The sequence below is a fragment of the Halorubrum halodurans genome (assembly GCF_002252985.1).
Taxonomy (GTDB): domain Archaea; phylum Halobacteriota; class Halobacteria; order Halobacteriales; family Haloferacaceae; genus Halorubrum; species Halorubrum halodurans.
This window is the reverse complement of record NZ_NHPJ01000081.1, coordinates 1-53309: the sequence shown is the minus strand read 5'-3', so window position 1 is coordinate 53309 and position 53309 is coordinate 1. Positions and strand designations below refer to the sequence as shown.

Sequence of the window (53309 nt, the reverse complement as noted above, 5' to 3'; positions counted from 1 at the left end):
GTGTGCGTGCCGGGTGCTGGTGTGCCCGGTGTGTGCGTGGCGTGACGGGGTGCTGGGTACACGGGGTTGTGTGTGGTGTTTCGGCCACAGTTTGCTTCAGGCAGGCCTACCTTTCAGGTGGCCTGCCTTCAGCTGCACTGTGGCCTTGTACCGCGGTGCCGGTGTACCAGGTGTGTTCGTGTGCGTGCCGGGTGCTGGTGTGCCCGGGGTGTTCGCGGTGTGCGTAATGGGTGCCGGGCACACGGGGCGTGTGGTGCGTGGTGTTGTGGTGCTGGGGGTGCCGGTCGTGTTCGCGGTGTGACGGGTGCTCGGGGTGCCGGGGTTCGACGGTGCGGTGCCGGGGTCGTGGTTCGAGGGGTAATGGGGTCGCGGTGTGCCGGTCTGTTCGTGCCGTGCTCCGCGTGTGGTACGGGGGGTCGAGTCGAGTCGAGTCGTGGTTCGAGTGCTGCGTGTGCTGCGTGGGCCTCGTCTTGGTCCGAGTTACCGTGAGTTTGCTTCCGGTCCCGGTCCCGGTTCTGGTTCTGGTTCTGGGGTGCTGGATACGTGCTGGATAATCACGAGCGTTTATAAGAATCCGGGTGTTACATACACATACGAGGTGACCGGTAATGCGATCAGAAACACGAACACGCACACACCACGGGAACGACGATGACCGAGACTGGCGGTACTCACTCGACGACCTCAACCACGACACCACGACCGGGACTGGTATTCCCCGGCCCGGGATCGCCACGCAATGGGTCGGGTACAAGTACCACGTCGCGTACGCAGTGTGGATCGCCGTGCTGTTCACTGCGTTACTCCGCACCGGCACACTCCCACCGTGGGTTACCGCGATCCCGATCGTCGGGACACTCACAACGCTCACCGTGCACTACGCCGGGACACGGAACCTGCAGCGAACGCTCAGCATCGCAACCATCACGGTCACCGTCTTCACCGTCGTCTTCACCGCCGCAGTACTCCTCACCGCATAACACGGCACACGGAACACGGAACACGGGCACGCCGCGTTAACGCGCGCGGCGAGTCACGACGAGGTGTGAGGCAGGCAGCGTGTTCACCGTGGAACCCAATCGAAACAGACGCGCGGTTCGGCTTGATGGACAGAGACACGACGACATCGTGCCTGGTGTGCGTGTTCTCTCGTCCCGCCACCGGTCCTGGTGTGCAGGGAGTACTGCACTGACACGAGTCCTGGTGTGCGTGCTCTTTCGTCCCGGCACCAGTCCTGGTGTGCAGGGACTATCAACACGACCCCGTCCTGGTGTGCAGAAACGCCAGTGACGACAACAATACTCGGTGTGCAGGAATCTCCACGGAACTCACCACACATCCCCGGTGTGCAGACCCATCCGGCACCAGTCACCCCGTAGAACACGTCGTATCAACCACACCGCACCGCAACAGCAACCGCACCGCAACCGCAAAAGGATCGATAAATCCCTCGCTCCCTACGGTCGCTCGGTCCTAGGTACCCGCACCGCACCGCACCGCTCCGCCGTAGTCCGTGTGACGCAACCCTACACTACTATACCACCAACAAGTTTATAAGGATGTGGGCCTTACAAAGTAATACAGAGGGAGACAGGGACGACACGTCCACCCTCACAACACGCCTATGACACGAGCTGCCCAAACCTCGATTGCCGCATTCGCCACAGAAACCGACACCACCCCGGAAACACCCGGAGACCTCGCCGCAGACAACGCAGACACCACCAACACGGAACCGGTCGAAATCGAATCCGACTGGGACGGCGACATCGACGTGCTGTTCGACGACGATGGGAGCCTCAAACCCGCTGGAGAAGTAGACGAACCCGTCACATTCACCACTGAACAAGAAGACACAGAAGACAAACTCTCGCACGTAGACCCCATCAACAACGACGACAACGACGACGACACCAACGCAGACACGGACGCAGACACCACCAACACGGACGGAGACGACAACAACACCGACGCAGACACCGAGACGTGCCCGAAATGCGGGCGTGACAACATCGAAATCCGGTGGATTGTACAGCAGACACGCGCTGCAGACGAGTCAGGCACGGAAATCGGTAAAACGACGTGCGGATGCACAATCCGCCGCGCCGACTAACCCGGCACGAACACACCACTCCCAACAACAACACTAACAACACTCTACAACACTGAAACCATGACACGAAACACTCACCACCACGACGAAATCGACGAGTACATCTCCATACTCATCCAGGCCTGCTTTCCGTGGTCCGGGGGAGAGATTACCGGCGTACTCCGCGCACCAATCGCCGCGCTCGCGCTTACCTTGACTGGCGCTGCGTTCCTGCACTCGATGGTTGATCTCACTGCAAACCCGGCATTTCTCGCTGCTGCGCCCGCTGCGCTGCCGATGCTGGTAATCGCTGTCGGTGATGTGGTGCTGACGAACGGCGGCGTGTTCTTCTCACCGGTCGATGCGGCGTTTCTCGCAGCTGCACCGGTCATCGCGGTCGGGGCCGAGATCTCGGTCCGTGTTGGCTTCGGTGATGTGCGGCAGTCCCGCCGATCGCCGCGAACACAGTCACAGACACAGACACAGACACAGACACAGTCACAGACGCAGTCACGGTCGGAGACGACAACGACAACGTCGCCGGCGACGCGGTCGGAGACAGGGAGCGACGATGGAGTGACGCTGCGCGTGTTCCGTGTAGCCGATGGTGTTGCTGTTGCTGGAGATACGTACGAGGTGAAAGAGACGATTAAAGAACTCCGCGGGACGGGCCGGGCTGAATGGGTCGAGTGGGATTTCACGCGGGAGCGCTGGGTGTTCACTAGCGCGGGCATTACGGTCGAGGGGATCGCGGACGACTTGTCGCGTGCGCTCCCGGATGCTGTTGTTGTGTCCGGTGATGGTGCTGGTGCTGGTGATGCGCGGCAGGATTTCGACGCGATGGAGCCGAGTCGGTACGCGTAACCCCCACGACCGGATTCTTATCATTAAACAAACAATAAAAGGGGGGGGGGTGCTAGCCCGCACACCAGGAGCTACCGATCCGTCCACCCGCACACCAGGAGCTACCATCCGCATCCCCGCACACCACGAACCTGAACAGATCGATACCGCCGCCCCGCCCACCGCTCCGGTAACCGGGGACCGGTCGCTCAAACCGCGAGCGACCGGCCCCGTCAACCGCAGCCACGACCAGACGCCACCCACCACCAACAGGCACGCACACCACGGACACGAGGACACTCACCGTACCGGCACACCCAGAACGACACGCACACCGACACCGCACCCCGGATGTCACGACCCAACGCAACACGAACCGGGATGCCGAGCACCGAACACACCTCACCATCACTCGCACACCCCGCTGCGAACGGAACCCAGTCAACACTCGATACCCGGGATCCCGGGACACAGACTGCACTGACACGTTCCAGGAGTTCACAACACCTACCGGACTACCCTGCAGTCAACGTATTCCGAACCGTCGACACACCTCACCGTGTTCCACGTGCCGCGCGAGTCACCGCTTGCCCGTCGCCTCGGCACCGACCATTCCGGGCTCCCTGCCTGCCTGCAGTAGCGGGCGGGCCGGGGTGCCGGGCGTATGGTTTGCCGCCATCGGGTAAGCCGACCGCCGCTCACGGTCGTTCCCGGAGCTGCGTCGCACGGGATTCTCTGCGCGGTCAGTGACCCTGTTCCGCTCCAGTAGGTGCTCACAGGGTCACTGGACTGCTCGGTCACCCGTGTCTCCTTGCTCCGGTCACTGTTCGCGGCGGGTAGGCTTACTCCGATGGACGGCGACGGGCTGCGGGTTTTATCGCGCGGCACTTCTTCCTCAGGCGTCTGTTCACGATGCCGACGCCTCTCCGGCGCTCCCAAGGGAGCGCCGGTGAGGAGCGCCGGAGAGGCGTCTCCAACAGGTGTTTGAACGATGGCAACCGCGCAATCCAACATCACGGAATACATGGAATCGATCGATACCAATCACTCCCCTGGCCGGGCCGGGGACGCAGACTCACGCGGCGAACTGGACGTGCCCGAGACGAACGGGACGTGGGACGGTAACTCCCTCGATCCGTTGTTCACAAGCGACGGCGCGCTGCGCGAACCCGGGTACGTGACGGTCCCGGTTGAATTCAGACTCGAACAACACCCACCACGGAACATTTGGGAAGGCGTTGACCCGATCGGTGAAGACGAGGACGCGGACGGGACCGAGACGTGCCCGAAGTGCGGGACGGACGGTGTTTCGATGCACACGGTCGAGCAGCAGACGCGGGCTGCCGATGAATCCGGGACGCAGGTCACGAAGACGAGTTGCGGGTGCACGATCCGACGCACGGACTAACCCCGGCGTCCCGGGCTGGTTTGTTTTTTACTTGCGGTACTGGAACTCCGAGGAGTGATGCCTGGGTCTTCGTGCCGGGGATCCCGGGGTGTTCCGAGACTCGTCTTCACGGGCCCGGTGTGCCGGGTGTGTGTGTGCGTGTGTCCTGGCGACCGCACCCCGCCGCCCCACCCACCGCTCCGTGCTCGCCAGTAAACTGGCTGCGCGCGCAGCCACGACCTTTCACCGCAACAGCACCGCAGACAGCAACAACAACAACCGCACCGCACCGCTCCGCTCCGCAAAAGCGTCGAGATGTGCCGGGCCGCCCGTAGGGCGGCCGGGCTAGGTACCCGCACCGCACCGCACAGTACCGCGACTGTAGGCTGTGTGCCGCCGCGGCGTGCCTGTGTGCCGTGTACCATGCACTAAACCCCACCACCAATAAGTTTATAAGGATGTGGGCCTTACAAAGTAATACAGAGGAAGGTCAGGGACGGCAACCAACCACGCCACCCGCGACACCCTCACAACACAACACAGGTAACCATCATGGCAACCGCACAAACCACACTCAGCGACACGCAGCACACCACCACCAACAACGACACCGCAGACCCCATCGAAATCAACGACGCAGACGACATCCACAACGCCGTCGACGAGTTCACAGGCGAACTCCTCGACGCTGTAGACAACGCCGCCGCGACCGGGCAAATCACCGAGTACCTCAACACGCTCGCCACAGTCGGCGCATCCCGGTACTCCATCCGGAACCAGATCGCGCTTATGCAGCAGCTCCGCGCCCGAGATGAAGACTGGACGGACCACGCCGAGCACTGGGCCGGGTTCTGGACCTGGCAGAACGAACACGGCCGCGCCGTGCAGAAAGGCGCAGACGGGTTCACGATCCTCGCCCCCGTCACCGGTCCGGCGTGCCCGGACTGCGGGAACGCCCCGAACTACCACGCCAACCGCCCGGACCTCGACTGCCCGCGCGCTGGCGAAGACCCAGGCGACTGGGACTTCGACCCTAGCGAGGAATGGAGCGACGGCGTGTACTACTTCAGCACCGCGACCACGTTCGCATACCCGCAGACCGAACCGCTCGAAGACGCCGACCCGGACGACGTATTCGAACCACAGCACCGCAGCACCGGGAACGACGACCGTGCCGCCGACCTGTTCGATGCACTCCGCGACGCTGCCGAAACCGCCGCGTTCGATGGGACCGGGGCGATTCGCGTCACGGAAACCGGGCGCGGCCGGCCGGGTGTCCGCGGATCGAGCTCCGGTGGCCGTGTAGACGTAGCCGGTGGCGACCGGTCCGCGGCCGACACGTTCCGGACGCTCGCGCACGAAATCGCGCACGAACTCCTGCACTTCGACGGGCCGGTCCCGTCGCGTGACGTTCCGGACGAGGTGAAGGAGCTCGAAGCGGAAGCGGTCGCGTACACGGTCGCGCGGTCGTTCGGGTTCCAGGTTGACGGGTCCGAGTTGTACGTCGGGGCGTGGTTGCAGCACGCGAAGACTACCGGTGTGGTTGACCCGGACGACGAGGACGACATCGCAGCGCGTGATGTGATTCGTGACCGGTTGGATGAAATCCGGTCGGTCGCAGCGGAGATCATCGAGGAGATCGACGCGCGCCGCGACTAACCACTACGCCGCTGCGAGTGCTTTTACCCGGGAGTACGCCCGGCACCCCGGGCGGGTTCCGCGGACGCACCAGGACCAGCACCCGGTCGTGTGACGCTCCGAGGGTTCGACGAGTACCTGTTACTTCAGGGTCTGTACTCCACCGCCCCACCCACCGCTCCGTGCTCGCTCCCGCTGGTCGCTCCGCGCGCAGCCACGACCATTGATCCGTCACTACAAGCCAGTACCACCACTCCTCAACACAGCACAACACCGCCCGGCACCGCTCCGCAAAGGCGTCGAGATGTGCCGGGCGGCGGGCAAGGCCGCCGCCGGGCCTAGATACCCGCACCGCACAGTACCGCGACTGCAGGCCGTGTGCCGCCGCGGCGTGCCTGTGTGCCGTGTACCGTGCCCTATTCCCCTGCTACACTACTATACCACCAACAAGTTTATAAGGATGTGGGCCTTACAAAGTAATACAGAGGAAGGTCAGGGACGACACGTCCACCCCTCACAACACCACGCCTATGACACGAACTGTCGAAACCACGGACTCCGAGTTAGTTAACACAGACAAGTACGACCTGTACAAAGCACTCAGCAGAACGCACGGGCGATACGACAACCCGGAAACGATCATCGTCAACGGCCGCAGTGTAGACGTAATCGCGCTGCGCGTTGAAACTGCAGAGACAACCGAAATCCGGCACGACACCTACCACAGCGGACTCTCCAAACAGAAAGAAGAAACCACCATCATCGAGTTAGCAAACGGTGTTGAGCTCACCGCGCGGAGCACCGCAGACGAACCGTCAGACAACATCGAAGCCGCCGAATACAACGCTGAATTCGAAATCAACGACCCGGACGACCGCGACGCGTTCAACGAACTCCGGGAACTCGGTGTTGACGGCGAGCGCTTCAAACTCCCAGCCTGGGAGTAACCACACCACCCGCACCCTCACGAGATAACCCATGACACGAAACACCTCGCAGACCGCACTGACCGAGCACAACAACACCGACCTGACGTGGAGTGCTGCAGTCACGCAGCTCCGCAGTGAATACGGCGACACGTACGGCGATCGTGTCGAGGCCGCCGCAGCAATCAAACGCGCCGCTTCGAACGCCCCGCAAGAACTCGGCGGGGAAGCCGTGATGCAACCGTTACTCCGATACCAGGATTGTGACCCGGATGATGTCCGGCAGTTAATCGAGCAGAAACACGGGGATGAAATCGCCGCGCGCGTCCAGGATGCCGTGATCGAGTACGTAGCAACACTCGAATGACACGGTAAACTCCGGGGACTGTGACCGTCGACGTGTTCGAGACCGCCGCAGCACCTGGCTGTGTAGCCTTATGTAGCCTGTTCCTGTCTCTGTATTACACAAGGCACCACCTCGGTATTCTGCCGCGATCCGTGTGACACAACCCTACACTATTATACCACCAACAAGTTTATAACGATACAGGCCTTACAAAGTAATACAGAAGGAGCCCCGACAGGCACCCTCACAACACAACACAGGTGACCACCAATGCGGCGAAACCAGAAACCACGAGGTCGAGGTAGCAACTACGAACGAACCAAGTACTGTCACCGATGCCGGACCCGTACCACGCACCTCTACGACCACGGGCTCGGGTACCACGTCTGCAGTAACTGCGAACGCTAACCCCGCACGCACCGAACCACACCAGCGAAACACCACCTCACTCCACGAACACCTACCATGACACGAAACACGTCACGCAGCACGACCGACGCCGTCACCATCGAAACAACCACAACCACCAGCGACATCCTCAGCAAACCCGACGCGATCAACGACCTCACCGACAACGAACTCATCGACGTGTACGTCCGGATGAAACTCACACAGGAACTCTCCCGGCACACATCCGCATCGTTCCGCCGCAGCACGCACTGGGACGAGTTACTGGACGCGTTGAAAACCGGGGAGAATTACTCCCTGAAAGAAATCGCTATCCAGACCGCCGGGCGAGACGCAGACATCACGCAATCACTCGGCTGGGAACGCGGCCCTGGGAACACTCGAACACTGTACGAACGGTACACGGACGTGACGTTCGATGATATGATCGAGGAAACCGACGCGTTCCGCGAGACGCTCGAAACCGCGCGTGAAGCCGTGCAGGCTGCGTGCCGTGGCTGCGGAACGGACGCGATTACAGTCTGCCGAGCCCGCATCGAACACCACGCCGACAAGTAACCGGCACCCCCGGGGAGTGTGGAGATCGTCTCCTGTTTTTGAATTCAAAGTAAATTCACACCGGATACGGTGTGAAATCCTACAGGGACACGCACCCGCAACACCACACCACACTACACTATGCCAGCAACAAGTATATAAGGCTACAAGCCTTACAAAGTAACACAGAGGAAGGCGGAGACAACACGTCTCCCCCTCACAACACCGCACACAACACGCAGGTGAACCCACGATGTCAACCACACACACCACAGACACGACCGGCACCGCCACCACACCAACCAGCACACCAGAACCCGTCGACGACACCACGATCCCGCTCACCGACCGGATGCAACGCGCCCTATACGAACCAATGCTCACCATCGGATACCTCAACCGAGCGAAAAACGCACCCGGCCTGTACGAAGTCTACACAACAGGCGACCCGTACCTCGTCGACCTGCAACTCGGCACGTGCGAATGCGCCGACTACCGGTACCGCGACGGTCCGTGCAAACACCTGCACCGCGCACGCTTCGCCACCGGCGAACACCCGATCCCTGCGAACGCCGACCAGGACCGGATCGACGAGAAACTCGGAACCTGCACCGAACACGACGACTAACACGAGACCTAAACCAATGGCACGACGCTACTGGATTTACCGCGACGAAGCACGTACCGATACCGTCACCGACGCCGGGTACTTCAACACACCCGCAGCTGCAGACGCTGTCGTCACCGCGCTCGAAACCGAAACCGGTGACGAGTACTACCGGTCCGTGTACCGCGATGAACGCGCCGCGCCGTGACCCGGGCCGCGTTACCGCTCGTCGAAACACGCACCGTCCCTGACCGGGTACCCGGCACCCCGGACGGCGAGGTGACGCGTCACACCACACCGACCGCGGGTCCTCGTCGAACGCAGCGAGGACCTCGGTCGAGAGCACGGAGCACGGAACACGGACACTGTGAGAATACTGGAGAAAACTCGATCCGTGGAAATCACGGGACGGCAACGCGGTACACGACCAGTCCGAACCGCGTTAGCCGACCCCCAAAAATCTGGGTACAGGACGTGTATACAGTGACGCGGCGCACCAAAAGAAATCAGCAAGAGGACCGCACAGGCAACACCAGCAACCGCAACAGCACCGCAGACAGCACCGCCGCGGCACCCCGCACTGCAACAGTAGACCGCACAGCCGGCGACCGCAGGCTGTGTGCCGCCGCGGTGTGCCCGTGTACCGTGTACTGTCCGGTCTGTCTACCTGGTCGTCGATGTGCAGGGCCAGGCGTCGTTTCTGTATCGTGGTGTGTCGGTGGTGTTTCTACACGGTGCTGGGGGTGCGGGTGGTGGGTGTCTCGATTGCGTTAATTATTGGTGTGTGGAGTAGTGGCTTGGATTGCTGGGTGTGCCGGTAGTGACGTGATCGTGTCACTGGTCGTGTTGCTGTGAATTCATTCCGCATTCATCTGTGTGGTGTGCCTGTATGCCGGGTGCGGTGCGATTGAAAATCATCGCTTGTACTGTGACCGTCTCGTATCGCTGCGTATCCGGTCGTGTGACGCGGTCCGTGCTTTGCACGTGTGTCTACCCTGTCTAGTGAGCAAGTCGCTGTGCTACGCGTACAACGGCTTTCAAATCGATGCATCGCTATCCGTGTCGGTGTGTCTGTGTGTCCCGGGCTGGTGCTCCAGGACTGATTCCCGCACCGGCACCGCGCCGCCCCGCACCGCTCCGCTCCGCAAAGGCGTCGAGATGTGCCGGGCGGCGGGCAAGGCCGCCGCCGGGCCTAGATACCCGCACCGCACCGCACAGCACCGCGACCGCAGGCTGTGTGCCGCCGCGGCGTGCCCGTGTTCCGTGTACCGTGCACTAAACCCCTGCTACACTACTATACCACCAACAAGTTTATAAGGATACAGGCATTACAAAGTAATAGAAGGGGCCTCAGAGAGAGGTCCCCTCACAACACAACACAGGTGAACCACCAATGACGCAGTACTTCAAGTTCATCAACGAGACACGGAAAGAGGTTATCGCCCCCGACACGAGCAGTATGGAAGCCGTCGCCCGCGTCACCGACCCAGTCGGGACCGGGATCCTAGCCTACCTACTCATCGACGGGCCGAAAGACGGTACACGGTTCACGGACTTGGTGAACCCGCACGCTCCGGAGTTCGAAGACGCCATGAGCGAGTTCATGGCTGACGAACGCGAAGCAACCCGGAACGAAGGCCGGACAAGCATCTACCGGAACGACGACGGCAGCTGGAACCGGGAACGAATAGTCGAATGCATCGCTGCCGACCAGCACGTCACTGAAGGCACCGAGTACGCCGGTCGCTGGGCTGGCGACGACATCCGCCTCGTAGGCGACTACGAAGAATCAGGTGTCTACGACGATACCACCGAAGAGTGGGTGTACGAACACGAAACCGGTGAATTCGTTGCGCCTGCAACTGGTTCCGGGCCGATTGACCCGGCGTCACTCGATGATACGACGATCGTTCACAGCATCGAAGACCGTGACGTGCTGCCTGGCGATCTCTGCGCGGTCCGGCACCCCGAGACAGGTAACCGTGTCTACGCTGAATTCAAACGCGTTGCAGACACTGAGTGGACCGATATTACGGACGGTGTGATGCGGGAGTTCGAAGCGTTCGTTGGTCGGGACTGGGTTGAGTCGCAGGCCGGTGCGTCGCGGATCCGGCCGGGGATGGTACTCTCGGTTGACGAGGACGGGAACGCTGCGGTGCACGAGGGTGCTGAGGCGACGGCTGTTATTGAGAGGTCTGACCCGGACGATGGTTCAGAAGTCCCGGGTCGGGACACGTCACTTGACGAGTTCCGGTCCTAACCACCTCGGGATTCAGGAATCGGTCGCGGGTTGCGTATTCCGTGGTGTATAGCAGGCCGTAGAACGCCGTTCACACCGCTCGGTGTTCTTGCCGGGGAAATACACGTACTCAACACGAACGGCTCTCACGCCGGTATCTGCGGCGTCTCATCGACAGTTATTCTCCATGCCGTCCTGTGTATAGTGACTCGATCGTGGTTGCCGGCGTGTCAGTGGTGTGACGCACCCCGCAGAAATTGGAGAGTCTGGAGAGATCGGAGAGTGCCGAGTGTTATGAGGAACCCAAACCACACCACACTACACTATGCCAGCAACAAGTATATAAGCCTACAAGCCTTACAAAGTAATAGAAGGAGCCTCAGAGAGAGGCACCCTCACAACACCGCACGCAACACGCAGGTGTCCATCATGGCAACCACGCAACCCACACAAGACAACACAGAAACCCCGGACGCGATCACATACACCACCGGAACAACCAGCACCGTCACAATCCCAACCGAAATCAACCGGTTCGAATACCACGCCGGGCACGACACGCACGGCCCGACAGTCTACCACGACACCACGACCGGCGAACACATCCACATCACACACCACACCACGAACGAGAACACACCCGTCATCCACCTCACCGCGTACACAGACACGAGCAGCGAACACGACCACGCCCGGTACCCGTACGGCCCCGGCACTAAACGCGACGCCGACACCGTCAGCGAAGCCATCCGCACGCAAATCTGGGAATGGGGGCGATACGACTTCACCGACCGGCACCCCGCCGCACTCGCCATCACGAACACGAGTCACCCCGACCGGTGGCACACCGACCGGTACGACGCACCGCGACCCGCAGACACGTGGTACCACTCCCACCGGCAGCACGACGCAGTCGTCGGAAACAACGACCGGTTCAATCCCGGGACGCGTATCCCGGCAACCACGATCGAGCTCCGACGCACCACGCCGACCGGGTCATGGTACTGCGCTGAACTCACCGTCCGGTTCAACCACTCCCCTGAAAACCCGGACGACGCGGACACCGTCGAACCCGGTACCGCGACCGGCGTGTACGGCACCCGCATTACTGTCACGTACCACCGGATGAAACCAGTCGAAGACCGCGGACACGAACACGCCGACAACCACGAACACATCCGTGACACCCGGGTTAACGACGACGCGAACACGGCGCGCAGCATCACTGACCTCGTCGACGCCGTCAACACGGCGAAAACCATCCTCGAAAACCGTGGTGAGCCGTTCGACTCCGACCGCCGGCAAACAATCACACGCGAAGTCGAACGCCGGCAGTGGAACGACGACACCGGCGAGTACACCGCACAAACCAGTCTCACCGCGTACAACAACTAACCACCAACGACGCCTCACACACCAAGCACCTCGAACAACCCCGAACACTCCGGACACTCCGAACTCTCCAATCACTCCAATCACGCCAATAACACACGAGCACACCAACAGGACACGACAATGCCACGACAAACCGCACTCACCGACCACGGCCTCACCGCACCCGCACCAGACACGCACCGCGAACCGACCGCGACCGTCCAATTCAACGCAACCGGACGGTACACAATCACGAACCATCCCGGCACACCGGACCACGTCACACGGAAGATCCGGAACCACGGGATCATGGACCCGGTCGAACTCACGCAACGCGACCTCGATGCGCTCCTCACGATCGTCGAGGACATCAACGCAGCGAGTGACGCGGCCCGGAACGTGCACTGGCTGAACACCGCAGGCCGCATCCGGTCCGCGTACCGCACCGTCACGACCGACCAGGGACACGACCAGTAGTGGTGTGGTGCCACGCACCGCGTCACACAATCACGAGCGTTTAACCGTGCTAGTCACGTATCGATATGTGAAGCCATGAGCTCCAGTGACATCGGCAGTCAAATCACGTTGACTGCATTCACGAGCACCGACAGTACTGAGCAACCCGACCAGCCTGAACGCAGCGCGCCGAAGTTCCCGTACGGGTACCGCATCGAGAACGAACCCGTGATCGCCGGGCCGGACGGGTTCCACAGCACGGACACCGACGCATTCTTCCCGGTTGACCCGGTCCGCGACACCGTGTAACCTCGTGAATTCACAGTGAATTCACTACACTCGACGCCTGGGGTGCCGGGCGTTACGCGTGTTCAGACCGCATCGAGTGATCAGTGACGATAGGAAATACCGAAAGAACCAGCGTCTTTAGAGTGGTTGGAGAGTTCGGAGAGTTTAGAACGGAAGAGTACAGGGCAATAAGTCCGTAGTGATGTGACGCCGACGTGTGGTTACGTCGAGTCATCAGGAAGCCCGTACAGCGCCGGACGGTCCTCAATAGCGCGAGTAATCGTTCTCGAACTCGTCTCCAGAGTCGCAGCTGCTTTCCGCTTAGACATCCCCGCCTCACCATCCGGATCACCCACTCGCTCAGCGACGAGTTCAAGCGTTGCGCACACCTCACTGTAGAACGGTTCATCTGGGACGAGACACCCGTCAACCGTTTTGAAACCGAGTGGCGGCCGGCCGCCATTATACTCTACCCCAGCCCACCGTTCAATGTCTTCTCGCGTCGCGTCACGCTGCCGTGTCAACCCTGCCTGCGACGTGAACGTGAGCGTATTCAGCAGCCACTCGAATTCATCGCTCGCCGGATCAACCCGGTACGTCTCACTTCCCTTCGGATCTGCTTCAATAATCACGAGATCCGTGCCGTGTGGTGTGAGCGTTGTGCGGAGCCGGTCGAGCCGGTCGCGGATCTCACGGTGCGTGCCGCCAATGTCCGCCAGTCCATCAACGATCACGGCGTCGCAGTCACGGGCCGGGGTCTCAAGCACGGTTTCGATGTCGGAGATGATGTTGTCGAACACCGTGCCGAATACGTGGACGACATCCGTCCCGTCGAGCGAGAACACGGCTGGGGAGCCTTTGTCCTGGATTGTTGAGGATAGGTTGGTTAACTCACCGAACTGGATGTGTCGCAGCGCCATGTGTGCGCTTGCAGGGCATACTGCGGTGGGTGAGTCCCGGCATGACAGAACTATTTGCGTGGCTTTCCCGTCCGAACACCCCCCGCGGTCGGGGGTCGTGGTTGCTTCGCTCATTTCCCTGTTTAACCGTTGTCTCTCCACTGTTTAATACGTTCGTGATTATTCAACGCGGTTCGACAGAACTGTTCCGCGCGGGGGTTGAGGTGATTGACAGAACCCCCGCTCAGACCGTGAAACAACTCACCCGGATATTTCAAAGAATCTACGACGGTTAGAGACCTGCAAACCGGGTTTAAACGCGTAATCCGGGTTTCGCAGCGGGGGGTGAACCGCCGCTAACAGTCCGTAAATGGGTACGGCAATAGACTCAGGGAAAGGGGATTCACCCCTGCAGAAAAAATCCTCACGCGCCGAATGGCTAGTCAACGCAGACAGCACAGCGAGGAGACACGCACGGTCAGAGGGGCGGTCAGGCAGCCAGGAGTCCCCGGGGTGCCGGGCAGAGACAGCGTAGTAGTGACGGGTCGGGGGTGCCGGGGGTCGTAGTGTGACTGTCCGCACCGGTCGCAGCGCAGAGGTGCGAGTCACAGTACACGGTAATCACTCGAATTCAACACGGCGGTGCGGCGCGGTACCGCACTCGTCGATTCACACCGAATACGGTGTGAAACACGGAACACACTGCAGGGGTGTGCGGGAGATGTTTACCGGTCTGTGGAGCGTACCGTGTCACATGGCGCAGCGTAGAGGCAGTACTGAGAAGAGCGCGTTACCAATCGAGGACAACGAGGACAACGAGGACAACGAGGACAACGAGGACGACGAGGCTAATGAGAGGGGTGTGACGATCGAGTCTCTGACCGGGGACGCCGCACACCACACACCGAGCAGGTACCGTGACCGGGTAGTGGAACGGTACCGTGAGTACTACACGGAGCTTGACCTGCCAGTAGACACGGTCCGCACGGCAGTCGACGTGTACGTGACTTTACAGCGGAACCGTCGGGGTGGTGACGGCGAGGACAGGAGTAGTAGTGGTGGTGGTGTGCTGCGTGTCGGGTACGACGTGGTGATTGCTGCGACAGTCACGATCGGGACTCGCGTGCAGAACACACCGCGGACACTCGATGAAATCAGTGGTGTGCACGGTGTTGATCGTGGGGAGATGATGCGTGCGAATCACCGGATCCAGGATGCTTGCGGTGTGTACACGACGCCGATCCCACCGGGCGAGTACCTTGACCGGATTCGGAGTGAGTACACGCTTCCGGAGCGCGTGACAGTGACAGCAACGCGTGCGCTCGATGCGATACGCGGGGATGGGTCGAACCCGGCTGTGGCCGCGGCGGGTGCCGTGTGGGTCGCAGTGAAACAGCACGGGTACGATGGGGTGGTGCAGCGAGAGTTAGCGGCGATGATTGGGTGTTCTGGAGCTGCGATCCAGGATGCGGTGCAGCGGATCGAGAACGCGTAACTCCTACACGGGGACAAGTTTTATACTTGTATGGATGTTATAGTATAGTACGAAGGAGTCTCGGAGAGGGACACCCTCACAACACAACAGGAGTTCAACAATGACAGTCCAAACCGAATGGTTCGAACCCGGTGAACCAACAGGCAACGAACGAATCAACGCGCGGATCCGGACAACCTACGAAACCGGGCCGCAAGAACAACCACGGAACGACGACGTGCAGCTCGGCACCATCAGCTACGAAGCGCTCGAACTGATGGAATCGAACGACGAAATCCAGCAGCACGTCCACGACGACGGCAGCGTCCATCTCGGAGCGTTGAGCGACAACGCCCGCGAGGAACTCCTCGCCACCTTCGAACCAATCGACAACGACGGCAACCAGTAGGCGACACACCACTCTGAGAAGCACCGGAAAAGCAAACGACTACCACACGCAGCTGGCGCTCACCCACGACGGTTCGATCCCGTCGGCGTGCCTCAACACGAGTTGATAACCAATGCCACGACGCACTCACCACACGATCCCTGGCGACGAACACAACGACCGACTCAACTGTTGGATCGACCTTAGCAACACTAGTACCGACGACGAGGAGAATGCTGAACCAGCACCGATCGGTCTCGAACCTGGCGCGGAACTCCACGTCAACGGTGACCAACACACCGTCAAGAAAACCATCACCGAAGACTTTGGCGAGGCGGAAGTACGGTACACGATTGCACTGGATAACAACAATGCTGTCATGGTAAGGGTCAAGTCAAGCTCGAACGTGAATAAGTCGTGGTGGACGCTGCGATACGGGTTGTTCGAGAACAGTGTCGGAGATAATGGGGACATCGTTAATCACGGTGAAATTCCGCTGCGTACCCTCACAATCGACGGGGATACGTACCAGATTGACAGTGACGGGAGTGACGACCGGGATCTTGACCGGGAAGCCAGTGAAATCGGGTTGATCGGATCGAACACTGCCCGGACACCGACACTCAACGCGCTCGAAGATGCCGGGATCGACTACGAACAAACCGGCACACTCACCGCAAAGCGCGGTAACCGGAGTCAGGAAGCCAGCGTCTACGAGTACGAGAAGGACGGGGAGATGCGGTGGATGGTCGAATGGAGCGAGCGTGCTGGGATCGACGAAGCCCGGTTTTGCTCGCTTATCTTCGATCGTGAACCGGGCCAAACGCGTTTATCGCACGGTGTCGAGATCTACGACCAGCGGCGGACCGACCGGGTCCAGGCGCTCTTCGAGCAGTAACGCTCCGTGACTGTCTGTGTGGTGTTTCCGGGTTTTGCATACCACACACGGGACAAGTTTTATACTCGTGTGGGTAGTATAGTATAGTAAGAAGGAGCCTCAGAGAGAGAGGTACCCTCACAACACCGCACGCAACACGCAGGTGAACCAGCAATGACACGACACACGAACACGACCGACAGTCCCAACCAAGACGACAGTGGCGAAATCCACTTCACCAACCAGGAACTCGGGCAACTCCACCGCCTCATGGACCTCACCAACCACTACCTCACCTGGTGCGAGGTCAACGACCCGGACACGGACACGTACGAATACGACACCATCCAGCCCGACTGGACCCACCTCAACGAACTCCCGGCACCAAGCGAAACCAGCGACGACACGTACAACCCGGATCTCGACGAGTACCGAGACATCGGTGTCATCCCGATCAACTTCCTCGCAGAAAAACACGACATCCGGAACGCCGTCACAACCCTCGCAGACACGATCACCAACGAACTCACAGACACCACCGACAACACCAAGCCTAGAAACCCGAACACGCCCGGCACCCCGAACAGCGCACGCATCGAAACAACCGCGACCAGCGGCGAACACCAGCAAACAATCACCGCCTACACCGCCGACTAACCACAACCCCGCCAATGTCAACAACACCAGACCAATCAAACGACACCGAACCGAACCGGAACAACAACCCCGACCACGACCGCGAGAACAACAACACGCTCACCATCCCCGACACCGGGCTCCCGAACATCGAACAGCGCTTCAACGAGAAAATCAGGACCGGGACACCACCCGACCCAGACACCGTCGAACCCGGCACCACGATCACCACACCGTGCCACGAATGGACCGCCGGCACCGGCAGTCACGGATACGGAGCCTTCCGCGCACAAGGCAGCATCCGCCCCGCACACCGCGTCGCCTGGCAACTCCACCACGCCACCGCACTCCACGACGACAACAAAACCATTCACCACAAATGCAGGAACAAAACCTGCGTGAACCCTGACCACCTCGAACTCCTCGACCGCGGCGAACACACACGCCGCACCTACGAAAACGGCGAACTCACCGAACCGTCACGCGAAGCCGCAGCACGCGGCGGTCGAAACGGCACCCCGCCACGGAAAATCGACGCGGACACCGGTGCCGAGATTCGAAGCGAATACCAGGCCAGTGACGTAACGCAGCAACACCTCGCAGACAAGTACAACGTCTCCACATCACTCATCAGTAAAATCATTAACCGGAAACGCGCTGACAGCGACCGGGACTCGTGACACCGACACGCCGGCACCCCGGGGGACACCTGACCGTACCGAACCAGTACCACGGCGTTTACCGGTGCCTGCGGCGTACACAACAGTACACTGGACACGCCGATGCACACCGTCACTCCAACGCAGCAACACGTAGCGAACAGGACGCAACACACCACCAGCACACCGGGCACACCGGCACACCGGCACCGGCACGGTGAGTAGTATGCAGCGACGATCAACCGGGATCAAAGACCTAGACAAGCACCTCAACGGCGGCGTTCCACCCGGCGCATTACTCCTACTCACCAGTCACTCCCAAACCCAAGCCGAACTCTTCACGCACACGATCCTCTCCCAGCACGACGACACGCGGACACACTACCTCACCACGCTCACGACTGAGTCCGGTGCAGCTGCAGAACTACAGAAAACACCAGTCAACACCGCCCCCGGCAGCACGGCAATCCACAGCATCAACCCGGACGAACCGATCCGAGACACGGTAAACACCATCCGAACCGCGACCACCGAGCAGAACAACAACCACGGTGACACCAGCGAAACAGGCCGTGAAACACGCACAGCAACAACCGACGGCGGATCACACCACACGGACACGGGGACGGCACGCATCATTATCATCGACACGATCACCGACCTGGAACACGGAACCGAGCGGAGCGACTACCAAGACTTCCTCGCATGGCTGCAAGCACTGCAGCGAGATACCGGTACGATCGTGCTCCTCACCCGGTACACTGACTATCACGCCAGTGACAGCGGGCATGAACACGTCACGAACCGCAGCGCAGACGCTGTCTGGGAACTCTCAGAACACCGCGACGACACGAACATCTCAACGTACCTGTACATGCCGAAATGCCGATTCGGAAACCCGTTCACCGAACGGTGGAAAGTCAACATCGACACGGAAATCCGGATCGATACGAGTCGAGACATCGCGTAACCGTAACACGACGCGGACGACTCCCGTAACGAAGCGCTCGACCGTCGACGATCGCACCCCGCGACCAGTTACTGTCGACGGTTGCTGAGTGTAATCAGTACCGTGTCACAACCCCGGGAAGTATTAAGACCGTACAGACGGAATCACCACGCGGACTCACATGCTGATTGCACTTGATCGAGACTCTGGAACGGTCGTCACCGGCCCGGAAGCCCACACGACCCAGCACACACCGCACAGCAGTACACGACGTGGAACAACAACGGACCCGCGGTTACCGGGCCGTGATGCGAACACCGCGCCACGCGGTGTGCGTGCAGACGGTGGCGTGGTGACATGCACTGCGACCGGACCGACCGGGAACCCGCGGGTCGAGCAGTCACGTGCCGTGCATACCGACGCGGACCGGGAGTCCGAGCACCGGTACGCGTGTAGTATCTGCGGTGACTCAGTCACGCTTACAGCTCCAGGGAACGTCACCGGGCGGTTCGACTGGTTCCGGCACGTCGACGGGACACGGGACTGTTCCGCAACGGACGCGACCGGTGCGTTGCACCGGGAAGCGATTGAACTCGTGATGCAGCGCGTCTCCGCGATCGTCGGTGACCCTGATCTCGTCGAGCCGGAAACACGCGTCGACGGGGACGACCGGTTCGTCACGGTTGATGTGCACGCAGACAGTCAGCATTCACCGGTCGCAGTCGAAATATTCACCGCGGCGAGTCACATGCATCTCCGCCGGCGACTCTCCACGTTGTTCGATGCCGGGTACTCCGTGTTCATCGTCCTGGCAGTTAACGGGCGGTACCGGCCACGGCGTGTTGAACAGTACTTGCAACGCGTGTCGTCGGTCCCGGTGACTGTCGGGCGCTTCACACCACACGGGACGAGTACCGCGTCGAGTCACGAGTCTGTGGATCGAGGTGCGAGTGCGGGGAGTGGTGCTGGGGGTGCGGGCCGGGTATCGCTTGGAACGCAACTGTCGCGTCACGTAGTTGATGTTGATGCGATTACGACACCGCGACTCCCGGCGTACATGGTGTGATGAGCCCGGGGTGCCGGGTAGTGACGCGGTGGTCCGTGGTCCGTGGTCCGTGGTGTGCCGGGCGGCGGGCGGCGTAGAGTCGTGGTGTGCAGACCGGCGTGGTGTGACTGTGCGGTTCCGTGAACGTGGAGTATAGCGTTGTGCTCGCGTGGTTTCCCGGTCGTTACACAATCCATAACACAAGGGTTTAAGTAGGTAAATCCGTAGTGTTGAAACACCGGGAAACGGCTTCCACGACACTACTCCCAGCAGCGTGTCGGAACAAGCCACGGGCGCTGGAACGCCCGCGGACCCGGCTGCCAACCTATGACAGCGAACACGACTACGACCCACGACCGTGAAAGAACTGTCGACACAACCACCACGCACCGGAACACGGACACCGACACGGACACGACCGGCACCAGTAAAACCAGCGACGACACGAACACCGACACCGGCAGCGAGCAACCGGTCGACCAAGACCAAGACCAAGACCAGGATCGGGAGCAAAACCGAGACACCGGCAAGGACAGGGACGAGGACGAGAACGAGTACCTGTACGCGTGCCCGTACTGCGACACCGCATACCCGAACGAAATCCTGACACGCGTCCACGTCACCCGCAGCACCGACGACGACCACGAAAACCGAGACGGGTTCATGCCCGAAACACACATCGAACAACTCCGCATCGAAGACACCAATCACAACGACACCACGACCAGCACCGACCCGAACAGCGAACACGACACCGTCGACACGGAACTCGTAGACACACTATCCAAACGCCCACGAGACATCAACACGGACAGCATCACTGCCGCAGACATCCCCGACGACCACACCGACCAGCACCGACACATCCTCGCCACAGCTGCACGGAACCCGTACATCAACGACTACAGCGAACTGAAAACCATCGCAGACACGCACCTCAAAAACAACGACCTCGACACGCTGAGTTACAGCACCGTCCGACGCGTCGTCCGGAAATACTACCACGCATCACCGCACCGAACCAGCACGAACCCTGATAGTACAGCAACCAGTACCAGCAACGGAGAAACACTCGCAGACCTGACGTTGAAACAGCAAGCGATCATCATCGCCGCACTGCAACACCCGGACGACCCGAACACCGCAATCGCCGCGCGCACGCAAACCGCGCAGTCCTACCCACCGCAAGTCTTCGACAAACACGGCGAAGTCCACGACGAACTCCGCGATCGCCTCGAACAAACCAGTCGGACCGTCACAGAACTCGTCCAGAACGAGCTCGACGACGACCGCATCACGGAACTGTTCAACCAAGGCCTGCTCAAAGACGTAGCCATCAACCCGGACGCGCTGCGAACAGCTACCGGCACCGCCAGTAACCGTGATGGGAGCGTCGAGGACGAACAGGCATCACGCGTCGCAGACGGGCCAGTCACAGCACAGCGAACCGTTATGTCCGCCTCACCGTACACGACACGCGGACATTCCCGCAGCACCGAAGAGACCGACGAGACTACCGCACCGGACCACAGTCACGACACGCAGACAACACTCGGAAACACGGCTCCCGGAACCGAGACGCAAGTCGAACCCAGCGACACGACCGGCGACGACAGCACCGACACGACCGACGGGGACGCGGATCCCGGTGACGACACCACCGACACCAAGACTGGTGCCGTGACCAGCGTTGACGAACCCAGCGGCGGTGGCGGTGGTGTCCCGGTCACTGAACTTGAACGAGTCCGCGACCGGATTGAATTCGCAGCGACCGTCATCGAGCACGAGCACGCACTGCAACACGATACACCCGCCGACACCGGGGAGAACGTCCGGGGTGACGCGTCGCGGTGCGTTGCATTCGCCAATCAAGCGCTCGGGGAAATCCAGGAACTCTTGGAGACGCATACCCAGGCATCGTAACCCGTCGGGGACACGCGAACGGTACTGTCACTCTCCGATCGGAACGGTGCTCTTCACGACGTAGCGGATTGTAAGAACAACGAATCTATTAACACGTGCGTGTGTAACAGTATAATACGAGACTGCATATGACGAAAAGCACGCGCACGGAACTCATCAACGAAATACAGCGACTCGCAGACGAGCTCGGTCACCCGCCATCAACAACCGAGATGAAAACCCACGGCGAGTACAGCGAAGTCACGTACTACAATCACTTCGGGTCCTGGGGTGACGCGCTCGAAGCCGCCGGATTCGACCGTGACGCAAGCCGCGGAACGATAACCGACGAGGAACTCATCAACGACTTAGAACGCGTCGCCGCCGACGAGGACGGGTACGTCTCGATGAACACGTACGATGAACACGGGACGTACAGCGCTGAAACGTTCACCCGGCGGTTCGGATCCTGGGGTGACGCGCTCGAAGCCGCTGGACTCCCAGCTGAACCACGTCGAGACCGTGACACGCAGATCAGCGACGACGAACTCCTCGATGAACTCCAGCGGCTTGCAGACGAGCTCGGGAAAACCCCGACGTTCGCTGAGATGCAAGCGTCCGGGGCGTATTCTGCTGCGACGTACACGAAACGCTTCGAGTCATGGAACAACGCCGTCGAAGCCGCTGGTCTCGAACCGAACACGTAACACTGGTTTCATTGTGAAGTGATTCGGTCCGCGGGAATCTCGGAACTACCTGGTCGTGAGACCGCACCGGCACCGCACCGCACCGCTCCGCTCCGCAAAGGCGTCGAGATGTGCCGGGCGGCGGGCAAGGCCGCCGCCGGGCTAGGTACCCGCACCGCACTGCAGACCGCACAGCACCGCGACCGCAGGCTGTGTGCCGCCGCGGCGTGCCCGTGTTCCGTGTTCGTACACATACCAGCAACAAATTTATAAGGACGTGGTCCTTACAAAGTAACACAGAGGGACGCAGTCCCGCACAACACGCAGGTGACCAGCAATGACACGAGACCTCGAAACCTACACGAACGCCGCGCTCGCGCTCACCATTATCCTCAACAGTATCATCGCCACAGCCGCGATCGCCGGGCCGGTCTTCACCGTCACCGGTGACAGTATGGAACCGGCGATCAACAACCCATCAATCGCGTACTGCACCAGCGTAGACAACCCGGAAACCCTTGATGAAGGAGACATCATCGGGTTCGAAAACGGTGATGTGAACACACTCCACAGAATCACAGACACGGCAAGCACTCCGGAATCTACAGGCACCGTTACGGCATCCGGAGACAATCGCAGCACGAAAGAAATCGTCCCGCACGACAACATCATATGCGAATACCAGGGACATATCTCCCTTCCAATCTAATACGCATCCCGGTACACGGACCGGCGATCACAGTCCGTGTACCACGCCACCACCTCATTACCAGCAACAAGTTTATAAGGACGTGGGCCTTACAAAGTAATACAGAGGGACGCAGTCCCGCACAACACACCGCAGGTGACCACCAATGACAGACGCTTACCTCGCTGCTGAAACCGAAGCCGAACTGTACGACGCACACACCGAACCCGACATCGAACCACCGACACGCGCCGAGCCAGCAATCACAACCAGCAACACACAGCATACGGGCAGAGAGACCGGCACCGAAGAAATCGACACGGACTTCTCCGGCATCGACATCCCCGGAGCCGGCACCACCGACACCAGTGAACCCAGCAGCGTCGACAGTGTCGATACTGACGCGCTCGGAACCGTGACGATCGACGAACTCGCACCCGGGATCGCCGCAGCCGAATCCGGCGCAGACCTGTACATCACCGATCAGTGGACCAACGAGTACGGCACCGACCGTGTTGCCATCGACGGCGACACGCACCCAGCGAAAGACATCATCAAATTCGACTGGGACACCACGCACCACGAATTCGATCCAGAGACCAACCAGTGGATTGTTGATGCAGCCGCAGTCGATGAACTCCACGACCGGCTCGAAGCAGCTGGGTACGAAACCGGATTCTAAAACACACGGCACGGTCCTGCAATCACCACGCAGACGTGAAGTGCGAACTGGCTGGGTTTATATCGAGCACACGACCGCGGAGACTGATCCTGCTCCTGATTCTGAACGAGTAACGAGTGACCGTCCGTGGGAGAGTGGCCGTGTTCTGTGCGGTGCATCCCACCATCACTCCTACAGATACATACAAGCCTTTATATGGACCCGAGTGTTACAAACACATATGGTAGGAAAAACCTCACGCGACGACCTCATCAACGAAATACAGCGCCTCGCAGACGAGCTCGACCGGACACCACGCATCCGCGACATGCGAGAACACGGCGAGTACAGCGGCACGCCGTACATGCGAGAGTTCGGGAGTTGGAGCGATGCCGTCGAAGCCGCCGGTCTCGAACCGAATGAGCCGGCCGGACAGCGACCAGGACGCGACGCCCTCATCAACGAGATGCAGCGACTCGCAGTCGAACTCGACCGGCCGCCAGCAATCCCGGATATGAAGCAACGCAGCGACCACACCACGACGTGGTACTTCGATGAATTCGGGGACTGGGGTGCCGCGCTCGAAGCCGCTGGACTCGATCCGGACGTGCCGCACAACCGGATACCGGACGACGCACTCCTCGACGATCTCCGCACCGCCAACAACGAAGTCGGTGGCGGGTACATGACGCAAGACGAGTACGAAACCACCGGGCGGTACGACGCGTCAACGATCACGAGCCGGTTCGACGGGTGGTTTGCCGCGCTCGAAGCCGCTGGACTCCCAGCAGACCCCGAGGGGCGAGACCGCGGCCCGCAAATCACGGACGACGAACTCCTCGAAGAAATCCGGCGACTCGCAGACGAGCTCGGGAAAAACCCGACCGCTGCGGAAATGCGGGAACACGGCAAGTACAGCGTCACACCGTACACGGAGCGGTTCGGGGGATGGAACGATGCGAAAAACGAGGCTGACCTCGAACAGAACGAGTGAGGACAAACCAATGCCGCGACACCGAACACCGATACGGAGTAGAATCACCCCGGACGACGCGGAGACGAGGCACTCAGTACCGCCTGGTGATGCAGTATGAGTACGGCGGTGACTTCGATCGCCCCGTTCATCACAGCGGTGTCAGTCACCGCGTTCATCTACCCATGGCGCGATGAGATCCGGCCGCGAGCAGCAGCGCTGAAACACGGTGCCCGTGGTGTGAGATTCGTCCCGGTCGCGTGGCTGGTTGCCGCGCCCGTACTTGCCGGTGCAGCATGGGCTGCGTCACGCATCCCGGTGCTGCAATGGAGTCTGTTCAGCAGTTCCGGGAACATCCTCGTGTCGTCGCTAGCCCCAGCGAGCGGGAGTACAGGCAGTAGTGCTGCAGGGGCCACGCAGCTCGTGATTACTCTTGCCGGTGTTGCTGCGCTCATTGCAGCACTAGTCGTGTTCTTCATCGTGATGAACTACGAGGAAGAAGAATGGGGGCGAGACTCATGGGGGCACGTCGCGGTGTGGGCGGTCACGCACCTCGTTATGGGGATCCCGGTGTTTGCAGTCGCAGCGATATTCTCCGTCGGGGTGGTGTACAAGCAGATCCACGATCGGTACGGATTCGATGAGGCGTACGCAGCGCACGTGGCGACGAATACATCGCTCGTCATCGGGCTTGCAGCAATCTCGATTACGCTGTCCGTCATCGGGTAACAGCATTACATCACCAATAAGTATATAAGTCCACAGTCCTAACAAAGTAATAGAAGGAGCCTCAGAGAGAGGTCCCCTCATACCACAACAGGAGCTCAACAATGACAGTCCAAACCGAATGGCTCGAAATAGGCGAACCAGCAAGCAACGACCGCGTCACCGTACGGATCCGGACAACCTACGAAACCGGGCCGCAAGAACAACCACGGAACGACGACGTGGAGCTCGGCACGATCAGGTCCGACGCGCTCGAACTCATAGAAACGAACGACGAACTCCAACGACACATCCAGGAAGACGGGAGTGTCCATCTCGGAGCGGTGAGCGACAACGTCCGCGAGGAACTCCTCGATACGTTCGAACCCAGCGACACGACCGACGACGACAACGGTAACCAGTAGGCGACACACCCTCTGAGAAGCACAGGAAAAGCAAACGACTACCACACGCAGCTGGCGCACACACCGCGGCGGTTCGATTCCGTCGGCGTGCCTCAACCCCACCATGACACGCAACAGTAACACGAACACCGACACCGGCGGCGACGCGGGCAGCACCAATCAAGCATACGTCACCGAACACGGCGACATCCCAGCCGAGAACGTGACCGTTATTCGAGAGCCGATCAACGATCCGCACTTCACACAGCCCGGTGTCGCCGTCTACACAGACCCGGACACCGAGGCCGTGTACATCGCCAACGTAGACACGGACCGGAACCTTACGAACCGGATCAGCATCATCGACGAAACCAACCTCACCGAACTCCTCACCGAAACCCGGCAACGCATCGCAGACAACACGGGTTCCCGTGCGTGACACCACGCGCGTCGACGAACCCAGCACACAGGCACACCACGGCAGCACCACGCTACGAGAAACCCGGCGTTTTAACCCGGTGCACGAGGAAGAAATACGTACGAACCGTACCGCGAACCGCGTAAGAAATCACCGCAACACGCGGGGTGAGGGTCGCGGAAACCTCACCGCAACCACCAGCCGTGTGAACGCATCGAACCCATGTCGAAACCCAACCAACCCGGCACCCCGGACCAGTCACGCACACCGGCGACCAGTCCCGGCCCTCGACGATCACTCACACAAGCAGCAACGCACACCGTCCTCTTCACCATCACCGTTCTCGTCGTCACCGCCACCACCCTCACAGTAACCACGATCATCCACAGGCACGGAGTCCCGGGACTCATCATCCGCACCGCAGCCGTCATCATCGGAACAGTAACCGCGATCAGCATCACACGGCGACTCCTCACCAATCCTGGCACGACCGGCGACCGTAGTGAAACGAACCGCGTGATCGGGATCGCCGGATTCACCGGGACCGGGACCGCCGCCATCACCGCGGTCACGATCCCGAACACCGCACCGATCGTCACCGGCACCGAACCACTCACCGCGATCATCGCAGCAGCACTCCTGTCCGGCATCACGTCGTACGAGTACTATCGCCCGCGGCTCAAACACGCAGCGCTCGCACACACCCCGGACACGACCGGAGAACACGACTACGACCCGGAATTCGTCCGGGATAAAACAGTCCAGTGGAACACCGACACGTCAACCTCTCGTGATCGGAACGAGCACCGGACACCACGCAATCAACCCGGGGACACGACGCCCGACGACGACGCGACCGGGACTCCCACCGACGAAGAAGGCGGCGAGGGAATCAACACGACCGACTACGAATACCGGTGGGATACCGGCGACGGCCCGGGATTCGGTGCTGTCGGCGGGATGAACGCCGTGAAAACCGAGTTACAACGCGATGTAATCACACCACTCACCACGCGGCGGGAGAAAGCCGAAGAACTCGGGATCACCGCACCGAATATTATCTTCTACGGCCCGCCCGGCACCGGGAAATCCTTCCTCGCGGAAGCGCTCGCTGAAGAACTCGAACTCCCGTTCGCCAAGTTAAGCGGCGCTGATATTCAGAGTAAATGGATTAACGAGTCCGCGTCGAAAGTCAAGACGTTATTCCGTGAAGCTGAACGCGTCGCTGAGCAAGCCGGTGGCGCGGTCGTGTTCCTCGACGAGTTAGACTCCGTGTTGAAAACCCGGGACGGGGCCGGCAGCACGCACGAAGAGGACAACAAAGTCGTCAACGAGTTCTTGAACCATCTCGAAGGAACCGGTGAGCACAACATCGTGTTCATCGGTGCGACGAACCGGTTAGACGCGCTTGACGACGCTGGAATCCGGTCCGGGCGGATCGATAAGAAAATCGAGATCGGTGAACCGGATGCCGAGGCGCGGGCTGCAGTCCTCGACGCACAACTCGACGGCTTACCGCACGACCTGACACGCCGTGATATTAACAGTCTCGCCAGGGATATGGATGGGTACGTCCCGGCTGATATTGAGCGTGTGGTGCAGGATGCAGCGAAACGTATTCTCCACGAGGACCGTGATGTAATCACGCGCGGTGATGTTGATGCTGTGATTGCTCAGGATACCGCGTGACGGGGAATCACACCGTGTCGAACTATGGGAGTGATGCGACTGAGGGGAAAGAATCCCGACACCCGAGTTTGCGTACTATACCACCCGAACACTTATTATGGTTGCGTACCATAATACGTAATGCAATGGCGCAGAACACCACCACTACCAGCAACGACGAAACAGTCACGGCCGACGACCTACGGCACGAAGTCCCGACCGCGAGATTTCAACTCGCAAACAACAACAAAGAGGTAGCGTTCTACCCCGACGTAGACGCTGCTGAATACGGAGTCATCAAGCACGAATACGAGGGGCTCCCCGGCCGTGGCGTCGTCCTCTACGACGTGACCGGATGGGAGACCGTAGATAAAGACATCGACACGGAAACCCGTGAATGGATCAGCGCAGCGCTGTTCGGAACCGGCGGCGCAGAAGGCAATATGTCCCACGTCGATACTCACACCATCAAGGTCACGAACCCCTACGAAGGAGACAGCTACACCGTAAAACTAGAGACAGCAAACAAACGCCGGGACCAGTAACAATGCAGTACTCGATCGCAGACAAGATCGAGATGCTGGCCGGTGCTGACCTACTCACAGAACGGCAGGCAGAGGCGTACGTGTACCGAGAGATCGAACAACTGTCACGCGATGACGCTGCCGAACGTATGGGTATCTCACCGTCAACGCTCGACGACTACCGGTCCGACGCGGCTGCGAAGATTCAGCGAGCTGAAGGAACACTGGACGTGCTGGAGACGATCCAAGGACAACGTGAAACCAACTCCTGACGGAAACTCCAGCAAACCAGTTCGGTATACTCATCAACACGTAACCGCGTCGTGTTACGACGCCAGCGAAACCCGGAACCGCTCAAACAAAACCAAGACCCCGATCGTAACGAACGGCCGAGTGAGAACAGACTCCGTCACAACACCTGCGACACCCCACGCTGCGAACACAACACCTGCAGTCAACCCCACGAACACCGCGATCAGCACCGTGAGGTGACCTGCCGGCGCAGACCGCACCGCATCGAGGAACGCATCACGATCCACAGACGAGGAAGAAGCTCCTGGACGGGTGAACAACGCCGTGATCGCGGTTACGCCCGTCAGGAGTGTTTCGTACTCATCAGGAACCGCGTCGAGACGAGGTGTTGATTCGTCCCCGTCCGGGTCCGTTGAGGGTGACTCACCGGGCGTGTCCGGTGTGGTGTTACTACCGGTAGACGCATCACGGTCACCGTCTTCACCGTCGTTGTTGTTGTTGGTTGCGCGGCCCGGGTGTGACTGGTCGGGAGTCGTGGTTGTAGTCGTTGTACTGCCGGGTGCCTGGTCACTGGTCGTATCGTCTTGCATTGACGGTCACTGGGTATGTGTACGAGGGCCGGACCGGTAAACGTCGTGATGGTGACGATCGTGACGCCGGTGTGCCCGTGTGCTGCCGCGGTGTGCTCGTGTGTCGTTGGAGTGGTTGGAGTGTTTCGAGTGTTCCGTGTGTTTCACAGTGTACCTTGTGTGAATTGGTGGTGTGTGGTGTAGGGAGCGAGTGCCGGTAGTTGATGTACTGTACCAGACAAGCAAGTGTTTATACTAATGTAGACATTACAGTATAGTGCGAAGGAACCCGTGACTGGGTACCCTCACAACACGCAGCAGGTGACCAGCAATGACACGCAACAGTAACATCCAGCACCTCGGACTCGCAATATACGGTATCGGTGCGTCCTGGTACTACCAGAGTCAGTGGCGATCATACGCGGGATGAGACACCAGGAATGGGAAGGGGAACCACGAACACCACGTACAAGATATTCACTGGCGTTTAACCCGCCGTACAACGTACTAACACGTATGATAGAGAACATAGACGAACTCACGTCGCACAGAGTCATTCCAGATGGTACGGAGACCGTGAGGGTTGGTGTGGTACCAGCCAGTACCTCAGCATGGGGACCAGACGATTTGAATTGGACACTCCCACTTGAGGAATTTGAAGCGCTGATTGATGAACACGGTGAACGCATCAACAGTGCAAGTGTCCACGATTCGAACCGGTACTATGCAGATGAAGGCACACCAGTCACACCGCACGGCGATTTGTTCGTGTTATTCGTCGATGATGACGACGTGCCCGTGTTCCGCGATGAGATACTCCCCGAATTCATTCCTGAATCAGACGACGATGAGGAAAGCGTCGAGGACACCAGTAATCTCCGATCGACCGCAGCGATCGTGCTGCACCCGGTCCGAGAAGCTGCGTGGGTGTGGGGAGTCAGTGTGCTGAGTCTCGTAGGTGCAGTGCTGCTTACACTCCTCGCACCGTTCCGTGCAGCGTACAGAGCGTATCAAGTCGCAACTGACGCGGTCAACACCAACTGAATACCAACACCGAGTATGAGTGAAGACACGCACACGATTTACAGATGCAGCGAATGCGGTGTCACTGCCCGTGAGGTATCGTCACTGGGTCTTGACCGGCATATCGTGTGGGAGCACGTACCCGGCGGGAATCCGTACACGGACTTCACTGACAACGAGCAGGCATACATCGACGCGACGAAGCAACGCGTTGAGATCCCGGATGTAGTGCTGTTAGAGTACGTCGTCGAGGACGGTGAGGAACGATGACTCGGGAATGCGGGAAGTGCGGCGACTCATACCCGGAATACACCGTGTTCGTCCCGGACACTCCCGGCGCGATCGCAGCACACGCACGCATCAAGGACGAGCACGGGAGTGTGTGTCCGGACTGTCGGGCTGGGATTGCCCCGAGTCACTGTATCTCCATAGACGGTGAGAGCCGATGAAATACCGAATCACTGCAGAGATTGACGGGACAGCAACAGCGGATGCGGTCCGGGAACTCCTCGAAGGATTACCTGGTGTTGAGGTGACTGAATGGGATTACACCCCGGATATGGTGTTCACAAAGGACAGTGACGAGAAATGAGTGACACCACACCAGGACACGGCATCGATGCCGTCACCGGCATCCGCAGCCGGCGCGACCTGACCTACCCTGGTGACAGGATTGACGCGCCCGACACGAACCGCGGGGCACGGGAAAACGACGCTGAACTCATTCTAACCCGGCATTATGTAACCCAGTGCCGGTATTCCCGAATTCCGAATTACATAAGACCGGTCCCGGGTACGAGGTGCCGTCGCCGCGGGCGTCTTGCCCGGCGCGCCCTACCAGGCCGAGTACGTGTTGTAACCCGGAGTGTGTCTAACTGCGATACACACCACACTGCGTGTGCGGAATGATTACTGGCGTTTAACCCGACGCACGGCATTAATACAGAGTAAGAGGTGACGCGCACTGTATGGTATCGAAAACCTGTATCGACTTATTCGCCGGTCGTGGTGGCTTCAGCAGCGCATTCCACGACCACCCGGACTGGAACGTCGTCACGGTAGACATTAACCCGGACCACAACCCCGACATCTGCGCGGACATCCGGGATCTCGATGCGAGCGACGACCGACTCCCGAACGACCCGGACGTAATCCTCGCATCCCCACCATGCACCGAATTCTCGAAAGCTGCCGCATGGAAACAACCCTTCAACGACGACGGTGACCCCGTCACGGACGCTGCCCGTGACGCGTTCGTCACAGCAATGCACTGCGTCGGACTCATCCACGGTCTCAACCCGGAGTACTACGTCATCGAGAACCCGGAAGCCAGTCGACTCCAGCACGCACTCGGCCCGCCAGACGCCCGCATCACGTACTGCCAGTACGGCACACCGTACCGGAAAGCCACGTGGTTCTGGGGTGAACTCCCACGCGTAGACTGGCAGTACTGCCCACCCGGCGGAGACTGTCACGACGGCGGGTCACTCACGGACGACACCGACGACCGACCATTACCACGCGATCCGGCCGCCCGCGCCGAAATCCCAACCGGAGTCAGCGCTGCACTCCGCCGAGGAATCGACGAGCACCACGAGCAACAGGAATTAACCGCATGGCAACCCACGCACCGCGACCAGCACCGACTCGCCCAGCCAACCGGGAACACGTACCCGTCGACGCCGACACCAGAACCCACGTGAAAACCAATGCCGCGACACACCAACACGAACACCGACACCGGCGACGACGACGTGGATTAAAACAAGCAATCATCAGAACAGATCTCGACTTGACTGCAGGGAAAGCAGCTGTACAAGCCGCACACGCCTCACTCTGGGCAGCAAACAACACCGGGCCGGACATCCGGAATGAATGGGAAACCGGGCTCGCAGCGAAGATTGTGCTTGGATGTAGTGACGTAACGGAGCTCAACGATCTCGTCGGAACCGCTGACAAGCAAGGACTCCCAACCGCGACCGTTGACGATGCCGGGCGAACTGAAATCAACGCCGGGACCCGGACCGCAGCCGCGATCGGTCCCGCAGCCAGCGACGCGATCGGCACCGTCACCGGCACGCAACCCTTGTACAAGTAACACGCCGCACCCCGCCGCACCGAACGTTACCGAGCCACCGAGTCCGGGACGGTGAAGAGAGGACGAGTCACCACCGGAACCGTTTCAGGAACCTGGACCGACTCGATCAACACGTCCACGTACTGTTCCACGTGCTGCGGCGGATCCGGTATCATACCGCCACGAGACTCGTACGGGTCCGGTGACGACACGCCGCACGCGTTCCACGCAACGCGTTTACTCACACGGTCAGGGTCTCCCGTGTACGTTATTCCCCAGTCCGTGACCGTTACCGGCTCACCCCACACGTCACTCTCTTCCCGTTCAACCATCGACATAAACCGCCTCACAGACGATTCGAACGCTGTAAGGTACTTCACAGCGAGCTCACCGGTCGCTCCGCGGTGAGCCGGTGACGGTTCCTCGCCGCTCGTCGACCCGGTGGACCGGGGACTCGACGCGGACGACGTGGTTGTGGTGCGTGTCTCCGCCGGCCCCGGCAGTGACCGCGTCGCAGTGGTGGTGCCGTGTAAGTCGTCACGGTCATCCGGGGGTCCCGGATTGAAGTCAGGGTCAGGGCCTGGTGTCGAGTCGAGAATCGATTTAATATCGGTGTACCGGAACGTCCACCGTAACTCGGGAACGGTGCCGTAGAATTCGACGGCGTGCACCGCGTCACCGTCCGGTGTCGTCGCATTCCCCGGCCCGGTCGTGGCGGGCCAGGTGAAGTAACTCGTCTTATCTCCCGGGTTCCGTGGCGGGCAGTGCAGATACGCGGTGAATTCACGCGGACCGGTATACTCGTCGGGGACCGCGTCGTCGGTCAGCACGTATCGAGTCGTTGGTTTACAGTCGGTAAGGTCAACGTCGATTGGTGGGTGCGGAGTCGTATCGAGAACTTCAGTTTCGATGTGCCGGGTGATTTCCACCGGTCGTGTCGCTGACTGGTCAAGTCTCGCAGTGTCAGGACTGCGTGGCATACACCCGGGTGTTCTCCGGTCCGGTTTATATATTTCCGGGTCGGGCGAGTACCAGTCAGAAGCGTTTCACAGTGAGTCTCGTGTGAAAACGTTTCTGACCGCGTGACATTCACGAGGGTTTACCGGTCCGTGGAGCGTACAGTACCATGTATGAACGTCACACAACTCCAACAACAGTTCCTACCACTCAAAATCCGGGAAGTAACGATGATGAAGGCCGCGTACGTTAGTTACTACGTCTCTCTCCCAGTATTCCTGTTCCTCGTCGGGCACGACATCGTATACGGTCCAACAAGCCTGTTCCTCGGTATAATGGTTGTAGCTGCGGTCGCACCGATGGGTCTTGAACTGTATTCGTGGTTCACAGACCGTGACGCCCGAAGACCACCCACAATAACACCCGTGTTGATCGGAGTCGTGTTCGTCACTGCAACAACCACGATCTTCACTTACCCTACATGGTTCGTTATCCTTACCGTGCCGGTGCTCATAATGGTGCTTGTAGTGTTGGCAGTCATTACATTCACATTCCCGTCGATCATCGGTGAACAACACACCGCGGGGTAAGTGACGTGACAACGTTCACAAAGCGTAACACAACACGAACGCGTCGAGACACTACACGGTTCTGAAGTGATCGTAGACTTGTTCCGTCGTCACGATCGACGCGTGACGTAACCGGTTCCGGACATCATACAACGTGTTCCCGTCTTCGACGTGCAGCATCCGGTACGCCACGGAATGCCGCAACGTGTGCGGTGTCACATCCCCCGGCTCACCTTTCGATCCGTCAATCAGGAACGGTTCAACACCAGCTGCTTCCGCTGCATCCGACACGACGTACCTGACTCCCTGCGTGGTCATCCGGTCAGCCTTCCGCGACGGGAACAACGCCTCAGTATCCTTCCACCGTCCGGACAGGTACGACCGGAGCGTCCGTGTTGTATCCGCGGCGAGTTCGACGGTGACTGGTGATGGTGTGTTGTCGTTCGGGTAGTCTTTCTGGATGTGTTGTGGTAAGTACAGGTTCTCACCGTTGCTGCGCAGCATCGCTTCATTGAGCGCAACGAGCTCACCGACGCGCAGCCCGGTGTCGTACATTAGAGTGAGGATCGCGTCATTCCGAGCCTGCAGGTACTGTGCGAACCGGTCGTAGCACGCGGTCCGCATCGCTTCGACTTGGTCCGGGGTGAGCCACGCCGCGGCTCGTGACTCGTTCCGGTCCGTGGACCCGGAGTGTTCTGAGGAATTAGAGTGATTGGAGTCACCAGAGCCCTTAGAGTCTTTAGAGGGTTCTGAGGGTTCAGAGTGTTTAGAGTGTTGTGAGGGAGTGGAGTGTTCGGAGAGACTAGAGTTTTCAGAGGGACTGGAGTGATTCGAGTGTTCGGAGTTGTTCGAGGTGTCGGAGTGTTCATCACCAGGATCCGTGCCGGTCGTGCCGTGAATGTTGGAATCTATTGAGTCAGTCATGAGTCGAGTCCTGATTTATATACGGCCACGTCCGCAGGGGTCTTGAATGTTGGAGTCTACTAATGGAATGTCACATTCACCGACGCAGCCCCGCACGGCGACAGCAGCCCAGCACCGCAGAGTCGAGATACTCCTTCACCGGTCAAAGACCGGGTTCAGTCCCTCACACCGCCACGACACCGCGTATCCACGCCTGGAAACACGTAGAAAAGACCTCGAACCCCTGGGGTTAACGCCGTACAAACACGGATCCACGCCCCTCGCACACCGAGTATCGATGTGAAACACGGCGAACACGGAGCAAGTAAACCACATCCCGCTATACAAATCAGCACCCCGCTAGTCATCTAGAGAACTAACTCCGCAGCGCAACGTATTTGCCCCGTAACAACTTACCGTGAAATCGATGAGGAATCGCACCGGGCGGATACCACAAAACTACGCTGAACTTCAGAACACGTCACAGGCGCAGCGACACCATCATACACGAGGTGAGACTGGTTGAATGCCGTGCCCTGAATGCAAAACCCCGCTCGTATACGACCCGGACGGAGAATACCTCTACTGTCCAGAAGGCTGCGGGCACCCAGTCGCAGACCGCGATGAAATCCGCACCAAAGCCCATACCCTCAAAGACAACGTGTTAAACGCGACGAACATCCTCACGTTACTCGATGCATTCACTGCCCCGCAGATTATCGGAGAGCTCGTCCGGCAAGCAAACCACGCAGCATTCAACTTCACCCAAGAAAACCGCCTCGACTACACCGCCTTCGTCTACCCAGCACTACTAATCCAACGCCTCTACAAAGAAGACGATCTCTCCTCAAACCAAATAGAACACGACCCTGGTGAACGTGATGAACTCGAAGACCGCGTCACTGACGTGCTGAACAAAGGCATCACACTCATCGGTACATTAGACCAAGTGAAGCAGGAATTCCGTGTCCCGGTAGAAATCACGCCAAGACACGGAGACTGGACATCATTCCTCGGAAACTACGCCTTCCTGAAATCCGAGTACTGGTTCTGCATGCAGAGGTGTATGCAGAGTACAATCGGTGGGTGGGGAGACATCCGCGAAGACTTCCTCGAAACCCGAGAAGCCATACGGAAATTCGACCGGCCAGACCAAGACGGCATCGACACTCCATACGATTTCGGTGACTTTTGGTTCGATCTCATTACCAGCCTCGGTTTCGCAACCTCACTCGACCCAGACGCACAGAAGATATTCTCAACTAACTTCCCCAGTACCGTCACTATCTTCGATATACGCGCTCTCTTCGACCGCATCGAAGAAGAACCACGTGTCCGCCGTCAACTAAGAGCGGGTGGAGAACACGATCTACGATCCGCAGCGATGCGTGAACACACCTTCGACGAATGCGGTGAAGACGTGTTCGGTGACGAGTGGCCGATCGTCAAAGACAAGATCCTGATGAGCCCGGACAACACCGACGCTCACCCGTTATTCTTCAAAATCACTGGGACAGAAGAAATACAGCTCCAACCCGGCCGGCCGACACGAGAACGCACCATCACCCGCGTGTTATACCCGGATCAACTCGCATTCATCCTGCAATTCCAATTATTCCCCTTACTCCACAACCGATCACCTGATCCGGAGCGACGGTTGATTGACCGGATTAACGGAGAGGAACGAGCACCAGAGTTTGAACAGAAAGTCCACGAGTACCTGCGGGGTAATGACATCGAATCATATCACAGCTGCACGCTTCCCGGACCGAACGACCGTGAAATCGATGTGTTGTTCGTGCGGGATGAGGTAGTGTACTATGGTGAAGTGAAATTCTTTCTCCCGGAACTCGAACTCCAGTCGCAGAACGGGATTCAAAACATCGACGAAGAATACGATGACGAGATTTTCAACGACGGGATACCGTACCCTGAGAAAGTCAGTGACTGGCAATCCCTAGAACCCGGTGACCGGTTCCACCACTCTGGTCAAGAACCGTACGGAGAGATCCCAGATATATGGAGTGAGTACGACACGCAGATGCTTGTTATTTCGAATTTCACACCGTCATACATCGAGAAACACGGCGTCCGGTTCATCACTGATTTAGAACTCCGGCAATGGATCGACAAGGACCGCGACGTGTTCTACCCGAAGTACCACTTCGAACACGATCATAAGTAGTACTCCAGACACACCGGTTTGAGAGTGGTCACCGACTCAGACCAAGCGACCGCGTCGTGTTACGGGCGAACCATCCCGTCAATCACATCAGCCACGAGCCGCAGCCCCTCAGTCGTCAGCGTTCCGGACGGGAGATTATCCCGGATCGACGACAGCGGGATCGTGTATATCGCCCACGGCATCACGTAACTCGTTTTCCGCAGCTCCACACCGTCCAGCACGTCACTCGGCAGTTCAGTGACCTCGTACGAGTAGTCAGACTGCGTGGTCAGGCACACGACTGTGGCTTCCTGTTCGACGTACGGCCGGTCCACGTCGGAAATCACGATCACGGGCCGCGGGTTGCTGTGCGCACCGGTCGGATCCGCTGCGAACACGAGACTGCCTTGCGGGTAATAATACGTCATGTGAGAACCCCAGCAGAGAACGTCACGGTGCTACTCCCCGTCCCCGTCACCGTCTCCGGCTCCGGCACGGTCATCACCGGCCGCGTCACTATCCGAGGTCGAGGGAGTCGTGTTACGCACCCAGTCGCTGGGGGCTGGTTCCTCACCCGAACCGTCCTCGCCGTCACCGCCGCGATCGTGCGGAAGTTCTCTCTGTGCGCCTGCCCCGGTTTGCTCCACGTCGTCCGGGTCGAGTCCCGGGTCCGGGTACCGGGCTGCCATGTCGTCGAGTTGCACGAGACTCCTGGCGAACCGCCGCACGTCCCCTCGGTGGTCAAGGCCGTGGTACAGGCCGTCGCTGGTTTTCCCGATCAGCCCGTCGTCGTGCAGTCGGGTCAGCGTCGTCGACGTGGTGCCGCGCGGCAGGTCAAGCTCACTACGGATTTCTGCTGGTGTGTACGCGAGGTTCGTGTCGCGGTACAGGAGTTTGATGATCGCGGCTTTGTTCGTTCCGGGGCGAATGTTAATCGTGTCGTCCGGATCGTGTCGTCGAAGGTCAACAGGCATGGCGTGGTTCGTATGCGGTTGTATGCGGTTGTAACATATAAGTGTGCCGGGGTCGCGGAGTCCAACGCCAGCGAGTTATGAGGTACTTGTCAACGAACTCCGAAGATATAAAACCACAATCAGTAATACATCATACTGCACGGACCAACTCACACGTCATTCAACTCCCCCTACAACACCCGTCAAATGACAGTCCCTCGCCCTCTCTCAAGCATCGGTATCGCAAGTCTCGGTGCCGTCCTCGCACTCACACACACGGCACATATTTTCACACACGATAAACCACCAGTAGCGATGCTGATCGGAGCCGGGATCCCACTCACCATCGCCTTACTCATCATATACGCCGGGTACTGGACGAAACAGCAACACTACCCAGCACAATACGGCACACAAATACTGAAATGGACAGTGCTCGGCGGGATCGCAATCGGCGGGCTTATCGGGACAATCACGACACACCAGTACCTTGCCGGGGACATACCGCACGACGCCGGGTACCAACTCGCCACTGCAATCTCCGGCGGAGCGCTCGCCGGATTCGTCGCCGGGACCTACAACACTGAGAGTCACCGCCGGTTAACTCGTTTCAAAGCACTACAAGAAACAACGACGACACTCATCACAGCATCTCAGAAGGAAACCGTGTGCGAACACTGCGTACAGTTCATAGAAACCGAATTAAACGCGTCTCTTACTGGAGCCTGGCTCTACAACGCATCACGGAACACGCTCGAACCTGCCGCAGCCACGACCGACGCGACCGACACATTCGACACGCACCCAACGTACACACCGGGGAACAGTCTCTCCTGGAACGCGTTCACTGACGGTGAAGTCCAGATCTACAATACTGTGCACGAACACCCGGACCGGTACAACCCGGATACAGTGATTCAAAGCGAGATCATCATCCCACTCGGATCACACGGTGTCCTGAATATCGGATCGAGAGAACCCGGGGCGTTCGATGATGTTGATGTCACGACCGCTCGTATCCTCGCATCCATCACAGAAAACGTCCTGGATCGTATTGAACGAGAGACAGAACTCCAAGAACAACGTGAGGAACTTGAACAGCAGAACGACCGGCTTGAAGAATTCGCTAGTATCGTCTCACACGATCTCCGGAATCCGTTGAATGTGGCGAACGGGTACCTCGAACTAGCGAAGGAAGACTGTCAGTCAGATGCGTTAAAACACATCGAAACCGCGCATAACCGTATGGAAACCCTCATTACCGATATGCTGCATCTCGCGCAGGCCGGGCAGGCAATCGAGGAAACAACACGTATCCCGGTCGGAGATACTGCCGAAGCTGCGTGGGAGATGGTCGATACACCAAGCAGTGCAGAACTCACCGTCACACCGCGAACGACCGACTACACAGTGATTAGTGACGAGTCCCGACTCCGGCAATTATTTGAGAACCTGTTCCGGAACGCCGTTGAACACGGTGGCGAAGACGTGACAGTGACGGTCGGTGTGTTAGATACGGATTCTAAAACCGGGTTTTACGTTGCGGACGATGGCCCCGGGATCCCAGTCGAGGATCGTGACCGTGTATTCGAGTCCGGGTACACGACGAACGAGAACGGGTCAGGGTTAGGGCTCGTAACAGTGCAGCGAATTGTCGACGCACACGGGTGGGGTGTGACAGTCACCAGAAGCACTAATGGTGGCGCTCGGTTCGAGATCGATACGGACCCGGAGCACGGAGAACAGGAACACGACGCTACAACGTGACGGACCGGGAAACTCACTCACTTACTCATTTACTCATTTACTCGCTCGGTCACGTGTGGTGAATCTGAGTCAGTAGTGGAAAGCATTACTACGATAGACACAATCACTGGAGACACTCATGACGGGATTCAGAACGTACCTGTCACACCTCACCGATGTGGATCGTTCCACAGCAGAGCAGACCCGCGGCAAACTCCTCGATGAACTTACTGTCCCATCACCGTGGAGTGTCTCCGATGCAACAGTCGAATTATCGCAAGATGATACGAACGACTGGCTGCTCGTTACCTTCCAAAATGAAGCACACCCGGACCGGATTGCAGCTGTCTACCTGTTAGACGGATCGCATTCCCTGCAAGTGTACCTCGACACTGACACGGGTGATGAGTGGGTCGAACCGACACGGGATCCCGGCGAGATTACAAGCATACTGCGAACGCACGGATAACCAGTCCGCGGCGGACAGCACAGTCATACGTCCGTATCCAACACGGCGAGGGTCAGTATACGGACGGCACGTACGAGTGCCATGATTAAGAGGGAGCAGCGTGTACAGGCGCGTGAAGGGGTCGTAGTACTGTCACACGCTCCACCCCTTCGTTTCAATAGGAACACAGACACATCACGAGACGATTGTACACGTCCCTGAGAAAACGGAAGTACCGCCGCAGCCGTATTTCCACGCCACAACCGGACTGTATGTTTATCAAGCCCCCAGCCCCACACACGAGGATGAACGCGCGATGAACCCGTTTGATTTCAGTGATGTAGCAGACAACAACACAGACAAACTCCGAGATCTACTCCGGGAATACATCCTGACAAGTAGCACCGAGCTCAACGGTGAACTCGTCACCACGGATCGCATCCGGCAGTACATCGGGACCGGACAGGTTGTCGAGGTGAACGAAACCGAGTCAATACAGTACAGTAGTGTGATTCAAACACACGATGCGTTTGCTGATACGGACGCCGGCACCGCGTTACTCACGTATTTAGCAGAGACGCACGACTTCGAACCAAGCACACCGTACTTAACCAATTTACTACAGCACGCGTTCCGAGAACTCGGTGCCGTGACCGTCGAGGAAACCGAGACTGGGGATGAGAACGTACAGGAGTTACACGTAACAGTGACTGATGGTGAGTTGCTGCGAGATGTTGTCGACGAGTGCGTCCAGATCCTTACTGGTGATATTAACGAGCAACACCAGTACACACTCCGCCTCGCGCTCGGCGGTGTCATAGTTGAACGCGGTCCTGTCGAAATCACGGATACGCATCGACTCCGCGAGTTAGACGACGGGTTACTACTCGGAGAAAAACGAGTATCGAACACTGCTCCGGAAACCAAACGCGGGAAGAATGTGAAGAGTTGGACAGCAGCTGCAGAAATCGATATGTCGACGAATCACGCGTTCAGCGACGCACCGCCTGTCGCTGCCGAGTTCCTCGCCGTGACTCTCAGCCTATTCAGTCAATCGTGGATCGCTGTGAAAAACGCGTACAGTGTGAAACGGTCATTCCACATGCGGATGAACACATTCCCGGCACCCGGCGTTGTTGACGCTTCTCTCGCAGAAATTAAACCAGAGCACACCGCGGAAATCAGCGAGTTACTCGAATTGTTACGCCCGTATTGCGACGGGTCAACAACACTACGGCAATCAAGCCCGTACTTCATCCGGGAGCTCTTCACATCACCGATCAACCTTGCTTTGCACCACTACGGTGAGGCAATCATCCGGTCCGAGTTACCGCAAAGCAGCATCGGACGTATATTATTCGGACTTGAAGCACTATACATGCAGAACACGGAAGAAGAGACATCATCTCGTGATGTCGCACGGTACGCTGCATTCACAATCGGGCAAGCAACGAGTAGTGCTGTTTCTCCAGACCAGATCTTGACGGACATAGCCGACGCGTACCACTATCGGAATCAGTGGGCGCACGGGGACCAGACCGGTGAGATTGCCGGAGATCTACAGGAACGGCTGTTCGGATACTTGCGATGTGCGATTGTTGTATTCGCGTGGATCGATACGCATACCGGGCTTATGACTCCACACCTCGATATTGAATCTGCGTTCATCGATGAATCAGTTCGAGGAGAGTTCGTTGCGGAACTCAATGGGTTAGAACTCACGGATTACCTCACCAGACTCCCAGAAAACGACTGTAGTAGTGACTGAAATATTCAGCCGTGGGTGTGTGATCGGGACGTGATTGGTACGGTACCTGTGGTTTTGAAGACCGAGGGACGAGGGACGTGTTCCCCCGGATTTTATATCCATATAATTAGTAAACCGGAGTATGACTACGACGCCAAAGGAACAAAAATTTCATAGTCTGCTTTACTCGGCCCTCTACCGGTATGTCGAAAACAACGACACGAAGTTTTCTGAAGTAAGTATCGAGAAAGATGTCGAAGGCCGGCGAGCCGATATTCACCTCGATAGTAACCTCACTGGCAGTCTTGTCATCGAGGTTAAGCGAGATGATATTTCACCGTACGATAAAGATGTGATCAAACAAGCGCGTGACTATACACGCGATATTGACGCTGATTTCTTCGCCACGTGTAACTCTAACGACTTTTACCTATTCAATTACAACGGAGAAATCGAACTCAGCGATGTCCCGTACAACTACGCGAATCTCCGCCCGATCAACCTCTCCGACGACGACCTCGACGGGTTCATCCCGCAGCTCCTCTCCGGGATCGATCACCTATACCAACACGGCACACTCCCCGACCAGGAAAAGAAAGAACAAGTCGTCGGGTTACTCCGAACATTCCACTCAACGATCTGGCCGGCGTACAAGGAACTCGCTGAGCAGAAATACGAAAGCAACGAGAAATTCATCAACCTGTTCAACGACTGGGTCAGAGAAAACGACTTCACCGGACTCGACACGGACGCGCAACTCGAAACCGCAGCGAAGCAATACGCGTACCTGTTAACAAACAAAATCCTGTTCTACGAAGTCGTCCGAGAACAAACCCCGGAACCGATCGAACCGAGCGACGGGAACAAACTCCAGTCACTCGTCGGTGTCTCAAGCCTCGATTTCCTCGATGAACACATCCGCCGGCGATTCGAAGAAATCATCGAGAAAATCGACTACAAACCAATCTTCAGCAACAGCGACTTATTCGAACAATTCCCACACAACAAGAAGACACTGAAGAACATCCAGTCACTTGCAGAGAACATTGAAGAACGCGAAATCTCCGGGATCGACGAAGACCTGCTCGGGGACGTGTTCGAAGAACTCATCCCGGCAAGCGAACGGAAGAAACTCGGGCAGTACTACACCCCGCCAACAATCGCAGAAGCCGTATCGAAATGGGTGCTGGACGCCCAAGTCGAAAACACGTACCCTGACATCCTTGACCCGGCATCCGGCAGCGGGACATTCCCAGTCGAGGTGTACACGGAAATCAAACGAGAGTACCCGGACGCCACGCATCAAGACATCCTTGACTGCATCACCGCGATCGACATCAACAAATTCCCGCTGCACCTCACCGCGCTGAACTTAGCCAGTCAAAACATCGAAGAAGAAATCGATACGTTACACGCGTATCACTCCTCGTTCTTCGATATTGACCCGGACTCCACGATGCTTGAATCCGTCCGGCTAGACGATCGGGACACCGGTGAAATCGGGTACTTCGACGGTGTCGTCGGAAACCCACCGTACATTCGTAACCGTGACATCCCGGACAAAGACGCGTTCCGAGCGCACCTGTCACGATTCGGGGCGGAAAACCAATCAACGTACCTTGACGGATCGAAGAAACTCAGTAAGAAAAGCGACGCGTACGTGTACTTCGCCACGCACGCCACACAGTTCCTCAGAGACGGTGGGCGGCTCGGGTTCGTCATCCCACCGAAATGGATGAGTGTCCGGTACGGCATAGATTTCCAACAATTCCTGTTCGATCACTACCGTATCCACGCAGTCGTCGTGTTCGCAGAACGCGCGTTCGAAGACGCGTTCGTCGACACTTGTCTACTCCTCATCGAACGGTGTGAAGACGAAGAAGCACGACGCGACACAGTAACGCGATTCATCCGCGTGCAGGATGAAATGGAACCGGTTGACCTGTACGATACCGTGACGTACGGCATGACGCTGGATGAAGAACCGATGGATGTCCGCACCCGACCGAACTACCGGTCGGTCGGTGTCCGGCAATCCTACCTTGAAGACACCGGCCCGAAGAAAATCGGGTACTACCTGAACGCACCACTGCAGTTAATTAACTTGATTGAACGCGATGATTTCGTTCCGGTTAGTGAATTCGTCGACGTGTCGTACGGGCAGAAAACCGGTGCGAACCGGTGGTTCCTACTTGACCAGGATGAAGCTCACAACCGCGGGATCGAAGACCGGTTCCTCAGCCCGGTTGTGAAAAGCATCAAAGGCATGGATTCAGAAGTGTTCGACAAGAATGACGCCACGCAGTACATTATCGATGTCCATGACTACGTTGAAGAAGTCAAGCAAGAAACCACCGCGTTCGAAGACACCGACTTAGAAGACGACGTGAAGGACGCGTTGAAACGCGATGGGTACACCGGGTTGTTGCAGTACATCCAGGAAGGCGAAGCTGACGACCATCACTCCGGGAGTACGTGCGCGTCACGACCCGTTTGGTTTGATCTCGGTGAACAGACCGCCCCGGAACTGTTCCATCCACGGTTCTTCAAGTGGAGATTGTTCACTGTCGTGAACCGCGCTGAAGCGCTCACAACAGACGCGGTACAGAACGTCGCAGTGAAACCCGAGTTCGATTCGAAAGTCGTGACGGGTGTGATGAACTCCAGCCTGTACGCTGCTGCTGTCGAATGCTGGGGGCGCGTCGAAGGGAACGGTGTGCTGCAGCTAATGACGTATGAAACGAAAAGCATCCCTGTCCCTGACATTCGAACATTCACCGAGGACGGGTGCGATGCGATTCGTGAGGCAACGGACGCGTTACTTGAGGGTGAACCGGACGCAGAACACCAGTTGAACAAAGCTGTGCTTGATGCTGTCGGTGTTGATATTTCTGCAGAGGAACTTGCAGAGATGCGGGAAGTCATGACGAATCAACGCCTAGCAGGCGAATTCGAGTCAGAGGTTATGCTGCGTGATCTTGATGCTGCAACTGACTGGTCCGCGGAGTACTTCACTGAAACTCCAGCAAGCAGTGGTGGTGCCAGTACATTAGACGATTTCTAACCCGTTGATTCACGGGTTGTTTATACTTGAAGGGTGGAATACTGAATCATGAGTGAAACCGGGTTCACAGGTGATGGGGCGTTGGAGATCGTGAACGTCATCGGGTGGGTATCATACCGGCAGGAGCTAGATCTCGCTGCGCTGCGAGACACGTTCGAAACCCGGTCGGAAATCACGGACGCGACGTATAAACCCGCAGAGAACCACTGGCTGCAAACGAATTTCGCTCCGGACGACACGTACGTCGCGTTCTACCGGTCCGGGAAAGCATCGATCACTGGTGTTGATTCCGTTGCCCAGTTCGAAGATGTTGTCAGTCGTGTGAACACGGTGATGCGGGACTTACTCGAATTCGACTTCACGCCTGAGTCGCAAGTCAGTAACATCGTCGTTACGACCACCGTGAACACGAACATCTCGCTTGAAGCGCTCGCGTTAGAACTCGGTCTTGAACGCGTTGAATACGAACCAGAGCAATTCCCAGCACTGATCTACCGTGATCAGGAATCGGACGCTGTCATCCTCGTGTTTTCCAGCGGGAAGCTTCTGTGCACCGGGCTTGCTGATCTCGACACCATCTCCAGTACAGTCAGTGAATTCACAGCCCGGATTAACCCGGTGACGTGACCAGTCATCGTCAAGTACCATGATTTACGATACAGTAACACACACTTGCACGTAGATACGTTGCAATGTTCACCGACGCGATCGACGACCGGACAATCAACATTACCGGGCACGACTACCTCAACACGGTCCGTGTCACCCTGACAGAAGATGGGAACATCACCGGTGCAGTCACGGACACAACCGGCGACGCGCGCGGCATGGAATTATTCCTACAGCACCGTGCAGACGGAACAGACACGGAGATGCACGACGTAACCGGGATCGACGAAGACACCGGTGCCCGCGTCGACATCACGGACGCGTACATCACACCGCACGTCCCGGACACCATCGGAGACGAAACGGATGCTGAACTCGGGTTCCGAGCCGGAACACTCACAGCAACAACCGCACCGGACGGCGACGCAATCGTTGGAAACACCGTCATAATCCGGTTCGATATGGTGAACTTCAACCCGCCGACCGCGTATCTCCCGCGGCGTGACACCACACCACTCCTCGAACGCGACACGTTCGAAATCCACGCCGGTGAGTACCGAGACACAGAAGACCGCATCGAAGAAATTAAAGAATGGCACCGGCCGCTCCGCACCGGCACACTAACAATCGCGCAGGAAGTCAACGGCCCACCAGACCGGCAAGTCAGTCACGCAGCCAGTACACTCGAACCGGTTGCATGGCTCCTCGGATTCACGCAAGGCACCCTGCCAGCCCCGATTCGAGCGACTATAATCGGTGTCGACGGCGACACGCCACCCTGGGAATTCGAGAAATGGTACGGGACGTGGCGGTCAGACATCGGATCAGCATTCACCGGGGCGAATATCGCACGGGCAAACGACCCGTTCATATTCCTCGATCACGGGTACGACCGGTTCGTCGACCGTGTTGATGCGTACAAGTACCGAGAGTGCTTGTCGTGGTATTTCGATGCGTTACTCCAAGAACGAACGGTGAATGCACGGACCGCGTCAATCGCGTCCGGGATCGAAACACTCGCCCGGCGGTACGCTGCATTCGACGAGGACGTGTTGAGTGATACTGATGCAGTGATTTCGAATCTCGCAGATGAGCTCGGTGTCCCGGTTGATGACCTCGCAGCGTTCTCAACGGCCTTCGATGAGTCAAGACCAGGAAGTAACGCGTATTTTTACGTCGATACGAGGAACGCTGTCGTGCATAATGACCGTGTGAACGTCCCGTTCGATGATTTGTTCCGTGATTTCGAAGCAGCGCTGACGATGTTCCGCCGCGTAATATTCCACGAATTCACCCCACCGGGTGAGCGTGACCGGTACATGGAATTGAATGATCTTGAACCGCGTGACAACCGGTTCGAGTAACACGCCAGGGGCGCGGTGGTCCGGTGGCAAAGCACGTCCTGTGGAACACTGGGGGGGAAGGCAGGTGCAAGATATTCACGAGCGTTTAACCATCCCGGCCGTGTACGTCGACGTGTACCGGGTCGCCCCCGGTCACTGCGGTGTAGGTAAACTCGGAACCCCGCCAGTGACGTGGCACACGCGAGAACGCGTCCCTGCCGAGGAAAAGACGGTTCGAATCCGTCCACCGCACTCACGATCCGTACCGAGACGGATCCGGCACGCACGGGCCCCTAGCTCAACGGTAGAGCAGCCGCTTCGCAAGCGGCAAGCTCCGGGTTCAAATCCCGGGGGTGTCCATCCCGTCTCACCAGTACAACACGCAGGTGACACGCATGGCGAACTACGCACTGCACTTCACACCAGGACCAGGCGACGAGTCAGGGAACGAAATGTACGTGTGGTTCCAACGCGACGGTGCGTACCAGATCGAAGGCAGCGACGAGAAAGGCTGGACCGAACCACGACGACTCGGGCACTCCACACCTGACATGCCTGACTACCTGCACTTGCACTGGTTGTTGAGACCCGATTATTCCGAATCGGTTGAACGCGTCTCAATGCACGAAGTCCAACCACGGAAGAACAGAGAGTACGGCCGGATCGATCCGTACACGCACCCGCCCGTGAACCACAAGGACGACTGGGGTGTCGCCGGCCGCCCGGACCACCCAGACGAGAACCACGGTCACAGCGACCAGACACGGTAACCAGCACCAGCAACCAGGCGGTGCGACGCGAACCACCGGTCGTGTAACGCGGCGTGCCCGTGTACCGTGCACAGCCTTTTTAGAACGCTGGTGGGATGCGCGTCGAGTCATCGTCGAACACGTTGACTGACTTCGGATCCCGCTCCCGGGACTGCTGCTGTTGCTGTTGTTGTACTTCTCGCGCGACGTGTTCCGCATCACTCAACAGGTCTTCAACGCGCGGTGGGATACCGATCCCGCTACACACCGTCAACAGACTCACAGCCTTCGCTCGTCGACGCGGATCAGCTTTCACGACCGTTAACTCATTCTCGAACGCCTCGACCGCCCAGTCAGCCGTGTCCGTCACGTGACTCGCATGCAAGTGATCCCGAGGCCCAGTCAGTAACGTTAACGTCCGGGCAGCATCGTCCGGTGTGACCGGTGGAAGCATCGACGCGTCCGTGGACGCCACGTACTCGACGAGGTCCGTCGGGTGCGGCCAGTCCCTGACCGACCCGGCACGCACCCCCGAGGTAAGCGTGTTGAGGAACCGTGCAGCGCGGCCAACCACCCCGGGGCGAGCGGGTCGAGGTAACGACTTCTCAACGAAACTCACCGTCGATAACCCGCCGGTTCCAAGCACCGACGTGATGTCGTCCTGGTCAGCGACCGCGCCCGGTAACTCACTCCCGGTGGTACGCGTATCAGCTGCGAAGACCGTGTGGATGAGTTCAGCGATCGTCTTATTCACCGGGCCGAACACGTCACTAGCCGGGATGTCATCGGGAACGTCGGGATGCGAGTCAGGTTCCGCTACACCGAGAGTCTTGTTATCGAACAAGAGTACCGTGTCCGTCGCAGCTGCGAATGACTGGATCGACCGAGCAGCATTCACCGTGTAAATATCAGGTTCGCACGGCGCTGGCAGGACACCGACACCGTACACTGGCGTAGACCCGGTGATCCCGGTCAGGTACTTCGCAGCGACTGGTGCACCGGACCCGCCGGTCCCACCGCCGAGACTCCCGATCACGAGGAACGCATCAATATTCGACCGGTTCGTCCCGGAGTACTGCAGGACCGATTCGATATTCTGCGTCGTTGCTTTCGCTGCCTCAACACCAGGACCGAGTTTCCCGGCTGTCCCGGTCCCGGCGAACCGTGGTTCGCCGTACACGGCCTTCCAGTCATCATCGATCACGTCCACGTCGATGAGTTGCTGCGACGCAGTATCCGCGAGCATAATGAACTCGGACAGGTGCGTCATCGACCGTTTCTCACGGCGTTTGAACGCAGCTGCGATGCGGCACCCGGCCCGGCCGTACGCGATAATCCCGAGACGCATAGGTATGGGTACGTCAATATACACCGCACGGACCGGTAAACCCCGGGGGCGTGAACGAACCGTTTCCCGTAGGATTATATCAATACACCGCAACACGCATCCAAACGCATGACCAGCGTCGATCAGCAACTCGGACTCCACGACATGTCCGGACCACGGATCATCGTCAACGACCCGGACAGCGTCGTCGGCATCGAACTGCAAGACCACACGATCGTCGCGTTGCACGACGCGAACGATAACACGGAACTCGGCGTACTCCCGCACGACGTAATCCACGACCCCCCGCACATCAACACGCACCACACCGTCATCACCGATACCGACAGTCACGAGGACCGGACAGGCATCCCGTTGAACACCGCACCAGACACGTACATCTCGACTGTCGAAGACGAGTTCGAACCCTTGCCGTGGCTCCCGAAAGCCAACAAGTACGCCGCACGGACTGACGCAACCAGCCGTGAAGCCGTCATCATGGCGATCGCAGAACACATCGATGCGACCGGAGCCGGGCAACCAGACAAAATCACGGACATCACGGGGTGGGACGAAGGACGCGTGCAGGAACTGTTGAACGAATTACTGCTGTCCAAGCAGGCACTGTACCGCCGGCAGTACAACACGTACCTCGAAGACACCGCCGGGCAGTAATTGACATCCACCCACGACTGAAGTTGTGGGCTTTCTCCTTGACTTTCTGTAACGCGGCCAGTGACCGAGCAGTACTGCACGGAGACTGTAACACCACCGTGTGCTTTCACACCGGATTCCGTGTGAAACGCCGAAGTTTTATCCGTGCCCGAGCCGAATACTGTATTGAACACCTACCACGGAACCCCGGGTGACGTGTAGAACCACCACCCGGGGGGTTTACCGGTCAGTACCACTAACCATCACAGTAACCGGAGACACACCGGTTACAGCGTGATGCACGTGAACGCCGTGACCGGTAGTCACCACCACAAGACACAGTACAACCCATGCCGCGACAGGGATACCCGTCGCCACGACCGACGGGCACGACACGCACGACACACCGCCCAGCACCGCACCCGGCACGAACACACCGCGTCACGCGAGGTGAAACAGTATGACGTACCACGTCACCGCGTGCAAGCACTGCGAAACGCACTGGATCGTCCAGCACCTCAACCGGCACGACACGACCACGTGCCCCAGCTGCGGAACAACACGACGCACAGAAAAACACCGGTCGCTCGCCACCGCAGACGACCCGGACACCGCAGCTGAACTCCGCGCACAAATCCTCGCAGACAACGCCGGGCAGTTACACGAGTACAAAACCACCGGGACATACCGCGACCACGACAAGAAAACCAGCGACACACCCGTCGACGCCGACGTATTCGACGCACTCGTCGAACACAGCCTCGAAACACGGCGTAACCGGTACAGCGATCTCGTCGATACGAAACCCGTGTTCGCAGACGCGTTCGAAACCGAAGCCGAACGCATCGCAGGAACCATCGGGCAACACGAACTCATCGCAACCCGGACCGAGAATACGACTGAACACGACACGGAACTCCCAGACCCGAACCACCCAACACACACCACACACCCCGCAGTCACGACCGGCACCAACCCGGACAGCGACGGAGAAACCGGCGCGATCGAAGAACTCCCAGTACACACCGATGCCGGGCTCACCATCACACAACAACCACCCGTCACACCAACCGTCGAAATCCGCGGTGACCAGCCAGTCACCGACGTATGGCAAGCACTCCTCAACAACCCCGGCATGCAAGACGTGTTCATCAACGCAGTCCAAGCACTCGGCCGCGACGCAACATACGACGAACTCCACGACCGGCTCGACCGACTCGGAATCACCGACACGCCACTCACCGCATCATACCGGAGTCTCATCACGAACCTCTGCCGAGGCCACGAAACCGACGCCTGGGAACTCCTCACAGAAATCCGGCGACTCGGCTCCGGTCACACCACGACAAACGACGTGCTCGCCACCGCGAACATATTCCGATACACCGCCCGGATCCGCGACGCACCGCCAGTCATCACCGTCACCGTCAACCACGACACGATCCGCAGCATGCCGCGCGACCAACGCAGCGACGTGTTCCGACTCCTCAGCACGTTAAGTCACGGGCTCGATGTCCGGCTCGTCACAGGCCGCGTCACGCGAGCGTGGCTCCGCGACCAGCACCGCGACGACCTCACCGCTGTTAACAACTGGCCGGATACCCGGCGTGGCGAACCGAGTATCGACACTGCGCTCGCTACCCTCGACCCGGACGGACTACCCGTCGCAGTACTCCGCCGGATCCACAACGAACCCGGCGGCACCGTGACGTACAACCAGTTATACACAGTAACACAGCACTCGGACTCCCGCGTCAGACAGTGCCTCTCAGAACTCTCCGACCTCGGACTCGTCGACACGTACAGAGCATCGAAAACGAAAAAAGCCGAAACACGCCCAGCTGCACGGACTGTACTCAGCGAACTCGATGCCGTCCACGGCCAGCAAACCACGCTGCAAACCAGCGTTAACGAACCCCCAAAATCCCAGATACAGAGACGTGTACACGCTGACGCTGCGCTCGGTCAAGAAGTCAGCAAGGACCGCACCGCGGACAATAATGACCGCACCGCAGACAGCACCGCTACGGCAGACAGCCTCGCAGCGCCGGCCGAGCCGCCTGTCGAGGAGTGTGACCGCGGGCCGTACCGGACTGTGTACATGCCGCGGTGGAAGCACGCTGCGATCGCCGGTGCTGCAGGCGGTGATGGGCGTGTATCGGTGCTTGATACGGCGCACGATCACGGGCTTGATCGGCATACGCAGCAGGTGAGTGTGCTTCCGGGTGAGTGTGAGGTCGCGGTGTCGGTGAATGCATCGAGTCCGCTGTCGTACACGGTGGGTGCTGCGGTTGCGTTAGCGTCCCCGTTAGTGATTGATGCTGCGTTGACGGATGATGTGGTTGACGAGTTGTTGGATGAGGTGCCGGTTGCTGTGTTACGGTTAGCGCGGCAGGTCGGGTGCGTGTCGATTGATACGGTGTCGGGGCCGGAGTCGGTTCGGGATGCGTTCGTGGAGTGGGGTGAGAGTATTGCTGACCGGTCACGGCAGTTGAAGCACGGTGAGTACGGTGACTGTGAGTCGCGGGATGAGTTCTTGTCGGAGTTGCTGCAGGATGCGCACGGGTTGTACGGGTCGGTTGTGCACGTGCTGGATGCGGCTGGGTACGATGTCCTCAGGGATGTGCACGTGCCGGGGACGGTCGGGTCAGCTTCCCGGTTGGATGATATTGCGGAGTCGATCGCGCATTCCGTGGCGATTCAGTCGGTGTACGAGTCGTTTGCGGCGTACCGGCAGTTGTACGAGGATCGAGAGGAGAAGCGCGAGTTAGCGTTCACGGCGCAGGTTGATGCTGCGGATCCGGTTGGTGAGTTGCTTGGCGGGGTTGTGGTTCGCGGCGGGTCAGGGCACCGGTTAGTTGACCCGTTACGGGATGCGTTCGAGTCGTTCGAGTTGCATGCGGATGCGCCGGAGTTCAACGTCCCGATCACGGTTCAGGATGGGGTGGAGCGGTCGGATGTTGCGGTGGCTGCAGCGCGTGTGCTGCGGTGGAAGGATTTCCGGGTGACGAGTGAGTGCGTGGATGTGTTGTACGGTGTGTTGCAGTCACCGTTCGGTGCGGCGCGGGCGTTACGGTGGTTGGGGAGTGCGGACCGGTCTCCGGGTCGGGAAGTGGTGATGCGTGATGTTCGGTATGCGGTTGAGCAGGTTGGTGTGGAGTGGGTGTTCCCGCGGTTACCAGCGTCGGCTGGCCGGGTTCTGTCCGGTGTGTTAGCGTTGAGTGCCGGGGGTGAGGGCGGTGCGTCGCGGGTGACGGTTGCTGGGATTGCGGATACGAGTGGTGTGTCGCGGCAGACGGTGCGGAATTACCGTGATGTGTTGGTTGCTGCTGGTGTTGTTGCGGTCGGGTCGGGCGGGTGGCGGTGCGTGTTCGGTGCTGCAGGGAGTGATGGGTGTGGGAGTGATGCGGGGACTGGGGTAGGGGCGGGGAGTGGGTCGCAGTGTGGTGCGGGGCGGG

Annotated in this window: 54 protein-coding genes, 1 tRNA gene and 1 pseudogene; 49 read left to right on the top strand and 7 right to left on the bottom strand. The window is 58.8% G+C overall.

Annotation, left to right across the window (positions count from 1 at the left end; all coding sequences use genetic code 11):
• Positions 1–608 precede the first annotated feature (608 nt).
• From DJ70_RS08155 to DJ70_RS08100, 14 genes are all read left to right on the top strand, one after another.
• Entirely contained in the window at positions 609–980 is a 372-nt protein-coding gene (locus tag DJ70_RS08155) for a hypothetical protein (RefSeq protein WP_094531826.1), read from the top strand.
• Between the two features lie 644 nt (positions 981–1624).
• On the top strand, positions 1625–2113 hold the full coding sequence (locus DJ70_RS08150) for a hypothetical protein (RefSeq protein WP_094531824.1): 489 nt from the start codon (positions 1625–1627) through the stop codon (positions 2111–2113).
• 60 nt (positions 2114–2173) lie between these two features.
• Positions 2174–2956, top strand: a complete 783-nt coding sequence (locus DJ70_RS08145; protein WP_094531822.1) for a hypothetical protein — start codon at positions 2174–2176, stop codon at positions 2954–2956.
• A 970-nt stretch (positions 2957–3926) separates the two neighbouring features.
• On the top strand, positions 3927–4343 hold the full coding sequence (locus DJ70_RS08140) for a hypothetical protein (RefSeq protein ID WP_094531820.1): 417 nt from the start codon (positions 3927–3929) through the stop codon (positions 4341–4343).
• A gap of 531 nt (positions 4344–4874) precedes the next feature.
• A complete protein-coding gene (locus tag DJ70_RS08135) occupies positions 4875–5981 on the top strand; it encodes an ImmA/IrrE family metallo-endopeptidase (protein WP_094531818.1) in 1107 nt (368 codons plus the stop codon).
• A 509-nt stretch (positions 5982–6490) separates the two neighbouring features.
• Positions 6491–6907: a hypothetical protein gene (locus tag DJ70_RS08130; RefSeq protein WP_094531816.1), complete on the top strand. Its 417-nt coding sequence runs from the start codon at positions 6491–6493 to the stop codon at positions 6905–6907.
• 31 nt (positions 6908–6938) lie between these two features.
• Positions 6939–7253, top strand: coding sequence for a hypothetical protein (locus tag DJ70_RS08125; RefSeq protein WP_094531814.1), 315 nt, complete (start codon positions 6939–6941; stop codon positions 7251–7253).
• A 444-nt stretch (positions 7254–7697) separates the two neighbouring features.
• Positions 7698–8198 (top strand): hypothetical protein, encoded by a 501-nt coding sequence (locus DJ70_RS08120; RefSeq protein WP_094531812.1) that lies wholly within the window; start codon positions 7698–7700, stop codon positions 8196–8198.
• 232 nt (positions 8199–8430) lie between these two features.
• Positions 8431–8805 carry a hypothetical protein gene (locus DJ70_RS08115; RefSeq protein WP_143420978.1) on the top strand — a complete coding sequence of 125 codons (375 nt, stop codon included), beginning with the start codon at positions 8431–8433 and terminating at the stop codon, positions 8803–8805.
• 16 nt (positions 8806–8821) lie between these two features.
• Complete coding sequence (locus DJ70_RS17365) at positions 8822–8992, top strand: hypothetical protein (protein WP_179234009.1); 171 nt, start codon at positions 8822–8824, stop codon at positions 8990–8992.
• A gap of 1185 nt (positions 8993–10177) precedes the next feature.
• Positions 10178–11044 (top strand): hypothetical protein, encoded by an 867-nt coding sequence (locus DJ70_RS08110; protein WP_094531808.1) that lies wholly within the window; start codon positions 10178–10180, stop codon positions 11042–11044.
• Positions 11045–11452: 408 nt separating this feature from the next.
• Positions 11453–12418: a hypothetical protein gene (locus DJ70_RS08105; RefSeq protein WP_094531806.1), complete on the top strand. Its 966-nt coding sequence runs from the start codon at positions 11453–11455 to the stop codon at positions 12416–12418.
• Positions 12419–12538: 120 nt separating this feature from the next.
• Positions 12539–12874, top strand: a complete 336-nt coding sequence (locus tag DJ70_RS16820; RefSeq protein WP_143420977.1) for a hypothetical protein — start codon at positions 12539–12541, stop codon at positions 12872–12874.
• A 75-nt stretch (positions 12875–12949) separates the two neighbouring features.
• Positions 12950–13162 carry a hypothetical protein gene (locus DJ70_RS08100; protein WP_094531804.1) on the top strand — a complete coding sequence of 71 codons (213 nt, stop codon included), beginning with the start codon at positions 12950–12952 and terminating at the stop codon, positions 13160–13162.
• A gap of 200 nt (positions 13163–13362) precedes the next feature.
• Here the strand turns inward: DJ70_RS08100 and DJ70_RS08095 are convergent, their stop codons facing one another.
• Entirely contained in the window at positions 13363–14175 is an 813-nt protein-coding gene (locus DJ70_RS08095) for a hypothetical protein (protein WP_143420976.1), read from the bottom strand.
• 619 nt (positions 14176–14794) lie between these two features.
• Here DJ70_RS08095 and DJ70_RS08090 point away from each other — a divergent pair.
• The 18 genes from DJ70_RS08090 (at position 14795) to DJ70_RS17350 (ending at position 28969) form a co-directional block, all read left to right on the top strand.
• A complete protein-coding gene (locus DJ70_RS08090) occupies positions 14795–15535 on the top strand; it encodes a hypothetical protein (protein WP_094531801.1) in 741 nt (246 codons plus the stop codon).
• Positions 15536–15635: 100 nt separating this feature from the next.
• Positions 15636–15923 carry a hypothetical protein gene (locus DJ70_RS16815; RefSeq protein WP_143420975.1) on the top strand — a complete coding sequence of 96 codons (288 nt, stop codon included), beginning with the start codon at positions 15636–15638 and terminating at the stop codon, positions 15921–15923.
• A gap of 112 nt (positions 15924–16035) precedes the next feature.
• On the top strand, positions 16036–16800 hold the full coding sequence (locus DJ70_RS08085) for a hypothetical protein (protein ID WP_143420974.1): 765 nt from the start codon (positions 16036–16038) through the stop codon (positions 16798–16800).
• Between the two features lie 153 nt (positions 16801–16953).
• Positions 16954–17436, top strand: a complete 483-nt coding sequence (locus DJ70_RS08080) for a hypothetical protein (protein ID WP_094531797.1) — start codon at positions 16954–16956, stop codon at positions 17434–17436.
• A gap of 14 nt (positions 17437–17450) precedes the next feature.
• Positions 17451–18095 carry an HNH endonuclease signature motif containing protein gene (locus DJ70_RS08075; protein ID WP_094531795.1) on the top strand — a complete coding sequence of 215 codons (645 nt, stop codon included), beginning with the start codon at positions 17451–17453 and terminating at the stop codon, positions 18093–18095.
• A gap of 205 nt (positions 18096–18300) precedes the next feature.
• Positions 18301–19044: a DUF7125 family protein gene (locus DJ70_RS08070; protein ID WP_094531793.1), complete on the top strand. Its 744-nt coding sequence runs from the start codon at positions 18301–18303 to the stop codon at positions 19042–19044.
• Positions 19045–19375: 331 nt separating this feature from the next.
• Complete coding sequence (locus DJ70_RS16810) at positions 19376–20089, top strand: hypothetical protein (protein ID WP_245810766.1); 714 nt, start codon at positions 19376–19378, stop codon at positions 20087–20089.
• 306 nt (positions 20090–20395) lie between these two features.
• Positions 20396–21991 (top strand): hypothetical protein, encoded by a 1596-nt coding sequence (locus DJ70_RS08060; RefSeq protein WP_094531789.1) that lies wholly within the window; start codon positions 20396–20398, stop codon positions 21989–21991.
• Between the two features lie 128 nt (positions 21992–22119).
• Positions 22120–22677, top strand: coding sequence for a homing endonuclease associated repeat-containing protein (locus DJ70_RS08055; RefSeq protein WP_094531787.1), 558 nt, complete (start codon positions 22120–22122; stop codon positions 22675–22677).
• A gap of 316 nt (positions 22678–22993) precedes the next feature.
• Positions 22994–23365 (top strand): S24/S26 family peptidase, encoded by a 372-nt coding sequence (locus DJ70_RS16805; protein ID WP_143420972.1) that lies wholly within the window; start codon positions 22994–22996, stop codon positions 23363–23365.
• A gap of 145 nt (positions 23366–23510) precedes the next feature.
• Positions 23511–24026, top strand: a complete 516-nt coding sequence (locus DJ70_RS08045) for a hypothetical protein (RefSeq protein ID WP_094531783.1) — start codon at positions 23511–23513, stop codon at positions 24024–24026.
• A gap of 220 nt (positions 24027–24246) precedes the next feature.
• Positions 24247–24999 carry a homing endonuclease associated repeat-containing protein gene (locus DJ70_RS08040; RefSeq protein ID WP_094531781.1) on the top strand — a complete coding sequence of 251 codons (753 nt, stop codon included), beginning with the start codon at positions 24247–24249 and terminating at the stop codon, positions 24997–24999.
• Between the two features lie 96 nt (positions 25000–25095).
• Positions 25096–25707, top strand: coding sequence for a hypothetical protein (locus tag DJ70_RS16800; protein WP_143420971.1), 612 nt, complete (start codon positions 25096–25098; stop codon positions 25705–25707).
• A 101-nt stretch (positions 25708–25808) separates the two neighbouring features.
• Positions 25809–26108 carry a hypothetical protein gene (locus DJ70_RS17785; RefSeq protein ID WP_143420970.1) on the top strand — a complete coding sequence of 100 codons (300 nt, stop codon included), beginning with the start codon at positions 25809–25811 and terminating at the stop codon, positions 26106–26108.
• Positions 26109–26211: 103 nt separating this feature from the next.
• Complete coding sequence (locus DJ70_RS08025; RefSeq protein ID WP_094531775.1) at positions 26212–26526, top strand: hypothetical protein; 315 nt, start codon at positions 26212–26214, stop codon at positions 26524–26526.
• A gap of 201 nt (positions 26527–26727) precedes the next feature.
• Positions 26728–28194 carry an AAA family ATPase gene (locus DJ70_RS08020; protein WP_094531773.1) on the top strand — a complete coding sequence of 489 codons (1467 nt, stop codon included), beginning with the start codon at positions 26728–26730 and terminating at the stop codon, positions 28192–28194.
• Positions 28195–28319: 125 nt separating this feature from the next.
• Positions 28320–28718, top strand: coding sequence for a hypothetical protein (locus DJ70_RS17355; protein WP_179234007.1), 399 nt, complete (start codon positions 28320–28322; stop codon positions 28716–28718).
• 2 nt (positions 28719–28720) lie between these two features.
• On the top strand, positions 28721–28969 hold the full coding sequence (locus DJ70_RS17350; RefSeq protein WP_179234006.1) for a sigma-70 region 4 domain-containing protein: 249 nt from the start codon (positions 28721–28723) through the stop codon (positions 28967–28969).
• 54 nt (positions 28970–29023) lie between these two features.
• Here DJ70_RS17350 and DJ70_RS16790 read toward each other — a convergent pair whose 3' ends face one another.
• The gene (locus tag DJ70_RS16790) at positions 29024–29539 is read right to left on the bottom strand and encodes a hypothetical protein (RefSeq protein WP_143420969.1); all 516 of its coding nucleotides are present in this window, start codon (positions 29537–29539) and stop codon (positions 29024–29026) included.
• A gap of 495 nt (positions 29540–30034) precedes the next feature.
• On the opposite strand from DJ70_RS16790, the gene DJ70_RS16785 reads away from it, so the two are divergent.
• From DJ70_RS16785 to pth2, 5 genes are all read left to right on the top strand, one after another.
• Complete coding sequence (locus DJ70_RS16785) at positions 30035–30562, top strand: hypothetical protein (RefSeq protein WP_143420968.1); 528 nt, start codon at positions 30035–30037, stop codon at positions 30560–30562.
• A gap of 15 nt (positions 30563–30577) precedes the next feature.
• Positions 30578–30811, top strand: coding sequence for a hypothetical protein (locus tag DJ70_RS16780; RefSeq protein ID WP_143420967.1), 234 nt, complete (start codon positions 30578–30580; stop codon positions 30809–30811).
• Between the two features lie 175 nt (positions 30812–30986).
• Entirely contained in the window at positions 30987–31133 is a 147-nt protein-coding gene (locus tag DJ70_RS17345) for a hypothetical protein (RefSeq protein WP_179234005.1), read from the top strand.
• 376 nt (positions 31134–31509) lie between these two features.
• Entirely contained in the window at positions 31510–32244 is a 735-nt protein-coding gene (locus DJ70_RS08005) for a DNA cytosine methyltransferase (RefSeq protein ID WP_094531767.1), read from the top strand.
• Positions 32241–32639, top strand: a complete 399-nt coding sequence (gene pth2, locus DJ70_RS08000) for an aminoacyl-tRNA hydrolase (RefSeq protein WP_179234004.1) — start codon at positions 32241–32243, stop codon at positions 32637–32639. The genes DJ70_RS08005 and pth2 overlap by 4 nt, the downstream gene beginning before the upstream one ends.
• Positions 32640–32665: 26 nt before the next feature.
• Here pth2 and DJ70_RS16775 read toward each other — a convergent pair whose 3' ends face one another.
• Entirely contained in the window at positions 32666–33598 is a 933-nt protein-coding gene (locus DJ70_RS16775) for a hypothetical protein (RefSeq protein ID WP_143420966.1), read from the bottom strand.
• A 150-nt stretch (positions 33599–33748) separates the two neighbouring features.
• On the opposite strand from DJ70_RS16775, the gene DJ70_RS07990 reads away from it, so the two are divergent.
• Positions 33749–34165: a hypothetical protein gene (locus DJ70_RS07990; protein ID WP_094531761.1), complete on the top strand. Its 417-nt coding sequence runs from the start codon at positions 33749–33751 to the stop codon at positions 34163–34165.
• Between the two features lie 51 nt (positions 34166–34216).
• On the opposite strand, the pseudogene DJ70_RS17780 reads toward DJ70_RS07990, so the two are convergent.
• A pseudogene (locus DJ70_RS17780) lies at positions 34217–34807 on the bottom strand (tyrosine-type recombinase/integrase); the annotation flags it as partial.
• A 766-nt stretch (positions 34808–35573) separates the two neighbouring features.
• Here DJ70_RS17780 and DJ70_RS07980 point away from each other — a divergent pair.
• On the top strand, positions 35574–37232 hold the full coding sequence (locus tag DJ70_RS07980) for a hypothetical protein (RefSeq protein WP_143420965.1): 1659 nt from the start codon (positions 35574–35576) through the stop codon (positions 37230–37232).
• A gap of 59 nt (positions 37233–37291) precedes the next feature.
• Here the strand turns inward: DJ70_RS07980 and DJ70_RS07975 are convergent, their stop codons facing one another.
• Complete coding sequence (locus DJ70_RS07975) at positions 37292–37639, bottom strand: type II toxin-antitoxin system PemK/MazF family toxin (protein WP_094531755.1); 348 nt, start codon at positions 37637–37639, stop codon at positions 37292–37294.
• A gap of 30 nt (positions 37640–37669) precedes the next feature.
• Positions 37670–38185, bottom strand: a complete 516-nt coding sequence (locus tag DJ70_RS07970; RefSeq protein WP_179234003.1) for a MarR family transcriptional regulator — start codon at positions 38183–38185, stop codon at positions 37670–37672.
• A gap of 186 nt (positions 38186–38371) precedes the next feature.
• Between DJ70_RS07970 and DJ70_RS07965 the strand changes: the two genes are divergently transcribed.
• The 8 genes from DJ70_RS07965 to DJ70_RS17340 all read left to right on the top strand — a co-directional run bounded on the left by DJ70_RS07965 (position 38372) and on the right by DJ70_RS17340 (position 47891).
• Entirely contained in the window at positions 38372–39931 is a 1560-nt protein-coding gene (locus DJ70_RS07965; protein WP_094531753.1) for an ATP-binding protein, read from the top strand.
• A gap of 118 nt (positions 39932–40049) precedes the next feature.
• Positions 40050–40379, top strand: a complete 330-nt coding sequence (locus DJ70_RS07960; protein ID WP_094531751.1) for a hypothetical protein — start codon at positions 40050–40052, stop codon at positions 40377–40379.
• Positions 40380–40674: 295 nt separating this feature from the next.
• Complete coding sequence (locus DJ70_RS16770; RefSeq protein WP_143420964.1) at positions 40675–42126, top strand: hypothetical protein; 1452 nt, start codon at positions 40675–40677, stop codon at positions 42124–42126.
• A 121-nt stretch (positions 42127–42247) separates the two neighbouring features.
• On the top strand, positions 42248–45169 hold the full coding sequence (locus DJ70_RS07955) for an N-6 DNA methylase (RefSeq protein WP_094531749.1): 2922 nt from the start codon (positions 42248–42250) through the stop codon (positions 45167–45169).
• Between the two features lie 48 nt (positions 45170–45217).
• Entirely contained in the window at positions 45218–45796 is a 579-nt protein-coding gene (locus DJ70_RS07950) for a transcription factor (protein ID WP_094531746.1), read from the top strand.
• A 65-nt stretch (positions 45797–45861) separates the two neighbouring features.
• A complete protein-coding gene (locus tag DJ70_RS07945) occupies positions 45862–47142 on the top strand; it encodes a hypothetical protein (RefSeq protein ID WP_094531744.1) in 1281 nt (426 codons plus the stop codon).
• A 266-nt stretch (positions 47143–47408) separates the two neighbouring features.
• Positions 47409–47481, top strand: a tRNA-Ala gene (locus tag DJ70_RS07940).
• A 260-nt stretch (positions 47482–47741) separates the two neighbouring features.
• Positions 47742–47891: a hypothetical protein gene (locus DJ70_RS17340; protein ID WP_179234002.1), complete on the top strand. Its 150-nt coding sequence runs from the start codon at positions 47742–47744 to the stop codon at positions 47889–47891.
• A 79-nt stretch (positions 47892–47970) separates the two neighbouring features.
• On the opposite strand, the gene DJ70_RS07935 is transcribed toward DJ70_RS17340, so the two are convergent.
• Positions 47971–49218: a hypothetical protein gene (locus DJ70_RS07935; protein ID WP_094531742.1), complete on the bottom strand. Its 1248-nt coding sequence runs from the start codon at positions 49216–49218 to the stop codon at positions 47971–47973.
• 108 nt (positions 49219–49326) lie between these two features.
• Between DJ70_RS07935 and DJ70_RS07930 the strand changes: the two genes are divergently transcribed.
• Both DJ70_RS07930 and DJ70_RS07920 read left to right on the top strand, forming a co-directional pair.
• Positions 49327–49872, top strand: coding sequence for a hypothetical protein (locus DJ70_RS07930; protein WP_094531740.1), 546 nt, complete (start codon positions 49327–49329; stop codon positions 49870–49872).
• A gap of 439 nt (positions 49873–50311) precedes the next feature.
• A partial coding sequence (locus tag DJ70_RS07920) for a DUF5817 domain-containing protein (RefSeq protein WP_143420962.1) occupies positions 50312–53309 on the top strand: 2998 nt, incomplete at its 3' end.

Coding starts and splice junctions, on each gene's coding strand:
- DJ70_RS08155 (WP_094531826.1), top strand. CDS start 609: ATGCGATCAGAAACACGAACACGCACACACCACGGGAACGACGATGAC.
- DJ70_RS08150 (WP_094531824.1), top strand. CDS start 1,625: ATGACACGAGCTGCCCAAACCTCGATTGCCGCATTCGCCACAGAAACC.
- DJ70_RS08145 (WP_094531822.1), top strand. CDS start 2,174: ATGACACGAAACACTCACCACCACGACGAAATCGACGAGTACATCTCC.
- DJ70_RS08140 (WP_094531820.1), top strand. CDS start 3,927: ATGGCAACCGCGCAATCCAACATCACGGAATACATGGAATCGATCGAT.
- DJ70_RS08135 (WP_094531818.1), top strand. CDS start 4,875: ATGGCAACCGCACAAACCACACTCAGCGACACGCAGCACACCACCACC.
- DJ70_RS08130 (WP_094531816.1), top strand. CDS start 6,491: ATGACACGAACTGTCGAAACCACGGACTCCGAGTTAGTTAACACAGAC.
- DJ70_RS08125 (WP_094531814.1), top strand. CDS start 6,939: ATGACACGAAACACCTCGCAGACCGCACTGACCGAGCACAACAACACC.
- DJ70_RS08120 (WP_094531812.1), top strand. CDS start 7,698: ATGACACGAAACACGTCACGCAGCACGACCGACGCCGTCACCATCGAA.
- DJ70_RS08115 (WP_143420978.1), top strand. CDS start 8,431: ATGTCAACCACACACACCACAGACACGACCGGCACCGCCACCACACCA.
- DJ70_RS17365 (WP_179234009.1), top strand. CDS start 8,822: ATGGCACGACGCTACTGGATTTACCGCGACGAAGCACGTACCGATACC.
- DJ70_RS08110 (WP_094531808.1), top strand. CDS start 10,178: ATGACGCAGTACTTCAAGTTCATCAACGAGACACGGAAAGAGGTTATC.
- DJ70_RS08105 (WP_094531806.1), top strand. CDS start 11,453: ATGGCAACCACGCAACCCACACAAGACAACACAGAAACCCCGGACGCG.
- DJ70_RS16820 (WP_143420977.1), top strand. CDS start 12,539: ATGCCACGACAAACCGCACTCACCGACCACGGCCTCACCGCACCCGCA.
- DJ70_RS08100 (WP_094531804.1), top strand. CDS start 12,950: ATGAGCTCCAGTGACATCGGCAGTCAAATCACGTTGACTGCATTCACG.
- DJ70_RS08095 (WP_143420976.1), bottom strand. CDS start 14,175: ATGAGCGAAGCAACCACGACCCCCGACCGCGGGGGGTGTTCGGACGGG.
- DJ70_RS08090 (WP_094531801.1), top strand. CDS start 14,795: ATGGCGCAGCGTAGAGGCAGTACTGAGAAGAGCGCGTTACCAATCGAG.
- DJ70_RS16815 (WP_143420975.1), top strand. CDS start 15,636: ATGACAGTCCAAACCGAATGGTTCGAACCCGGTGAACCAACAGGCAAC.
- DJ70_RS08085 (WP_143420974.1), top strand. CDS start 16,036: ATGCCACGACGCACTCACCACACGATCCCTGGCGACGAACACAACGAC.
- DJ70_RS08080 (WP_094531797.1), top strand. CDS start 16,954: ATGACACGACACACGAACACGACCGACAGTCCCAACCAAGACGACAGT.
- DJ70_RS08075 (WP_094531795.1), top strand. CDS start 17,451: ATGTCAACAACACCAGACCAATCAAACGACACCGAACCGAACCGGAAC.
- DJ70_RS08070 (WP_094531793.1), top strand. CDS start 18,301: ATGCAGCGACGATCAACCGGGATCAAAGACCTAGACAAGCACCTCAAC.
- DJ70_RS08060 (WP_094531789.1), top strand. CDS start 20,396: ATGACAGCGAACACGACTACGACCCACGACCGTGAAAGAACTGTCGAC.
- DJ70_RS08055 (WP_094531787.1), top strand. CDS start 22,120: ATGACGAAAAGCACGCGCACGGAACTCATCAACGAAATACAGCGACTC.
- DJ70_RS16805 (WP_143420972.1), top strand. CDS start 22,994: ATGACACGAGACCTCGAAACCTACACGAACGCCGCGCTCGCGCTCACC.
- DJ70_RS08045 (WP_094531783.1), top strand. CDS start 23,511: ATGACAGACGCTTACCTCGCTGCTGAAACCGAAGCCGAACTGTACGAC.
- DJ70_RS08040 (WP_094531781.1), top strand. CDS start 24,247: ATGGTAGGAAAAACCTCACGCGACGACCTCATCAACGAAATACAGCGC.
- DJ70_RS16800 (WP_143420971.1), top strand. CDS start 25,096: ATGAGTACGGCGGTGACTTCGATCGCCCCGTTCATCACAGCGGTGTCA.
- DJ70_RS17785 (WP_143420970.1), top strand. CDS start 25,809: ATGACAGTCCAAACCGAATGGCTCGAAATAGGCGAACCAGCAAGCAAC.
- DJ70_RS08025 (WP_094531775.1), top strand. CDS start 26,212: ATGACACGCAACAGTAACACGAACACCGACACCGGCGGCGACGCGGGC.
- DJ70_RS08020 (WP_094531773.1), top strand. CDS start 26,728: ATGTCGAAACCCAACCAACCCGGCACCCCGGACCAGTCACGCACACCG.
- DJ70_RS17355 (WP_179234007.1), top strand. CDS start 28,320: ATGGCGCAGAACACCACCACTACCAGCAACGACGAAACAGTCACGGCC.
- DJ70_RS17350 (WP_179234006.1), top strand. CDS start 28,721: ATGCAGTACTCGATCGCAGACAAGATCGAGATGCTGGCCGGTGCTGAC.
- DJ70_RS16790 (WP_143420969.1), bottom strand. CDS start 29,539: ATGCAAGACGATACGACCAGTGACCAGGCACCCGGCAGTACAACGACT.
- DJ70_RS16785 (WP_143420968.1), top strand. CDS start 30,035: ATGATAGAGAACATAGACGAACTCACGTCGCACAGAGTCATTCCAGAT.
- DJ70_RS16780 (WP_143420967.1), top strand. CDS start 30,578: ATGAGTGAAGACACGCACACGATTTACAGATGCAGCGAATGCGGTGTC.
- DJ70_RS17345 (WP_179234005.1), top strand. CDS start 30,987: ATGAAATACCGAATCACTGCAGAGATTGACGGGACAGCAACAGCGGAT.
- DJ70_RS08005 (WP_094531767.1), top strand. CDS start 31,510: ATGGTATCGAAAACCTGTATCGACTTATTCGCCGGTCGTGGTGGCTTC.
- DJ70_RS16775 (WP_143420966.1), bottom strand. CDS start 33,598: ATGCCACGCAGTCCTGACACTGCGAGACTTGACCAGTCAGCGACACGA.
- DJ70_RS07990 (WP_094531761.1), top strand. CDS start 33,749: ATGAACGTCACACAACTCCAACAACAGTTCCTACCACTCAAAATCCGG.
- DJ70_RS07980 (WP_143420965.1), top strand. CDS start 35,574: ATGCCGTGCCCTGAATGCAAAACCCCGCTCGTATACGACCCGGACGGA.
- DJ70_RS07975 (WP_094531755.1), bottom strand. CDS start 37,639: ATGACGTATTATTACCCGCAAGGCAGTCTCGTGTTCGCAGCGGATCCG.
- DJ70_RS07970 (WP_179234003.1), bottom strand. CDS start 38,185: ATGCCTGTTGACCTTCGACGACACGATCCGGACGACACGATTAACATT.
- DJ70_RS07965 (WP_094531753.1), top strand. CDS start 38,372: ATGACAGTCCCTCGCCCTCTCTCAAGCATCGGTATCGCAAGTCTCGGT.
- DJ70_RS07960 (WP_094531751.1), top strand. CDS start 40,050: ATGACGGGATTCAGAACGTACCTGTCACACCTCACCGATGTGGATCGT.
- DJ70_RS16770 (WP_143420964.1), top strand. CDS start 40,675: ATGAACCCGTTTGATTTCAGTGATGTAGCAGACAACAACACAGACAAA.
- DJ70_RS07955 (WP_094531749.1), top strand. CDS start 42,248: ATGACTACGACGCCAAAGGAACAAAAATTTCATAGTCTGCTTTACTCG.
- DJ70_RS07950 (WP_094531746.1), top strand. CDS start 45,218: ATGAGTGAAACCGGGTTCACAGGTGATGGGGCGTTGGAGATCGTGAAC.
- DJ70_RS07945 (WP_094531744.1), top strand. CDS start 45,862: ATGTTCACCGACGCGATCGACGACCGGACAATCAACATTACCGGGCAC.
- DJ70_RS17340 (WP_179234002.1), top strand. CDS start 47,742: ATGCACGAAGTCCAACCACGGAAGAACAGAGAGTACGGCCGGATCGAT.
- DJ70_RS07935 (WP_094531742.1), bottom strand. CDS start 49,218: ATGCGTCTCGGGATTATCGCGTACGGCCGGGCCGGGTGCCGCATCGCA.
- DJ70_RS07930 (WP_094531740.1), top strand. CDS start 49,327: ATGACCAGCGTCGATCAGCAACTCGGACTCCACGACATGTCCGGACCA.